47 protein-coding genes (2 of these 47 only partly in view) are annotated in these 57,671 nt (G+C 65.4%); 28 read left to right on the top strand and 19 right to left on the bottom strand.

From position 1 onward, the window contains the following. The 10 genes from DL991_RS10795 to DL991_RS10750 form a co-directional block, all read right to left on the bottom strand. Positions 1 to 286, bottom strand: partial view of an ATP-binding protein gene (locus tag DL991_RS10795; protein WP_125783553.1) — the start only. The gene continues 488 nt to the left of window position 1, outside the view; 286 of the gene's 774 nt are visible here — the first part of the coding sequence; it begins with the start codon at positions 284 to 286; its stop codon lies beyond the left edge, outside the window. Next, on the bottom strand, positions 283 to 807 hold the full coding sequence (locus DL991_RS10790) for a hypothetical protein (protein ID WP_125783551.1): 525 nt from the start codon (positions 805 to 807) through the stop codon (positions 283 to 285). Before DL991_RS10790 ends, DL991_RS10795 begins: the two co-directional genes overlap by 4 nt. After that, a complete protein-coding gene (locus tag DL991_RS10785) occupies positions 804 to 1,823 on the bottom strand; it encodes an AvrD family protein (RefSeq protein WP_158634422.1) in 1,020 nt (339 codons plus the stop codon). The genes DL991_RS10790 and DL991_RS10785 overlap by 4 nt, the downstream gene beginning before the upstream one ends. 173 nt (positions 1,824 to 1,996) lie before the next feature. After that, complete coding sequence (locus DL991_RS10780) at positions 1,997 to 2,230, bottom strand: hypothetical protein (RefSeq protein ID WP_125783547.1); 234 nt, start codon at positions 2,228 to 2,230, stop codon at positions 1,997 to 1,999. A 111-nt stretch (positions 2,231 to 2,341) separates the two neighbouring features. Further along, the gene (locus DL991_RS10775) at positions 2,342 to 2,965 is read right to left on the bottom strand and encodes a hypothetical protein (protein WP_125783545.1); all 624 of its coding nucleotides are present in this window, start codon (positions 2,963 to 2,965) and stop codon (positions 2,342 to 2,344) included. Continuing rightward, the gene (locus tag DL991_RS10770; RefSeq protein ID WP_125783543.1) at positions 2,956 to 3,528 is read right to left on the bottom strand and encodes a hypothetical protein; all 573 of its coding nucleotides are present in this window, start codon (positions 3,526 to 3,528) and stop codon (positions 2,956 to 2,958) included. The genes DL991_RS10775 and DL991_RS10770 overlap by 10 nt, the downstream gene beginning before the upstream one ends. A 571-nt stretch (positions 3,529 to 4,099) precedes the next feature. Continuing rightward, entirely contained in the window at positions 4,100 to 4,498 is a 399-nt protein-coding gene (locus tag DL991_RS10765) for a hypothetical protein (protein WP_125783541.1), read from the bottom strand. Beyond that, positions 4,495 to 5,352 carry a hypothetical protein gene (locus DL991_RS10760; RefSeq protein WP_125783539.1) on the bottom strand — a complete coding sequence of 286 codons (858 nt, stop codon included), beginning with the start codon at positions 5,350 to 5,352 and terminating at the stop codon, positions 4,495 to 4,497. The genes DL991_RS10765 and DL991_RS10760 overlap by 4 nt, the downstream gene beginning before the upstream one ends. After that, complete coding sequence (locus tag DL991_RS10755; protein WP_125783537.1) at positions 5,349 to 5,642, bottom strand: hypothetical protein; 294 nt, start codon at positions 5,640 to 5,642, stop codon at positions 5,349 to 5,351. Before DL991_RS10755 ends, DL991_RS10760 begins: the two co-directional genes overlap by 4 nt. A gap of 62 nt (positions 5,643 to 5,704) precedes the next feature. After that, entirely contained in the window at positions 5,705 to 6,550 is an 846-nt protein-coding gene (locus tag DL991_RS10750; protein WP_125783535.1) for an alpha/beta fold hydrolase, read from the bottom strand. A gap of 591 nt (positions 6,551 to 7,141) precedes the next feature. Between DL991_RS10750 and DL991_RS10745 the strand changes: the two genes are divergently transcribed. After that, entirely contained in the window at positions 7,142 to 8,485 is a 1,344-nt protein-coding gene (locus DL991_RS10745; protein ID WP_125783533.1) for an NtaA/DmoA family FMN-dependent monooxygenase, read from the top strand. A 13-nt stretch (positions 8,486 to 8,498) separates the two neighbouring features. Here DL991_RS10745 and DL991_RS10740 read toward each other — a convergent pair whose 3' ends face one another. After that, the gene (locus DL991_RS10740) at positions 8,499 to 10,826 is read right to left on the bottom strand and encodes a tetratricopeptide repeat protein (protein WP_158634421.1); all 2,328 of its coding nucleotides are present in this window, start codon (positions 10,824 to 10,826) and stop codon (positions 8,499 to 8,501) included. 543 nt (positions 10,827 to 11,369) lie between these two features. Here DL991_RS10740 and DL991_RS10735 point away from each other — a divergent pair. From DL991_RS10735 to DL991_RS10715, 5 genes are all read left to right on the top strand, one after another. Continuing rightward, complete coding sequence (locus DL991_RS10735) at positions 11,370 to 12,551, top strand: acyl-CoA dehydrogenase family protein (RefSeq protein ID WP_125783529.1); 1,182 nt, start codon at positions 11,370 to 11,372, stop codon at positions 12,549 to 12,551. Positions 12,552 to 12,659: 108 nt separating this feature from the next. Continuing rightward, a complete protein-coding gene (locus DL991_RS10730; RefSeq protein WP_158634420.1) occupies positions 12,660 to 13,664 on the top strand; it encodes a BMP family ABC transporter substrate-binding protein in 1,005 nt (334 codons plus the stop codon). Continuing rightward, complete coding sequence (locus DL991_RS10725; protein WP_125783524.1) at positions 13,652 to 15,154, top strand: ATP-binding cassette domain-containing protein; 1,503 nt, start codon at positions 13,652 to 13,654, stop codon at positions 15,152 to 15,154. The genes DL991_RS10730 and DL991_RS10725 overlap by 13 nt, the downstream gene beginning before the upstream one ends. A gap of 17 nt (positions 15,155 to 15,171) precedes the next feature. Then, positions 15,172 to 16,200: an ABC transporter permease gene (locus tag DL991_RS10720; protein WP_125783521.1), complete on the top strand. Its 1,029-nt coding sequence runs from the start codon at positions 15,172 to 15,174 to the stop codon at positions 16,198 to 16,200. Further along, positions 16,193 to 17,065: an ABC transporter permease gene (locus DL991_RS10715; protein WP_125783519.1), complete on the top strand. Its 873-nt coding sequence runs from the start codon at positions 16,193 to 16,195 to the stop codon at positions 17,063 to 17,065. Before DL991_RS10720 ends, DL991_RS10715 begins: the two co-directional genes overlap by 8 nt. A gap of 19 nt (positions 17,066 to 17,084) precedes the next feature. On the opposite strand, the gene DL991_RS10710 is transcribed toward DL991_RS10715, so the two are convergent. Both DL991_RS10710 and DL991_RS10705 read right to left on the bottom strand, forming a co-directional pair. Beyond that, positions 17,085 to 19,406: a tetratricopeptide repeat protein gene (locus DL991_RS10710; protein ID WP_125783517.1), complete on the bottom strand. Its 2,322-nt coding sequence runs from the start codon at positions 19,404 to 19,406 to the stop codon at positions 17,085 to 17,087. A 338-nt stretch (positions 19,407 to 19,744) separates the two neighbouring features. Further along, positions 19,745 to 21,097, bottom strand: a complete 1,353-nt coding sequence (locus DL991_RS10705; protein ID WP_125783515.1) for an FAD-binding protein — start codon at positions 21,095 to 21,097, stop codon at positions 19,745 to 19,747. 439 nt (positions 21,098 to 21,536) lie between these two features. On the opposite strand from DL991_RS10705, the gene DL991_RS10700 reads away from it, so the two are divergent. The 5 genes from DL991_RS10700 to DL991_RS43725 all read left to right on the top strand — a co-directional run bounded on the left by DL991_RS10700 (position 21,537) and on the right by DL991_RS43725 (position 24,829). Continuing rightward, entirely contained in the window at positions 21,537 to 22,358 is an 822-nt protein-coding gene (locus DL991_RS10700; RefSeq protein ID WP_125783513.1) for an SAM-dependent methyltransferase, read from the top strand. Between the two features lie 292 nt (positions 22,359 to 22,650). After that, positions 22,651 to 23,016 (top strand): hypothetical protein, encoded by a 366-nt coding sequence (locus DL991_RS10695; RefSeq protein WP_125783511.1) that lies wholly within the window; start codon positions 22,651 to 22,653, stop codon positions 23,014 to 23,016. Positions 23,017 to 23,228: 212 nt separating this feature from the next. Continuing rightward, complete coding sequence (locus DL991_RS43730; protein WP_255433244.1) at positions 23,229 to 23,360, top strand: hypothetical protein; 132 nt, start codon at positions 23,229 to 23,231, stop codon at positions 23,358 to 23,360. 165 nt (positions 23,361 to 23,525) lie between these two features. Beyond that, positions 23,526 to 23,993, top strand: a complete 468-nt coding sequence (locus DL991_RS10690) for a hypothetical protein (protein ID WP_125783509.1) — start codon at positions 23,526 to 23,528, stop codon at positions 23,991 to 23,993. Continuing rightward, positions 23,990 to 24,829, top strand: coding sequence for a pentapeptide repeat-containing protein (locus tag DL991_RS43725; protein WP_125783507.1), 840 nt, complete (start codon positions 23,990 to 23,992; stop codon positions 24,827 to 24,829). The genes DL991_RS10690 and DL991_RS43725 overlap by 4 nt, the downstream gene beginning before the upstream one ends. A 348-nt stretch (positions 24,830 to 25,177) precedes the next feature. Here the strand turns inward: DL991_RS43725 and DL991_RS42610 are convergent, their stop codons facing one another. Then, positions 25,178 to 25,339 carry a hypothetical protein gene (locus DL991_RS42610; protein ID WP_158634419.1) on the bottom strand — a complete coding sequence of 54 codons (162 nt, stop codon included), beginning with the start codon at positions 25,337 to 25,339 and terminating at the stop codon, positions 25,178 to 25,180. Positions 25,340 to 25,919: 580 nt separating this feature from the next. On the opposite strand from DL991_RS42610, the gene DL991_RS10680 reads away from it, so the two are divergent. The 4 genes from DL991_RS10680 to DL991_RS10665 all read left to right on the top strand — a co-directional run bounded on the left by DL991_RS10680 (position 25,920) and on the right by DL991_RS10665 (position 30,901). After that, a complete protein-coding gene (locus DL991_RS10680; RefSeq protein WP_199753909.1) occupies positions 25,920 to 27,062 on the top strand; it encodes a tyrosine-type recombinase/integrase in 1,143 nt (380 codons plus the stop codon). Further along, on the top strand, positions 27,059 to 29,527 hold the full coding sequence (locus tag DL991_RS42915) for a site-specific integrase (RefSeq protein ID WP_199753908.1): 2,469 nt from the start codon (positions 27,059 to 27,061) through the stop codon (positions 29,525 to 29,527). Before DL991_RS10680 ends, DL991_RS42915 begins: the two co-directional genes overlap by 4 nt. Further along, positions 29,524 to 30,054, top strand: coding sequence for a DUF6262 family protein (locus DL991_RS10670; RefSeq protein ID WP_125783503.1), 531 nt, complete (start codon positions 29,524 to 29,526; stop codon positions 30,052 to 30,054). The genes DL991_RS42915 and DL991_RS10670 overlap by 4 nt, the downstream gene beginning before the upstream one ends. 154 nt (positions 30,055 to 30,208) lie before the next feature. Further along, complete coding sequence (locus DL991_RS10665; protein WP_125783501.1) at positions 30,209 to 30,901, top strand: hypothetical protein; 693 nt, start codon at positions 30,209 to 30,211, stop codon at positions 30,899 to 30,901. A gap of 62 nt (positions 30,902 to 30,963) precedes the next feature. Here DL991_RS10665 and DL991_RS10660 read toward each other — a convergent pair whose 3' ends face one another. Next, on the bottom strand, positions 30,964 to 31,581 hold the full coding sequence (locus tag DL991_RS10660; RefSeq protein WP_125783499.1) for a hypothetical protein: 618 nt from the start codon (positions 31,579 to 31,581) through the stop codon (positions 30,964 to 30,966). Positions 31,582 to 32,484: 903 nt separating this feature from the next. On the opposite strand from DL991_RS10660, the gene DL991_RS10655 reads away from it, so the two are divergent. Continuing rightward, the gene (locus DL991_RS10655; protein WP_125783497.1) at positions 32,485 to 33,192 is read left to right on the top strand and encodes a hypothetical protein; all 708 of its coding nucleotides are present in this window, start codon (positions 32,485 to 32,487) and stop codon (positions 33,190 to 33,192) included. A gap of 49 nt (positions 33,193 to 33,241) precedes the next feature. Then, entirely contained in the window at positions 33,242 to 35,665 is a 2,424-nt protein-coding gene (locus DL991_RS10650) for an ATP-binding protein (RefSeq protein ID WP_125783495.1), read from the top strand. A 340-nt stretch (positions 35,666 to 36,005) separates the two neighbouring features. On the opposite strand, the gene DL991_RS10645 is transcribed toward DL991_RS10650, so the two are convergent. Beyond that, positions 36,006 to 36,212 (bottom strand): hypothetical protein, encoded by a 207-nt coding sequence (locus DL991_RS10645; protein ID WP_125783493.1) that lies wholly within the window; start codon positions 36,210 to 36,212, stop codon positions 36,006 to 36,008. A gap of 667 nt (positions 36,213 to 36,879) precedes the next feature. Continuing rightward, entirely contained in the window at positions 36,880 to 38,790 is a 1,911-nt protein-coding gene (locus DL991_RS10640; protein ID WP_125783491.1) for a hypothetical protein, read from the bottom strand. Positions 38,791 to 39,265: 475 nt separating this feature from the next. On the opposite strand from DL991_RS10640, the gene DL991_RS10635 reads away from it, so the two are divergent. After that, complete coding sequence (locus DL991_RS10635) at positions 39,266 to 39,496, top strand: hypothetical protein (RefSeq protein WP_020634907.1); 231 nt, start codon at positions 39,266 to 39,268, stop codon at positions 39,494 to 39,496. 453 nt (positions 39,497 to 39,949) lie between these two features. Here the strand turns inward: DL991_RS10635 and DL991_RS43285 are convergent, their stop codons facing one another. Further along, the gene (locus DL991_RS43285; protein ID WP_233598780.1) at positions 39,950 to 40,168 is read right to left on the bottom strand and encodes a hypothetical protein; all 219 of its coding nucleotides are present in this window, start codon (positions 40,166 to 40,168) and stop codon (positions 39,950 to 39,952) included. Between the two features lie 308 nt (positions 40,169 to 40,476). After that, on the bottom strand, positions 40,477 to 41,763 hold the full coding sequence (locus DL991_RS10625; RefSeq protein WP_125783489.1) for a hypothetical protein: 1,287 nt from the start codon (positions 41,761 to 41,763) through the stop codon (positions 40,477 to 40,479). 557 nt (positions 41,764 to 42,320) lie between these two features. Here DL991_RS10625 and DL991_RS10620 point away from each other — a divergent pair. The 10 genes from DL991_RS10620 to DL991_RS10575 all read left to right on the top strand — a co-directional run. Further along, positions 42,321 to 43,145 (top strand): TnsA-like heteromeric transposase endonuclease subunit, encoded by an 825-nt coding sequence (locus DL991_RS10620; protein ID WP_199753907.1) that lies wholly within the window; start codon positions 42,321 to 42,323, stop codon positions 43,143 to 43,145. Further along, positions 43,142 to 45,400, top strand: coding sequence for a transposase (locus DL991_RS10615; protein WP_125783487.1), 2,259 nt, complete (start codon positions 43,142 to 43,144; stop codon positions 45,398 to 45,400). Before DL991_RS10620 ends, DL991_RS10615 begins: the two co-directional genes overlap by 4 nt. Next, positions 45,397 to 46,650, top strand: a complete 1,254-nt coding sequence (locus tag DL991_RS10610) for a TniB family NTP-binding protein (RefSeq protein WP_125783485.1) — start codon at positions 45,397 to 45,399, stop codon at positions 46,648 to 46,650. Before DL991_RS10615 ends, DL991_RS10610 begins: the two co-directional genes overlap by 4 nt. After that, complete coding sequence (locus tag DL991_RS10605; protein ID WP_125783483.1) at positions 46,647 to 48,608, top strand: TniQ family protein; 1,962 nt, start codon at positions 46,647 to 46,649, stop codon at positions 48,606 to 48,608. The genes DL991_RS10610 and DL991_RS10605 overlap by 4 nt, the downstream gene beginning before the upstream one ends. A 182-nt stretch (positions 48,609 to 48,790) precedes the next feature. Further along, positions 48,791 to 52,111 (top strand): error-prone DNA polymerase, encoded by a 3,321-nt coding sequence (locus tag DL991_RS10600; protein ID WP_125783481.1) that lies wholly within the window; start codon positions 48,791 to 48,793, stop codon positions 52,109 to 52,111. 683 nt (positions 52,112 to 52,794) lie between these two features. Further along, positions 52,795 to 53,025, top strand: a complete 231-nt coding sequence (locus tag DL991_RS10595) for a hypothetical protein (RefSeq protein ID WP_125783479.1) — start codon at positions 52,795 to 52,797, stop codon at positions 53,023 to 53,025. A 23-nt stretch (positions 53,026 to 53,048) separates the two neighbouring features. Further along, a complete protein-coding gene (locus tag DL991_RS10590) occupies positions 53,049 to 54,041 on the top strand; it encodes a hypothetical protein (RefSeq protein WP_125783477.1) in 993 nt (330 codons plus the stop codon). Between the two features lie 223 nt (positions 54,042 to 54,264). Beyond that, positions 54,265 to 54,669 carry a hypothetical protein gene (locus tag DL991_RS10585; RefSeq protein WP_125783475.1) on the top strand — a complete coding sequence of 135 codons (405 nt, stop codon included), beginning with the start codon at positions 54,265 to 54,267 and terminating at the stop codon, positions 54,667 to 54,669. 86 nt (positions 54,670 to 54,755) lie between these two features. Then, positions 54,756 to 55,781, top strand: a complete 1,026-nt coding sequence (locus DL991_RS10580; RefSeq protein WP_125783473.1) for a hypothetical protein — start codon at positions 54,756 to 54,758, stop codon at positions 55,779 to 55,781. A gap of 166 nt (positions 55,782 to 55,947) precedes the next feature. After that, positions 55,948 to 57,671, top strand: partial view of a tetratricopeptide repeat protein gene (locus DL991_RS10575; RefSeq protein ID WP_233598778.1) — the 5' portion only. Its footprint extends 550 nt past the window's final position; 1,724 of the gene's 2,274 nt are visible here — the first part of the coding sequence; its start codon is at positions 55,948 to 55,950; the stop codon falls past the right edge of the window.

The following is a 57,671-nucleotide window of genomic DNA, read 5'->3' as shown; positions in this document are numbered from 1 at the left end:
CGCCGTACACCCACTCGTGCACGACCGACCCGTCGGAGACGAACCCACCCGGGATCGACTCGTTCGCGACTCGCTCCTCGAATCGCCTCAGCCCGAGCTTGATCAGCTCCATCGCCGACAGCTCCTGCACCTGCTTGCCGGGAACGACGTCCGCGAGGATTTCGCGGGAGGTCTTGGCGTGTGTTCGGGGGAGACCGGTCGCCTGCGCCACCGCCTCGGTTGTGGTGCTCTTACCGGTGGAGTAGGTGCCCGAAATGGCCAGGCGCAGGGCTTTGGTTGCCGTCATGTCGATGCTCCGGAGAAGACGCGGCGAGCCGCGGGGGCGAGGGCGTGGATCGGGGGGTGGCCGGTGTCCAGCCAGCGGGCGAAACGGACGCGCTCGTGATCGCCGGCGACAGCAGGTTCGACAAGCAACGGTGACTGCAAGACCGGAGGTGGCGTCGCACGGGAACAGGTGGACTCGAAGAAGCGCTGGCCACGCTCACGAAGCTGCGGCGGCAGCCACCCAAGGAAGGGGATGCGTAGCTCACTGACGTAGCCGGTGAACTCCGCGAGTTTCACCAAGTCTTCCGGGGCGTCGATTAGTTCTTCGGTGAGCAGTGGCACGATCGTCGGCATTTCGGCGAGCACGACCAGCAACGGCGCGCCGCTGCGGACGTGCTCGGCGATCTCGGCTTCCTGCTCACGGGTTGGCCACAGGCCGCTTGGACGCCAGCGCGCGGGACCGGTCCGGATCCAGCTCAACCGGGCAGCGCCTTCGACGACGATGAGAATGTCGTCATGGCGGAGTGCGGGGCCGGTGTTCATGCGGACTCCCGGCCGGTGGGAAGTTCGTGCGCTAGACGGAACTGGAACTGCAGACCGCTGAAGAGGGCTCGCCACGACGAAGTGCGCCAGGTGCCGCCGGCGAAGTTCACCAATCCCGTACGAGTGACTGAGGCGGAGGTACTGAACGGTGTACCGAGCCGCTGGTGCGGCGGCGGGCCGAACACGTCAATGTTGCGCAGCCACAGGGTGTTGCTGTCACCGCGGTCGATGTCGTCGAGGTCGTAGAGCAAGCTCTGCGCGAGCTGCGCGAGGACGATCATGCCGTCGATCAGGGTGATGGCGGGCTGGTACCGCCCGGCGATGCCGCTCGGGTGGATGTCCTCGCCGGTGATGCGTGCGGTGGCGGATACAACAGTGTGGTTCTCGGCCACGACAACGTCGCGCAGCTCGTGGTCGCGGGTTTGGAACCCACTGCCGAAATAGCGGCGGGCCGGGTCGCCGAGCGACTCCTCAGCTGCGAGTGGGCGCGGCCCGCTGATGCGGGCATGCAGATCGCGGGGGTGAACGATCTCGCACAGAGTCGCCAGTCCACCGACATGACCAGTGAATCGCGTGACAGCGCCATCATCGTCGCTCTTCGTCACGACACGCCGCGCCGACATCGACACATCAGCGAGCTGTTCGTCGGGCGCCTTTCCGGCCTTGATAGTCAGCCGCCGGATCGTCAGCCCGCGACGTTGCTCATCGGTGAGCCCGAAGGTCGCGGTGAAGTACAGGTCGGCGAGTTGCACGGCGAGCGCCGCCACATCGAGGGAGCTCACGTGCGGTGTTCGGGGCTCGCCTGTGGTCTTGGAGGACCAGTCGAGTGGATAGCGCAGCCGAGCATGACCGGTGATCGAGCTGTCACGAGGGTCCAGGACAGCGTTGGTGATCCGGTGCGACACGCGTTTGAAGCCGTCACCGAAGTAACGATCGGCGCGGGGCCCGAGTTGATCGTCGATCGAGGTGAACCGACGCGGTGCCCGGCGTATGGCACTGGAAGATGCGTCGTGCACGTGAACTCCTTGTCGAGAATGTGGCGGAAAGCGGTGGTGGGGCCGGGCCAGAGGGAGGGGATGAAAGTGGCCCGACCCCGGTCCATCGGCCGGTCACGGCGTGGCGTCCCGCTACGACGCCCTGCTCGTCCTCGGCTTGCCTGGCTTCCGCAGGGCGGTCGCCGGGCGTTCGGCTACAGCTCGCGGCTGTCCGGGCTGATGGTCAGCTCCCGGCTGTCGGGCGCACTGAACGTGATGCGCGTGCCGTCCGGCGCGGTGTCAGCGGTTCCGGCGCCGTGCAGGTACGAGGTGGGACCGCTCGCGGTGTCGGCGAGCGCGGTTCCGGCGGCGGCGAGGCCGGCGCCGGTGACGAATGCGGCGAGGAAGAGCCCGGCGACGGTGCGGCGGGCGAAAAGGGTGCTGGTCATAGGAATTCCTCCAAAGGTCGGATGGAGCGGATGGGGCGGGCGGATCGGTCGGTCCGGCCGAGGTGATGGCCATGCGCCGCGCTGCGGCGCGGCGCATGGCGGTGCGGCGGGTCAGCAGCGCGGGAGCGAGCGATCCGGCGACGGGTAGACGTACTGGGAGCTGGAGAACCCATAGATCCAGCGGGAACCGGTGTAGTAGCCGATCCAGGACCACCAGCTGCCCCCGGCGTACCGCTCGCACGAAATCCACAGGTGGGCGTACCGGGGAAGCAGGCCGACGACCGTGCCCGATGGGACGCTCGCGCGGATTCGGACCCCAGAAGCGCTGCCGTTGCGCCCGGGGTGCCACTGGTAGCCAGCCTTGACGCTCATCTGGCCGTCCATGGCCGGAGGCTGGGCGTAGTTGCTGGGCCCGGGGCCATGCTGGTCGCGGGCGAGGGTGAGCCCGCCGGTGACCTTGACGGGGACTTCGGTCGCGATCGCAGCGGAGGCCTCGGCGGCGACTCCGCGGCCGTCTGCCCAACTGTGGCCAGGGGCCAAGGTGAGACCGGTGATCCGGGTGCCGTCAGGCACCTGGCCACCGAGGTAGGAGACGGGATTGGCCTGCGGCTGGATGATGTGGCCCGGTTCGGCACTGGCGAGACCGGCCCCGGCGAGACTGCTCACGGCGGCAGCGGCGGCCGCCACCAGGCCGAGCTTCGCCCGACGGGAGATCGTCGATTTCGTCAGCACCACGGCAGGTACCTCAAATCGGACCAGAACGTCCCGTACCAGACCTTGAACAGGTCAGACCTCATCCAGCCGGTCGTCCACTGGCCGTTCCCAGTCGTGCGGAAGCCGACCCAACCCCACAACCGACCGTCACTTCCCGGAATCTTGCAGCCCGCAGTGCCGCCCCACTGGCCGGTCTGCGCCAGGCCGAGGACCCGGCCGTACGGGACCGACGCCCGGATACGAGCCCCGGTCACCGTCGTCTCGGCGTGCCTGCCATCACCGGTGATCCTCATCGACTGGCCTGAGTCGGCCGCCGCCACGCCCTGCTTGCCCGCCCGCCACTTCCCGAACGCACCAGGGTCGGTAGCGCGAACCTTCGATCCGTCTGGGGCGGTGACCAACGCGTCCGGGGCCAAGCCCTCGGGCGGCACGCCGACGTCGGGCTTCACGACCTGGTGCACGGTGGCGCCGTGCGGAGCGGCCGGTGCTGGGGTCGCCTCGGCGAGCCCGGTACCTCCCGCCAGACTGGCACAGGCGATAGCACCGGCCACGCCGATCTTCGCCCGCTGCGATAGCAGCTTCATTATTTCTCCCTTTGCGAACGTCCATAACATGGATTCGCAGAGGCGTCACACGGGCCATACACAAGAGGCTTCACGATGCCGCTTCTTCGGCGGCAAAATGTTTCTTGTGTGCCGGGCGGTATTGTGCAGGTTCCCCAACCTGCCCGCGCCTGCCATAGCCCGGGACTACTGTGACGTCCCCGCGATCAGCGCCTGTGATTGCTGATGAGATCTACAATGCGGGGTGCGATTGCATTTAGTCAAGCTATTCAGAAGAGTATTTCGAGACAATTTCCCGCACATTTTCGGGCATGACAATAGTCGAGTGGTCGAAGAGGGCGGGTATGTGAAGTGCCGCGCTATTCCGAAATAGGTCCGGATCCGATCCTGTGCTTATCCGGGAGGGCTGCGGGGGATGCGGAGGCGTCCGTCGCAACACCCTGCCTGTGGAACGGGGAGTGTGGTCAGCGCGACCCGGCCGCAGCCGCCTGTGGTGGTCGTCGAGTTCATGCTTGCCTCCTAGGTGGGTGGTTTCCGGCCTGCTGGAACAAAAGGGAGCCAGCTTCCAGAATTGTCGATTAGTGCCTTCTGTTTATCGACGCTGGTTTGGCTCCACCCTTTCCGCGACGAACGGGATTCCCGATCCGCACACCGTCGCGCTGGCGTGCGGGTTGATGGTGTAGCCGGTGACGCGGGCGTATTCCTGCGCCGGACCACCCTCGAACACGGCACGCTCGTGGCCGGTCGCGACGTCGCCGACGAGCCGGAGGGTCTGTCCGTGGTCGGTGACCATCTCGGCGCAGCCAACGTGGTCGGTGCGCCACGTCACGGTGCCTTCGATGACGATCCGCGGACCGGGTTGTTCGGGCGGAGCCAGTGTCACCCAGCCGGCGGTGGGCACAGGATGCGGGGACGGCGGGTCGCCGCTGCAGGCCGTCAGCGTCGCCGCGGCTGCGGCGAGCAGGGGGACCAGGCTGCACTGGACGTTCATGCGCGGCCTCCATTGTGCTCGTGCGCCGCGCCGACGACCTCGTTCGCGACCAGGATCAGCGAGTTCGGTTCCTGCATTCGGGCCGTCAAGGGAGTCAGCAGGTCATGCGCGTGGGCGGCGCTGAACCCGCGTCCCAGCAGCCAGACCTCCCGCGTCCGGGTGTCGCAGCGGCGGACGGCGTAGATCTCGCGGGTGCGCTTGATGTACCCCACCAGCCAGCATCCGGTGCGGGCGAGGGGCTGCTCGACTGGATCGTCTCCTTCGCGCCGCCACAGGTCCCCGAAGTCCTCGCCCCCGATGGTTCCGGCCAGTCCGTCCGGCGCCGCCTCACGGCGGGTGTCCGCCAGGAAATTGCGGACGTCCTCGAACACGGACACCCCAGCTGGCACGGCGGAAGAACGGACCCACCCGGCTGCAGCTTCGGCGAGTAGGCCCTCCCGTGGTGCGAGGGCAACGACGAATGACCGGAGAATCGCCTTCAGCTCGACGACTTCCGCGTGCACCATGCTGGCCTCACCATGAACTCGGTTTGCCTCGTCGAGCTCGTCTCTTGCGCGGCGCTTCCGGCCGAAGCAGGTCTTCCTCACCGCGGAATATTCCCGACGGCAGCGAGCCACCTCGGCGGCGTCGGCGGCGACACGAGCGGCCAACCGCTTGTCGAGGTCTCGCATTTCGCTGTCCAAACGAAGAAGATCGGCACCGGCGTCGCTGGTGATCCCCTGCTCGTCGAGCAACATGGCAGCAACCTCGGCGGGAACGAGGGCCCGCTGGTCCCGTAAGTGGATGACCAAGCCGTCGATGCCTGCGTTCTCCCACCACGGTTCGGCGTGCCCGGTCGGGGTGGCGCTGATCATTCCGCCACGTCTCCTTGCTGCGGCGTGCGTCGGGAAGCGCCCGACGGTATAGCGGGGGCGAACCAGTAGGTGGTGGTGATGTCATCGACGGCAATGGTGGCGAACGTGGTGTAGCCGGTACTCTGCATCGCCTCCAGCAAGTCGGCTTTCGTCGTGGCGTGCAAGAACCCTGCGAAAAGTGGAGCTTGGCTGGGATCCTGCGGCTGTCGGGCTACGTGTGCCCAGCCTGACTCCTCGTCACGAAGGAGGACCAAGAGCGGCGGACGGGACGACACAAGGCCGGTCATCATGCTGTCTCCTTTCTTGCTAAGTGAGAGTGCGGAAGCGGGCTCCAGGGCGTGCCGGAGGCGGTTCACTTGGCAGCCTGTAGGTCCGTGTGTGCAGGGTCGGCCAGATAAGTGCGAATCAATGCGGCGACGTAGGCGGGATCGCGGCGGTGCGCGAGGTGCCCGTGACGGGGCATTCCCACCAGCCTTGCGGCTGGGAGCGTCTTCGCCAGGGCGAGGGTGGAGTCGCGATTGGAATGCTCGGCCGAGCGATCGCCGAGCAACAGCAGCGTAGGCACTGTGATTCCTGTGTAGGTTTCCGCGGTCCACTTCAGACGATCGGCCATCTCGACTTCGCGAAGTAGGGCAGGAATCTGGCTCTGCAGCCAGGTGTCGCGAGACTTTTCGACCGCGAGCGTCGGCGTGAGTCCCGCGAACTCACGCAGATAGCTGTGCAGGGCTGCGGCGTAGTCACCGCGTTCTGTTGCAGTCGTGATTGGGTCCAGTAGGCCGCGGACCACCGGGCCTTCGGCAATCAATGGCGGTTCATAGAGAATCGCTGCCATGACAGGTAATGCGGGCATGCGCAGCAGCGCGTGTAGCGCGATCAGTGCCCCGTAGGAATGCCCCACGACGCTTGCGGGCCCGCCGATGCGCTCGAGAACTGCTGACAGGTCGTCGACTTCCCGGTCGAGAGAGTAGTCATCGCCCGTGTCAGCGCGACGCCGGTGCACCAGCCAACAGCGGTGATGCCGCCCTAGAACTGTGGCCACAGGCACCCAGCTGCTTGTGTCGTCCATTCCCCCGTGCACGAGGATCACGTCCGGGCCGCGTCCGATGCGGGTGATTCTGATAGGCGTTCCGTCGGCGCTCGTAGTGGTCAGGTCGGTGATGTCCAGCTGAAACGCGTGCATGTCTTCCTTTGACGTCATCTAGCGGGCATGGCGGCACACCGGCAGTCGCCGGCGGCGAGGGGATGTCTCCTCAGTCAGGTGGCGCTGTGCGACTCAAACCAGTCAGAGCCCCAGAATTCCAGCGACACCGCTCTCCCTCATTAGCCACGCCCGCCCCTTCATCTCTGGCCATTCGGGATCAGACGCCAGTCGAGTGCATCTGTTTTCTGATCCGGGCCCCGATACCTAGGAGTCTCTGACGCATTCATGCCGGGGGCTATAGAAGTAGCTGTTGCGGATCGGTTGAGACACCTTGACACGTCACTGCGAACAAGAATCAAGCCGCGGCGGAACTCTGCGTAACGTCGAGAGCGTCCGCGCCGGTGATGCAGTAATTCAACTGTGACCAGCGCAGATCTCGCTTGGCGCCGAGCTGATTGGGTGGCGCGAAGGTGCTCGCGGTAGCGCTCAGTTACCTGGGGTCGCTAGTTGCACTTACGCTGAGACAGGGTCGACATTCGGGCTTGCCAGATCGCTCTCGCGGGCCTCGCGTGCCGGCCGGGACGGTTGGGCCCGCAGGGCAGGCACGGTAATGTCATCGGAGTGAGTACCTTTACGGCCCGGCCCCGGATGCTGGTCAACGCCTTCCATATGGCCGCTGTGTCACATCACGCGCAAGGCCTCTGGGCGGAAGATGATAGTCGACAATTAGAATATGCGGATCCGCAAACCTGGATAGATCTGGCGACTCTGCTGGAGCGAGGGTGCTTCGATACGCTGTTCATGGCTGACGTTATCGCGCCATACGACCTCTATCAGGCGTCACGCAGCGCGACTGTTTTCGAAGGGATGCAGTTCCCGACGCTGGATTTCTCTGTGTTGATTCCACTGCTGGCCCGCTTCACGACACACCTTGGCTTCACCTACACGCAAAACGTCCTGCAGGAGCATCCGTATACGTTCGCGCGGAAGATGTCGACACTCGACCTGCTCACCGAGGGTCGCGTCGCATGGAACATCGTGAACACTTTCCTCCCTGGCGCTGGCCGGAACCTTGGTTTCGGCGGCTTGCCGGATCATGACGACCTCTACCGTCGAGCGGATGACTTCGTGACCGCGGCTTGCAAACTGTGGGAGTCCAGTTGGGAGGACGACGCGGTTGTCCGGGACCGCGTATCAAGGCAGTTCGCCAACCCGGCCAAAGTGCACGAGGTCGATCATATCGGGCCCTACTACACGGTCTACGGTCCTCATCTGACAGAGCCCACTCCCCAGCGCACACCTGTGCTGTTCCAAGCAGGTATGTCGCCGATGGGTCAGAGGTTCGCAGGGCGGCACGCCGAAGCGGTCTTCATCGGTGCGTCGAACCCGGAGCAGGCAGTACCGCTTGTGTCGGGGATCAGGAGAGCCGCTGTCGATGCTGGAAGGACCGCGGACAGTGTCAAGGTGTTCGTCCCGATCACGTATGTGGTCGGGAGCACGGAAGATGAAGCTCGCCGCCAAGACGCTGAGCTTCTCGAGAAGCAGACTATTGAGGGAAACCTCGCGCGAATGTCGGTGTTCTTGAAACATGACTTCGCGGAGGATGACCCTCGCACGCCGGTTAGGGAGTTGCGCCGACGTACGAACCTGTCAACGGCCGTCCGTACGGTGCTGGATAGCAGTGACCGGGACGACTGGACACTTGGTGAGCTCGTGCTGCGGTTCGGAAACCTACGTGTCGCCGGAACGCCTGAGCAGATTGTTGCCAACATGACGAAGTGGCAGGACGCTGGCCTTGATGGGATCAACCTCCAGTATGTGGTCTCTCCGACGACTTTCAGCACCTTTGTTGATTGCGTGGTCCCGTTGTGTCAGAAGCAGGGTGTGATGCAGTCGTCCTATCGACCTGGGACCCTGCGGGAGAAACTCTTCCCCGAAGGGTCCGCCTACCTTCCCCGCCACCATCCTGCTCGGCAGTTCCGCCCGCAATAGGACTGGCGCAATCTCATGCACAGCGAAGCTCAGCGATTTTGTCGCGAAGACGTTGGGCCTTGAACTCGTCTAGATCTTCGATGATCCCGAGAGCTTCTGTCATGTGTTGGAGGCCTCGGTTTCGGTCTCCCAAGGAGTTGAGGAGTTCACCTTTGAGCGCGACCGCCTCGGCTTCAGCCCAGTAGTCCGCCAAGGAGTTGGCGAGCACTCGGACTCGCTCGCAGTACTCAAGAGCTTCCTCGTACTCGCCGAATCGTTGGCACGTGCGGGACAGTGCGATGAGAGCGGTGGCTTCGCCGTGGCGGTCACCGTCGGCATTGAACTCGTCGACGGGGATCAGGCCCTCGCGCATCGCGTCTTCCCTGCGGCCGAGTTCTCGGTAGGCGCGCCCGAGGTGGATACGAGTATGGAGCTCGCCGATTCTGTGACCGAGCGCGATCTGAGCTATGAGGCCTTGTTCGGTGTACTTGGCGGCCAGTTCATACTGGCCTCGGGCGTGGGCGGTGTTGCCCAAGCCGGTCAAAGCCCAGCCTCGGCGTGGGTGGTCCCCGACAGGCTCCAATGCCTTCAGCGCGAGCTTGTCGAGCTCTTCGGCCTGGTCCAGTTTTCCTTGCCGCCGGTATGCTTCAGCGAGGTTGTCTGCGGCTTGAGCTATCCATGTGGGTTCTTCGGCGCGACGAGCCGCTTCCAGTGCGACCTCGATGCTGCTGACCCATGTCCGCCACGGACGACGGACAACGTGATAGTCAATAAGTTCAACCGGCAATCGCCATGCTTCGAAGAGCAGACCATTGTCAAGAGCCAGTTGTGCCATTGGTGTAATACTCGCCATTTCGGCATTACACCACCCTAGGGCCTGGCTGTAGTCGCTGAAGGTCTCCACCGGAACCCCGTCGATCGGCGGATCCAGCCGCACATGATGATCGCGGGTTGGTGTGATTGTTCCGGCGGCCGAGTTGGCGGCGTGGACGTACCACTGCGCGAGCCTGGCGATTGCCTGGTTGCGTTCGTCCTCCCAGGCTGGCATGTAAGTCTTCTCTGCAGCGTAGTCATGGAGGAGATCATGCAGACGGTACGAACGGTGGCCGCGCTGTTCAAGCAGATGCGCCTGGACGAGATATTCGAGCAGGTCAGTCGTGTCGTCAAGAGGGGCACCGATAAGTGCCGCTGCTGCGCCGACGGAGAATTGCGCGCCTGGATGCACCCCAAGCGCCTTGAACAGTTCGGCGTGGCGTTCGGGCAGGGACGCGTATGACCAACTGAACGCCGCTCGGACGCCGGTGGCGGCTTCCTGGCCGGGGTCGGCGTCAAGAAGGTCCAGGCAGGCGGTCTCGAGCTCGTTGAGGTGCTCGTCGAGTGTCTTGCCGCGATCGGCCGAGATACGTTGGCAGGCGATGGTCAGTGCCAACGGCAGGTAGTCACACACCCTTGCCAGCCGCTTGACCTGTTTCGACGTGATATCCGTGCAGTCGCCGTCGGTGTAGTGTGCCGCGAGTCTGGCGGCGGCATCCTCGTCGAGCGGCCTCACTCGCAGGTGGACTGCGCCGGCTTCGATCGTCAGACCCGACAGGCGTTGTCGGCTGGTGGTCAGGACGGTCGCATTCGGCGTACCCGGCAACACTGGCTTGACCTGACGTGAATCTCGCGCGTTGTCGAGCACGACCAGGACCCTTTTGCCCTCTCGGCCCAGCCTGTCGAGATGCCCGCGAAAGTGAGCCAGGCGCTGTTTGGCCCGCGGCGGTAGTTGGTCGGTGTTGACTCCGAGCCCCTTCAAGAGGTGACCGAGGATCTCGTCCGGCTGGGCGGGTGGACTGCCGGAGAAGCCACGCAGGTCCGCGTATAGCACAGTGTGGAACGCATCTCGCGTTTCGTTTGCCCACTGCAGGACGACCGCAGTCTTGCCCACTCCCGGTTCCCCGGTGATCACGACAGTTCTTCGGGCAGTGTCACGCCCGGGGCCTGGTACGAGCAACTCAGTCAAGCGATCGAGGACATCTTCGCGCCCGACGAGGTACGCCGGTTTGGTGGGAAGCGCGGAATATGGTTCCGCTCGCGCCACGTGCGCGAGAATCACGAGTGCGCCGTTGGCGTCAAGTGCGGCATCGATCCTCTTCATGACCGCGGTTGTCGGCACGTTGGTTCCTTGTTCCGCGCGGTGGAGAAGGTTGTGGTCGATATCCAGGATCTCCGCTAGCCGTCGCAGGCTGAGCTTCCTTGAACGGCGAGTCTTCTTGAGCGCCAGTGCGAACTGGTCAAGGGCAGTCAGGTACTGCCGTGGCCTCGACGATCGGCGATCCTCGCTACCGCCGCTGGCACTCGCCGTGCTGGATGAATCTGACATCCCCCCCATACCCCTCTCCGCCCGTGTCGCATGCTGCCATACCACCGGTACGTATGCGCTTGGTTTTGGAGTGCCGGTACCAGCGGTCGGCTGGCTCGGACCCACCCGGCAGGTCACATGTCCCGGCGTGGAGGGCATATGGCCAGGTCAACTGGTTAGTCCGGTGCCAGCCTTGTGCGTGACCCGTTCGGCGGCGGGCGATGGTTGCGATTTTCATGAGACAGGCTTTCGTCTGGCAGAGTTTGCGAGCATGCAGAGAGCTGGGGTCGTGTCAAGCGGGTCAGACCGGGGGGTGGGAGCTGCGCCGGATGCGAGATCAGGCAACCCGTGAGGTCGCTCGCCGCGAACGGTCCGCTGGTCGGGGTCGCGCTGCCCTGCGTGGTGGGAGCGTCGGTCGCATGTCCGCAGGTCGCATACGGGCAGGCTGACACGGAGCACGGTCCGGCGGTGGCGTACCCAGTGGGGTATTAGACCTGGCCAAGCATGGGGTGCGGCACGAAATGGTCACTTGCTGCGCATGTTGCGCTACTACCTGCTGTTGAAATGGATGAAGTGGAGCAAGAGTTGAGTCCCGCCGAAGCACATCCGCTGGATCCGCCATCTCATGAGCGGCACTGGGTGAGGACAGCTGGAGAACTCGCCGAGGCGCTGGCGGCGCGGGCGGGGAGCTTCGACGCGGTAGCCGAGTTGCCGGTCGAGAATCTCAGTGAGCTGCATGCGAGCGGGCTGGACGCAGCCTTTCTCCCCGCTGAGGTCGGTGGGGAGAACATGAGTTTCCGCACTTTTGGTGAGGTGGTCCGCGTATTGAGTGCAGCGTGCCCGTCCACGGCGTGCATCTGGCTGATGCACGTCGGGGCGGCTGTGACCCTGGCCGAGCTGTCTGAACCGGACACGGCGGGGTTCTATGCCGACGAACTCCGGGCAGGTAAGCGGTTTGCCTACGCACTGCCAGACCCGGCAATGGGAGAGCCCTCCGTGGTGCCGGCAGAGCGTGCCACGGCGACTAAGGGGGGCTACGTCCTGATGGGTGCCAAACGATTCGCCTCGGGGAGTGCCATCGCCGACCATTTCCTGGTCAATGCAGTAGTCGACAACATCCCTGCCTTTTTCGGGGTCGCCGCCGATGAGACCATCTCCATCGCTCGCGGAAGCTGGGACACATTGGGTCTGCGCGCCAGTGGTAGTCACCTGATCGAACTGGAAGGGACCGCGCTCCGCGCGGATCGGCGGTGCGCCAGGCTGCAGGAGGAGCATCCGCGCCATATCGGCGCAGGTGTCTCATGGCTGTCCCTGGGGATTGCTGATGCGGCGCTGCAGGCCCTGATCAGCTTTGCCAAGGCTTGCAAGATCCCACCTGAGAGAAAGCTCCTGGCCGATCAGGACTGGCTGCGACGCCAACTCGCGGACGTCCACACCCGCTTGGCAGCGGCGAAGATGCTCGCACGACAGACAATGTGGCTGGCGGATCATCGAGACCCCGGTTTCCTCACCGCGATGATCCAGGCCAAAATGCTGGGGAATTCGATGGCGGAAGAAGCTGCCCAGCTTGCCTTGAATGCTGGCGCAGGCCAGAATTTCCTGCGCGGAGCTGCAATCGAACGTCATTTTCGCGACGCCCATGCTGGCTGGCTGATGGCTTACTCCTCGCATGCCTGCCAAGAATTCCTCGGCGCCGACCTTCTAGTCAAAGGTCGAGGGGTCGCGACAGGGGTCGCGACAGTATAACGCCGCGAGGCGATGGCAGACCAGGTTTCGGCGATTCCTCGGTGTAGACGTGTTCACGGACTATGGAAGATTCCGACAGGGATTGTCGGCCCGTCTAGGAGATCAAGTATGCGGAAAATATTGCTGTCTGGAATGGTCGTGGCGGTCGTCGTCATGGCCAGTGGCTGTGGAGCGTCGCCGCTGGCAGAATCGGGCGCCGCTCCACGAGTGGCGGCCATCATGACGGGCGAAGACACGGACAACGGGTTCGCGCAGGCTGGAGCGGATGCCGTCAAGACCCTGACGGCCGAGGGTGTGGTGGCCGGGAAGACTCAGGACGGTGTCGACGTCACCAAGGCCAAGACGTATCTTCGTCAGTACGCGGACAGCGGCGTCGACCTAGTCATCGCGTGGGGCCTCGACCTGCAAGAATCTGTCCGGGAAGTGGCAAGTGAATACCCTGGCACGAAGTTTCTCGGCACCGGCGGCGAACCTGATCTGCGTAAGGCGACCGCAAATGTGGAGATGTGGACATATGACACCGGCCAGTTCGGATACCTGCTTGGATATATCGCAGGCCTGACTCAGCTATCGCCTGTAGCGATCGTCGACGGGCCACAGGAGCCATTCCTCGAATCGCAATGGCATGGATTCGATCAGGGTCTCAAAGCGGCGAATCCAAGGGTGACCCTTCTTTCTCCAATCTATACTGGCGACTTCAATGATCCCGAAAAGGCGAGGCAGGCAACGCAGCAGCAGGTGACCGCCGGCGCACGGCTGATCGCTTCAAATGCGCAAGGCTACGCGCCAGGCGTGGCCGCCGCCGCCCATCGAGCGAAGATCGCTACTGTCGGGATCTCGAAAAACGCCAGCGCGGAGGCGCCCGCGGTTAATGTGGCTCAGGTCAAGCTCGACATGGTCCCCATCTTTCGCGCTGTCTTCGCCAGACTGAAAAGCGGAGTTTTCGGGAACCAAGGGACGACCTCGACTATTGCGAACCGGAGTCTAGTGGTGACCGACGTCAACCGCGTTGAGGCAGCTCCTGCGACTCCAGCCGACCTCGTGCAGCAGGCTACGGGACTTGCAGACCGGCTTGCTTCCGGCCAGGTCAACATCGTGCCATGGTCACGGTGAAACCGGTTCTCGCCCTTCGTCAGGTCTCTCGAACCTTCGGCACCGTGCAGGCCCTCAAGAACGTCAGCCTGTCGTTGCATCAGGGGCGCATCCACGCGGTGCTCGGGGAGAATGGAGCGGGAAAGTCCACCGCGACCAAGATACTCGCAGGACTGGACCAACCAGACAGCGGCACCGTGGAGATCGACGGCGCCCCGGTACGGCTCCTATCTCGCAGCGCCGCCATCCGACGGGGTATTGGGCTCGTACCGCAGCAAGACGGCCTCATCGGCGAACTCACCTTGCTGGAAAACCTGATGATGTCCCGCACCGAACGGGTGACCAGAACACGCAAAGCCCGCGAAGCTCTCCTGGAAGCGGCGTTCATCGCGGGCATGGAGATGAACCTAAGCTCGCCGGTAAACGAGATCACCGCAGCCGAACGCCAGCAAGGCGAATTGATCCTGGCGTTGGCCGGCGGGGCTCGCGTCCTGCTGCTCGACGAACCCACATCATTGCTCGGCCCAAGTGAGATATCCACCCTCCTCGCCCGGCTTCGACGCCTCGCCGACGCCGGAATCGCGATCTTGCTCATCACCCACCGACTACGCGAAGTCCTAGCTATTGCTGACACCGCAACTGTGCTCAGGCAAGGCGACGTCACCTGGGAGAACCTGCTCACTGGAAGAACCGAGCAAGATTTGGTCACGGCCATGGTCGGGCCCATGCCAGCACGCACGCGCCGGCCTCTGCGGAGGCTCCCGCACGCAACATCAGACGCGCTGGTCATGCGCGAGGTCGAGGCGACTTCACGAGGCGATCGGCGGTCCATTCGGGGCATCACCTTGACAGTGAAAGCGGGCGAGGTTCTTGCGGTGACCGGAGTGGCCGGAAGTGGCCAGCGGACCCTCGCCGACACAGCTGCCGGGTACGTGAAACCTAGCCTGGGAACGCGGACCGTGTCAGGAAGCGTCGCGTATGTACCAGAAAACAGGCTTGATGCCCTGATGCCCAACAGAGCGGCAAAGTGGTCAGCGGTCGTGAACGAGCTCCATCACCCCCAGTTCTCCAGGTTTGGGTGCCTCCGTGGAGCCGAGATCACTCGCCACGCGCAGGACCTTCTCCGCGCGTGGGATGTCCGACCCCCGAATCCGGACATTCTCGCAGGGCAATTGTCCGGCGGAAATCAGCAGAAACTGATCGTGGGTCGTGAACTCCGCAATGGCCCCGCGCTTGCGGTACTCCATGAGCCGACCCAGGGCCTGGATCCTTTAGCCGCTGACGCGATCCGTCAGCGCATTAGGGAGGCCGCCGAAGGCGGCACGGGCGTACTTCTGGTGACCGCAGACGATGATGAAGTCGTCGCGCTGGCTGATCGGGTGGTTGTCCTGGTCGACGGAAGGGTCGCCGATGAGTGCTCCTGCGAGGACTACCGGCACGCAGTCGTATCGCTCAGCGCAGGAGAGGTTCAAGCCGAGACACACGGCGGCGGTGACCGTACGTGCAGCTGACAGGTACTCGAACTTGGGTGCCGGTCGCCCGTGCCGCAACCTTCACCGGCCTTGTCGGTATGTGTGGAGTCGGCATCGTCACCGCACTCATCGTGTTAGCCGGCGGCCGCGTCGACGAAGTGGTCTCCGGATGGGTTCAAGGAGCGTTCGGAACCCCCCGCAATGCTATTGAGACAGTCGCTTACACCACGCCGCTCGTCCTGATCGCGCTGGGCGCGGTCCCTGCTCTTCGGGCTGGTGTAGTCGTAATCGGAGCCGAGGGGCAGATGATCGTGGGCGCGATCGCCGCGGCCGCCGTAGTTATACCGTGGGGAACGACTCTCGGCTGGCTGGCTGTGCCGCTCGGCGCGCTTCTGGGAGCGGTGGGCGGGAGCACCTGGTCACTCTTACCGGCACTCCCGCAAGCCCGTTGGGGCGCACCCGAGATCCTGACCGCTCTCCTGGCGAACTACCTTGCAGCGGAGATCCTGACTGGGCTGCTGCGCACGACGTTGCGAGATCCCGGAGCAGCGACCGCGCAGAGCCATCGCCTTCCTGCGGCGGCGATGATCCCGGCATTGCCAGGTCGGTTCAGCACAGCCGTCCTCCTGGTTCTCGTCGTGCTAGCGATGGCGATGTGGTGGTACCGGAGCCGGGCGGCCAGGCTGGTGGACATCTACGCTCAACGTCCTTGGCTCGCCGCACGAGCGGGAGTCGTTTCCTCCCGGACCGTCTTGAGCGCAACTTGTGCCTCCGGTGCAGCTGCCGGGTTGGCCGGCTGGATTCAGCTGGCTGGTGTCGAAGGCGTGCTGCATGGCGGAATCAGCGGCGGAATCGGGTTCACCGGGCTGGTAGTGGCAATCCTGGGACGAGGCCGTCCGATCCTGACCGTGCTCGCGGGGCTCGGCGTCGCTTCGCTGACCACCGGTGCCGCTGGAGTTGAGTTGGCAACTGGCGTGCCCTCCGCGATCGGGCAGATCAGCCAGGCCGTCCTTCTGGTAACCGCATCTCTTGCCATCGTCGTGGTACGGCGACAGACCTACGCCTCGGGGGCAACGGATGTCTGAGATCTGGGCCGTGGTGATCGCAGGAGCACTCACCGCCGCCACACCGTTGATCCTGGCAGCGCTCGGTGAAGCATTCTTACAGCGATCCGGGGCGGGAATGAACCTGGGCATCGAAGGAGTGCTGCTGTGCGCGGCGCTGGCCGCGGTAGCCGGATCATCCATAGCAGGCCCCTGGGCAGGAGTCGGGCTCGGCCTGATCGTGGGCGTGATCTTCGGCGCCATCTACGCGGCAGGCAGCGTCATTGGGATTGACACGGTGGTAGTTGGAATCGGCACCCTGATGCTGGGCGAGGGCCTCAGCACCTTCCTCCATCAAGTTCATGCCACCGGCGGAACCAATCTCCACGGGCCCACAATCCCAGCCCTGACGACTCCTTCGCTCGGCGCCGTCAGTATCGCGGTCTTCCTGACTGCTGGTCTCATCGCAGTGTCCTGGTGGATCCTGAAACACACGCGGTTCGGGCTGAGACTCCGCGCGTGCGGGGATGATGCCGAAGTCGCCGTGAGACGGGGGATCTCCGTTCGGCGCTATCGGGCACTCGCGGCCCTCATTTCCGGGGGTCTCTCTGGGGTGGCTGGCGCGGTCGCAGCGCTGGCTACGATCGGGGCATTCACACCACACATGACCGCAGGGAAAGGATTTGTTGCACTCGCCGTGGTGCTCATCAGTCGTGGAACACCACTCGGGATCCTCGGGAGTGGACTGCTGTTCGCCGTGATCGAAAGCCTCGCTCTGCTCGCGCAGACCCGAGGGCTCGGCTTAGCGGTCGAGGTCTATCGCGCGTTGTCGTGGGTCATCCCCATCGTTGTGCTGTGCTTACATGCTCAGCGACGCCATCACCGACTTCATCAAGCCAGGCGCTAACCCGGACGACCTCCGACCTTCACAGCAACCCAGTCAGATCTGCCACCTCACTTTCGAGACGGCCTGCCAGGTGGGTGTCGACAGACGACAGCATCTCTACAGCCTGGGCTATCGTGGCCAGGCCTTCCTCGCGACGTCCCAGGTAGACCAACACTAGTCCTCGAGCGCCAAGTGCATCCGCTTCACCGCCGTAGTCTTCGCAACGGCGAAACTCCCTCAGGCCCACATCGCAGTAAGTAAGGGCTTCGTCGTAGTGGCCAAACCGCAGCAACGTTCGTGCCAAGGGGACAGCTGCCGTGCCGATCCCATGCGAGTCGTCATCGCCAACAAGAATGTCGAATGCCAACCTGCCGTGATCTAGCGCGCTCTCCTCGATGCCCTGCTCACGGTAGGCACTTCCAAGCTGGAGGTGAGTGTACGCCTGCGCGACTGACGAGCCGCCCTGTGTCTGGACCACAAGCGCCTGTCTCATCAGCCTTACGGCGCTGTCATACTTCCTGCTTTCGAGCTCGCACTCGCCCAGGCCGGTTAAGGAATAACCGAGGCATTCGTTCGGTCCCAGCCTTTCTGCCTCAGTGATGGCGCGCGCGTACAACTGGCGAGCGCGTTCTAATTGGCCGGAACGACGGTAAGCCTCGGCAAGATGGTTGGCTGCCACAGCGATCTGCCACGCGTCTTCGGACGCGTCCGCGGCTCTCAAGGCTGTCTCGTACAGCGAGATCCACGCTTGCCAAGGCCGGTAGTGAATCAGAAAGTCGTACATCTCGACCGCGATCTGCCACGCCTCATCGACCAGGCCGTGCTGGACGGCGCTGGTCGCGATCGCAGTGATATTCGACAGCTCTTCAACGCACCACCGGAACGCAGCTCCGAAATCAGCGAACGCCCGCGGGGACACCCCGTCAGCGGGCGGAGGGAGTCGCACGTGGTGAGCGCGTCCCGGCGTGATCTGCCACGACGCGGCATTGGCAGTGTGGACGTACCACTGAACAAGGCGCGATCGGGCAGCCGCGGTGTCCTCTGACCAGCGTTCCGACGCCGACTCCTCGGCGGCGTAGGCGTACAAAAGGTCGTGCAATGTGAAACTCCGCTGACCCTGGCTTGGTGAGGCCGCGGGCTGCACGAGGTGCACCTGTATGAGTTCATCGAGAGACGCGAGGGTTTCCTCCTCCGAAGAACCCAGCAGTGCGGTCGCCGCTTGCACCGAGAAGCGTGGTCCGGGATGGATTCCGAGTAGGCGGAAGAGCCTGGCGGGGTTGTCCGGCAGCGCGGCGTACGACCAGTTGAAGGCAGGGCGCACACCGGTGGTGTCATCGTCAGCGACTTCGAGGCGGTCCAACAGTCGTGCAGCGGCCTGGAGGTCATTGACATGCTGCTCGATCGTCTTGGTCGGATGAGCGTGAATTCTCTCGGCTGCGATACTTAAAGCGAGGGGCAAATGAGCGCACAGGTCGACGAGCCGGTCGACGGCCGCGGGCTCACTGTCGACACGTTCAGTGCCAATGAGGCTCGCAGTCAGCCTCTTCGAAGTCGCACGGTCCAAGCTTTCGAGCATGATTCGTTCTGCTGAGGTCTGCACCACCAAGCGCTTCATCTGATTACGACTTGTCACGAGGAACGCCGCGTTTGATGCCCCGGGTAGAACCGACAACACCTGCTGGGAATCGCGGGCGTTGTCCAGGACGACGTAGATCCGTTGATGGACCACCTCTCGCTGAGCGAGCAGCCGTTGAAAGAGCGACTTCCGAGTGTGTTCAGTGGACGGAATTCGATCAGGGGTAACGCTCAAGCCCAAGAGAAGTTCTTCGAGGATCTCTTCGGGATGGGCTGGAACATCTGACGAATACCCTCGCAGGTTCGAAAAGAGAACGAGTGCTCCACGATCGCGAGCAGCGTTCGCCCAGCGCAGGGCGACTGCGGACTTGCCGACCCCGGGTTCTCCAGTTACACACACCAAGGCATTCGCCGGCTCCATCAACGCGGAGATGGTGTCCATTACGTCTTCACGGCCTACGAAGCGGTGCGGCCCCTGCGGCAGATTGAAGTAGGGGAGCTCGGCACGAACCGCCAACGCCAGCTCGACCAGAGCACCGCGAGCATTCAGGGCCTTATCCAGCGCCTCGGCTGCCTCTGGAGTGGGATCTCGGGCTCCCTTTTCGATCTGGTTCACCAGCGGTCTGCTCAGGAATGCCAGCTTGCCTAGCTGGTGCTGTGTAAGTCCTTTCGAGACGCGCAGCCTCTTCAAGGCTTCCCGGAACCTCTCGGCATCGCTCGCCGGCGCCTGCTTCGCCTCGACCGCATTCGACCGGTCGACTTGCGGACTCGCTGACGTGTCCTCCACACTCGCTCCCCTTCAAGTGGCCTCTCCACGACCTAGCTGTGCCTGGCTACCACTACACCAAAGAACCTACTCCACAGCAGACCAGTGATCGTTTCCACATGTCGCGGCATTCGGTGCCCGCTCGACCGCAAAGCCAGTGCAATCGCACCCAAAGCCGCCCCGCCCTAATCGAGTTCTCGCCGCCCCAGTGATCGACTGCGCGCCCGATAGTGGTGGCGCGCCATTGCGCTAGGCGCATGGCTGCCGCAAACAGCCGTAGTTCGAACCACCATGTCGTAGGTTCGTGTGTTACGGGCGGTGCTCAGCTCGGTGACCGCCGGCTTGCCGTTGGAACGTGATCAGGGCGATTCAGAAAGGTCCAGCCGCTGTCCTGGGTTGAGGTTACTCTCCGGCGCGTACAGCGCCTTGGCTTCGGTGAGGATGGGCCATTCCGGTCCGAAGTGCTCTCGCCAGTCCTCCGTGGTCCTCGGCATCGCAGTCGACGGGTATACCTTTCCTCCCAACGCCCTTAGCTTCCGGTAGAGGTCCACGTTGAGCTCAACCATTCGTGCGTTGACCAGTGGATCGATCGGAGAGCCAGTTCGCAGCAAGGAGAAGAGCCAGACGAGTTCCCCATCAGGGACCTTGAACAACGGAGTCTTCAGGCGGTCAGCCCGCAGCGGATAGAGCAGGAGCAACCCCGTGGTCCCCAGTTCGCTCTGGTCGGTAGTCGTGAGCGTTTCAGCCACAACCTGCTCGACTACGCTGTCCGGCAGAAAGACATCGATCCACGGGTGTGGATGAAACCAGCTTCCTTCCGTACGCAGGGCGGCCTCTCCATCCGCCACCCGATTTAGGAAGTCGAAGTACGTGGTGTCCTCACTCTCCACTTCCACAAAGCTCAGCGCACCGAGTAACACCTCCTCGTCAGGTGACGCGGGGGGCGTGTAATACCCGACCGCCTCAAGCATGTAACGCCAGCCACCTTCGCCCAGAAGCGGCTGACCTTCCAAATACTCGAACCGCCCGTCCCTGACCACCTCGCGTTGGTCGGACAGGAAGGCCGAAAGGGAGTCGTAGTAAAGCTTCCACCGTCGCGCACGCGTCGGGGCAGGTATTAGCTGCAACGTGGCACGCGTGATCACTCCGCATTGACCGAGCCCGGCTAGCATCGCGTCGAAGAGTTTACGATTGCTATCACGCGAGCAGGTCAGCACTTCCCCGGCACCGGTTACCACCTCGAGTTCCACCACAGTATCGGTCTGGACGCCGTAGTGATGGGCGGCACCACCGACTCCTCCGACTACCAGCGTGCCGCCTACTGTCACATCCAGATAGTCGGTGAATACCGGTGGCGTCAGACCGTGCGGAAGGGCTACCTCGAGAACGTCTCTCCAACGGGCGCCCGCGTCAACAGATACCGAACCGTCCATGACCACCCGGCGAGGTGGCAACGAGGTCATGTCCAGCACGATCCCGCCGTCGGCTTGACCCTGCCCGTAGGGCGAGTGGCCGGCGCCGCGAGCAGCCACAGGTATTCCACGCTTGGAAGCGAACCGCACCACCGTGGCTACATCGGTGGCCGAAGCGGGTCGCACAACCAGCCTCGGCCTGGCATGCACCAGATTTCCCCAGTCGTGGCTAGCCCCGGTGAGGTTCGCGTCGTCAGCCAGTATCTCCCCGGAGATGGCGGGTAGGATCTCGTCGATCATCCCTGCACGCTACCGTCCGCTTGTTACACGTGGTGGCGAGTTCATGAAGTCCTGTTCGCGGCGAGCTAGTTCGTCAGAAGTAGGTCGCCCGTCGCGGCCGGGAGCTCGTGATATTGGTGATCCACAGGCGAGGATGCGACTTACAGATGCAGGACGGCTGACCCCGGCCGGGCAATCTGCGGTTTCAGTACCCGGCAGGCGGGGAGGGGCCCCTTTCGCGCGGATGTCAGCTGACATTTGCGGATACCGCCTAGTGCTCGCCAGCACATACCGGTGCAGCGAGCATATTCGAACGTGCGCTATTCGCCGGTGGTTGACGGCGTCGCCGGACTCGGTCAGCGCGATGGCCGTGAGATGGCCGGTGGCCCGGTGACGCGCGGTGTCGGAACCGCTACGATGCCGGGTGTTCCTGACGATCGGCGAGGAGAGCTGCTTTCTGATGTCCTCCGACAGTGCACAGCCTGGGTCCGACGTCGTCATTCTCGACGACGGAGTCCCCACCGCGGCGCGCGTCTATGACGTGATGCTGAACGGTAAGGACAACTACGCGATTGACCGGCAGGTCGCCGAGGCGAGCATCGAGGTGATGCCGGAGCTCAAAGAGATCGCGCTGCACAACCGGGCGATGCTGCATCGAGTGGTGCGGCAGCTCGCCGCCGACGAGGGCATCACGCAGTTCCTGGACCTGGGTTCTGGCCTGCCGACCGTGCGCAACACCCACGAGGTCGCGCAGGAGGTGAATCCGGACGCGAAGGTCGTCTACGTCGACATCGACCCGATCGTGCTCGCGCACGGCAGGGCGTTGCTGCAGGACAACGCGAACACGAAGGTCGTCACTGCCGACATTCGCAAGCCGGAAGAGGTCATCGCACACCCCGACGTGCGGGAGATGATCGACTTCAGCAAGCCGGTGTGCGTGATGCTGTGCGGCATCCTGCACCACATCCTCGACGAGGAGGACCCGAACGGCATCGTCGCGAAGCTTCGCGACGCCGTTCCGTCCGGTTCGTACTTCTTCATCACGAACTTCACGCGATTGAGCGATTCGTCGGAGAGTGAAGAGCTGGAGCGGGTGCTGCTGTCCCAGCTCGGCACTGGCCGGGTCCGGACGCCGGGGGAGCTGGAGGGCTTCTTCGACGGGCTGGAGATCCTGCTGCCCGGCATCGTGCCGCTGGCACTCTGGCGGCCCGACGAGGTCGTCACCGACGCGACCACCATCGGGGTGCGCTTCATGACCGGCGGCGTCGCGATCAAGCGCTAGGCGGTCGACAGTGATCACCGACGGGTTTCGTCGCGTTCGTGGCTCCGCATCCAGACGACGATTCGGCCGAAGGAGTCGCCGGCGCTCCGCGCGCTGGCGTCGTCGGTGAGCGGGGGCAGCGTCTGGGGGCGGGAACTCGAGGCGTTCCTCCGCCATTGCTCGACAACAACACAAGCGGCCGCCCGAGCCACACGTGAGAGCAGAGCTGTCGAAGGTCCCGGTGAAGCGACGCGATGACGCACCGCCGCCACGGCGACGACGAAGTCCTCCACTTCTGTTCCAGTTCCAATCCATGCTCCAGTGGCGGCTGGCCATCGATCCCCGCCACATTCCGCACTACCTGACCGACGATCACATCCAGCCGCTCACCAAGCTCATCCCCGAAACCGCCATGGAACGGCGCACAGTGCACCGCTTCGCGGCCGTCACCGCGATCCGCTCCTACGGGTTTTCGCTGGAGGAGGCCACCGCCGCGCTGGATCTGCCCTATGGCTGGGGAGCTCGCGCGAACAAGGCCGTCGCCCACTGGACCAGATGGACAAAAGCTAACGACGCCGCAGCCCAGGTCGCCACAGCAGTTCAAGACGTTGTCGACAGGTTCAACAGCTTCCCGCCGAAGATCGACTATCAACAACGCAGACGAGCGCTCGACGGCTGACTGATCCCGAAAGACATCTGGGAGGCCGTTACCGAACCACTCCAGCGGCTGCAACATCCAGGGACGGACTTCGGCCCCAACAAACGCCACATCACCTCGCTGCTGCTCTGGGCTGTGATCACCAACGGCGACTACCGCGCGGCATCCTTGCTCCGCACCGGACCCAGATCAGGCCGCGGGACGACCGGTTCGCGAGCCTGACTCATCGACTGATGTTCGAGCTCCGCAGCGGCGAGGACAGGGCTCGCAACAAGCACGTCTTCGACCTGCTCAACGCGTTCGTTCCCTACCTAGCCCAACTCGAACACGCCATCGACCACGAAACCTTCAAGCCTCCGAAGTGACAGACGACGCGATCTGTCACTGTGACTGAGCGCTTCACTCGGCCAGTTGAGCACAGCAATTGGCCAGTCGCCGACAGGCCTGTCGCTGCAGATCGGCATGCTTCGGCCGGAAGACCCCCGCACGCCAGCGGGCGTACGCGGTCCTTGGCGTTCTAAGCTTCGGGGATGATGTGGTGGCAAGCCGCCTTGTGGGCCCTTGCGGGTGGCTTCGTGGTGGAGGGCTTGGAGTTTGCCGCGCTGCAGCGTCGATATCGCAAGTGGCCGTGGCAGGTCGATGCCGATGCTGCCGAGGGCGCTGGCGGCACGGCTGCCGGGCCGCTGGGCTATTTCGTCGCCGAATTGGTGCGGCTCGCCGCCGGCGGCATTCTCGGGGCCGCGTTGTCGGCCCAGGTCACCGGTCCGCTTCCGGCGGTGGCCATCGGCGCCGCCGCACCTGTCATTGCCGGCCATCTTGCAGCCTACGTCCCGCTACCTCCGATCCCATCTCAAGATGGTCAGGTCGCAGGTGCCGCCCCTCCCCCCGTAGCCCATGACGGCCTCGATCACAATTCCGCAGCAGCCAAGCCGACCCAGGAACGCCGACATCCCTCTCCTGACTCCGAGTCACTACCTGAAAGCAGAGGGATGACATGAGGCGTTCCGCTCTGTTTTCGCAGATCGTGGCTGTGCTCTCTCGGCGCACACCGGCGTTCCGGCCAATACCAGGACAACCCCGGACCTTCGGTGGCGCTCTGTACAAAATGCTTCATCCGTGTCTGGCGCGTGCCCTACCGGAAAATGTCAAGACCGATGACACGCCATCAGAGATAGCCGCAGACACCGCCTCGGATCGGGTGCAAGCAATAGGCCGGGACCAGCACGGGCGGCCTCTCGGCCGTGATGCGCTACAACCCGGAGCGGACCTGCTGGAGGCGCGCCTGGTCGGAGCGGACCTGATCGAGGCGAACCTGGCTGGGGCGCGTCTGTCCGGGGCGCGTGTGTCCGGGGCGAACCTAACCAGGGCGAACCTGGCTGGGGCGCGTATGTCCGGGGCGCGTGTGTCCGGGGCAAACCTAACCGGAGTGAACCTGATCGGGGCGCGTCTGGTTGGGGCGGACTTGATCGGGGCGGACTTGACCGGGGCGGACTTGACCGGGGCGAGCCTGATCAACGCGAACCTGACCGAGGCGGACTTGACCGACGTGGACCTGACCAAGGCGGACTTGGCCATGGCGCGTCTGATCGGGGCGAATCTTAGCGGAGCGAGCTTGAGAGGCACGAGGTTCGTAGTTGGGGCACAAGCTCCACCGGACTTGGTGATCGCAACTCTGGCTGGGGCGCGTTGGTCAGATGAGACAGTCTGGCCATCCGATGAGATAGCTGCAGCTGTGGCGCAGAGTTCCCGCCTGCTTGGAGACGGCTACGAGGTGGTCGTGGACGACGGCCGAAGCCGAGATCACTACCACCAGCCCTCCACTCCGAGTCTATGACGCGGCTTGTTGTTCTCGTTAATTGGTCGGCCAGGGCAATGCGACCACGGCCTCGTCATCCGGGCGCTCGACCTGTCATGTGGCCGGTTCTGTGAACAACGACGGAGACGGCTGCGGCATGGCACCCGGCGTCGGACACGCCCGCTACTCGGCGCATACCACTCGTACCGCGCAAACTAGCGGTGGGATAGGCCAACTATCACCTGTCGTGACAGCTCGTTCTACTGGTGCAGTGCACATATTCGTATGTGCACTATTCGGCCTCCCCGCCAGCGCTGACGTTGGCCAAGGCTGTTCAGTCAGCGCGTCACAGCAGTCCGGCCTGATGTAGGTGGATCATCGCGGCGATCAGGCCGCGCTGGTGCCGAGGGTGGCTCCGAGCAGGATCTTGAGCAGGGTGAGCGCTCGCAGGGCGCGCTGCTGGTCGGTGGTCGTGACTGCCACCGCTGTGGCGGCGCCGGCGGCGGTGAGCAGTACGAGCCCGATGAGGGTGATCAACGGCGTCCACATGATCGTGTCCTGTTCTCGGGGTTCGCGAGCCCGGCTCGTCCGTGCTCGAGGACCAGCCGACCAGCCCGGGACGGGGTCCGGCATGGGCTCCGTACCGCCCCGGACGACAGGGCCGTTGCTCGGCTAGCTGCGGCGATCTGAACAGGATGAATGCAGGATCGCTGCTGGCGGGAGTACGGTGTCCGGCACTGCCCGGTGGCCTTCGCCGGACGCTGTATCGGGCGGCACCGAGGAGGTGACCATGGATCTCACGGAGATCAGCACGCTGCCTCAGCTGGCTGATGCGTGTCGCGAGCTGGGTTTAGAGGCGCGTTCTCGCAGTAGCCGCGGCGCAGGCCGAGCGGGATCACAATCCCGTGCAGTGGCTCCGTCGGGCACCGGTGCCATCCGGTCGTCGCAGTGAGCAGAGCCACCAGGTCCTCGCAGCGGGAGATCTCCGGCGTCCCGTTCTTCTGGGGTTGTCAGGCTGTCGTGTGATGTTGCAATAGGGGCCCGCGCGTCGGTGTCCGCAACAGTTCTCTGGGGGTGTAGCTCTGTGGCTCCTTGTTGCTGATCAGGCGGGAGCAGGATGCGGGCGTTCATGATCCGGGTGCCATCGGGCAGCCGGTACTGGTCGGTGCTCGACGACGAGCTGCAGGTTCATCCAGTCGCGGACCGCTTCCTGCGGGAAATGCGGTTCGGCAAGGATCGGGCCGAGTCGACCACCAAGGCGTATGCGAGCGGGGTCGCGCTGTTCCTCCGTTGGTGCGGGTGCACCGGCCGCGACTGGCAGGAAGCCGCGCCCTTCATGGGCCTGTTCATCCTCTGGCTGCGCCATACCCCGGCCGATGGCCGGCAGATCGCAACCGGTCCTGGTGCCAACCCAGCTCGCGGCAACAGCCGGATCAACAAGGTCCTCGTGGCGGTCAGGGGCTTCCTGTCCTTCGCCGTCCTGCATCGAGAGGCCCCCGCGTGGGTCCTGACGGTGATTTACGACGTGGGCGACGAGAGAGACCTTCCTGCGGAGGTCCAGCACGAGAACGCCAAGCTGACTCACCGGATGCGGGCCCAGCACCATCTCCACGAGCCGGAGACAGCGATCGACCGGGCCGCGGACGAGGAGATCGTCGCGTTGACCGTGGCGTGCCGCTCGGCGCGCGACCGGCTGATCGTGTTGCTGTTGTCGCGCGCCGGTCTGCGCGTCGGCGAGATGACCGGCCTACGGCGCAGTGACCTGCATTTGCTGCCGAACAACGGCGCCTTCGGCTGCGCCATCGAGGGCGCACACCTGCACGTCGTCCGCCGCCCCAACATCAACGGCGCCTGGGCAAAGTCCCGCCGCGATCGCACGGTGCCGCTGGACTTCCTCGTCGTCTGGGCGATCGACCTCTACTTGCTGGAACGCCAGGAGTGCCCGGCTGCAGCGGTGAGCGACTACCTGCTGGTGAACCTCTTCCGAGCGCCGCTGGGCAGCCCGGTCACCCCTGGAGCGGTCAACGAATTGTTCAGCGCGCTGTGCACGCGGGCCGGATTGAGCAGGGCCATCGCCCCGCACATGTGCCGACATGCGTTCGGCAGCAACCTCGCCGACGCGGGTGCGCTGCTGGATGAAATCCAGGACCTGCTCGGTCACCGCAGCCCGGAATCGTCTCGCCCCTACCTTCACCCCAGCGCCGCACGGATGAGGGACGCCGTCGACCGGGTCCCGGTCCCACGGTCGCTGACCGAGGGAGCTGGACGGTGACCGCGATCGCGGACCGCGCGCCGTCCAGCGACGCCGCGGCGGCCCGGTTGTGGGCCGCGATGGACTCGGAGTTCCTGGAGGTGGTCGCCTGGGACCAGAACAAAAGGGTCTTGACCTTCCCTCAGGAACACGCCCTGCTGAGCTGGAGTGCCTGCCCGGCTCTCGACTGCCGGGGGTGGAAGCCCGTCAACGGCGCGCTCTGCACAAACTGCGCTCGGCGCTGGAAAAACACCTCGGGAATCTCGTTCGAGGAATTCCTGACGCTGCCCAAGGCGCGTAAGCGCACCGCGCAACAGCCCTGCATCGTCCCCGGCTGCGAACGACCTCGGCACACACGCCGAACCGGGCTGTGCGCCTCTGACCAGGCCCGGCTGACGAGACTCGGGATCACGCTGACTGAGTACCTGGCGTTGCCCGACCTGAGGGGCCGGGAAGCCTTCGGCCCGTGCGAGGTCGCGGCCTGCGACCGTGATCGAACGGGAACGTCGCCATACTGCTTCACCCACTACACGCGATGGCTCAGGGCTCACCGACGGGACCCTGGCCTGGACGAGATGACCTGGCGGCGCACGACATACGCGGTGGTGCACAACAATTTCGTGAGCCTGCGCGGACTCGCCGACCGGGTAGTTGCCGAACTGCTCTACGGCCTCCAACAGCGAACCAAAAGCGGCACCAAGACGTCCTATCGCAACTTCCGCCCCTTCGTGGATCGGGTACGGCAGGCCCAGGTCGCCACACTGCACGATTACGTCGTCCCGCCCACGTCGAGCGAGGTCGGCGGCCAACTCCTCACGGCCCTCCTCAAGCACCTCTATCTGGTGACGGCGACACCGGAAACCGAGCGGCATAAGGATGTCTGGGCCTGTGAGGTGTTCGGTCACAGCGGCACGGTGCGATTTACGGAGATCACTCAACCCTGGCTACGGGAAGCCGCCAAGGTGTGGGCCCTCGAGGAGTTTCACCGACGCAGGGGGAGGGTTCAGGACCTGATCCAATTCAACGTCAAGGTGCTGGAGCGGTTATCCACCAGCATGCGGCTGCAACGTCAGGACCGCGGCGATATCCCGGCCGAGCTCGGCCGGGCGGACATCTCCGCGCACCTGAACCGGCTGGCCTTCCTCGCCGATCAGGGCACCATCCACATCAGCGTCCGCAGCAAGGATCCCTACGCGCTACGCCTGATGCTGACCCGGATGCGCAAGCTCAGCTTGGGACGGCCAGGCCAACCGCTGCACGGTCTAGCCGGAGATTTCAGCATCCGCGAAGAGGACGTCCACCAAGCCGCCGAACGATCCACCGAGGGCGATGACCTGCCTCTGGACGTCATGCGGCACCTCTGCGAACAACTCCCGTCACTCGAAGACAGAGCCCGGCGAGAGATCCGCACAGCAGTGGAACTGCTGATCGACACCGGCCGACGTCCCGTCGAGATCGCCGCTCTGCCCTGGGACTGCCTGACCCGCGACGGCGACAACAAGCCCGTCCTGCTCTGGAACAACTCGAAGTCCAACCGCGAGATGCGGCGGCTGCCGATTCCCGAAGCCACCGCGGCCATCATCGTCGCCCAGCAAGCTCGCACGCGCGCGAAATTCCCGACCACGCCCGTCGCTGATCTCGCCTTGCTGCCTTCGCGGGTGCGCAATCCTAACGGCACCAAAAGTCTCCACCCGGGCTGGATCGGGGCCCTGCACCGCCGGTGGGTGGATGTCCTGCCGGAGGTCCTGGCCCCCGTCGTCGTCATGGACGGAGACCTCGCGGTAACGCGGATGCTGCCGTTCGACAAGGCGAAGATCAATCTCTACTCGTACCGCCACACCTACGCCCAGCGGCACGCCGACGCTGGCGTCGAACCCGACGTGCTGCGCGAGCTGATGGACCACAAGAAGCTCTCCACCACCCAGATCTACTACAGGGTCGGGGAGAAACGCCGCCGGGCCGCTGTCGACAAGGTCGCGACCATGCAGTTCGACCGCCACGGCAACCGGATTTGGCGAGAAGCGAAAGCGCTGCTGGAGTCCGAGCAAGCCCGGCGGGCCGTCGGCGAAGTTGCTGTCCCGTACGGCCGCTGTTCCGAGCCGTCCAACGTCGCCGCCAGCGGCCAGGACTGTCCGCTGAGGTTCCGCTGTGTCGGCTGCGGCCACTACAGCACCGACGTGTCCTACCTTCCTGACCTGGAGCGCCACCTCGCCGACCTGCTGCGCTACCGCGAACGACTCGTCGCGACGGTGGACGCCGACGAGTGGGCACGAAACGAGGCCCTGCCCTCCGATGAGGAGATCAACCGGGTTCGGCGGCTGATCGACCGGGTGAAGGCCGACCTGGACGACCTCACCGACGAAGACCGCGCTGAGATCGAGGAGGCCACCGCCGTCGTCCGCCGCAACCGCACGCGAATCACCAGCCTCGGGATGCCCCGCATCCGCCAGCCCCTGCCCGACATCCGACCGGAGCGCACAGCATGACCAGCACCAGCCCGATGATCGACGGGCGGCGCGCCGATTCAGCCCGCCGACGCCAACGAGTCATCCAGGCCCTCAACACCGCAACCAAGAACGGCACCGAACTCAGCGTCTCGGCCATCGCCCGCGCCGCCGGCGTCGACCGCACCTTCCTCTACCGCCACGCCGACCTGCTCGGCCAGGTTCACGCCGCCCAGGCCAGCCCGATCGGCGCCGAGGCGAGCACCACGCTGGTCAGCCGCACGTCGCTCCAGACTGACCTGACCAATGCCCACGGCCAGGTCAGTCGCCAAGCCTCCCGGATCCGGCAGCTGGAGAAGAAGCTCTCCGAGCAGCTGGGAGAGCAGGTATGGCGGGAATCCGGCCTCGGCGCGCCCGTGGACATCGACCAACTCCAACGCCGCATCACCGAGCTCGAACAGCGCGTCGTCGACTTGCGCGGGCAGTTGGCGCAGCGAGAGCAGGAACTTGAGGCCGCCCGCGAGGCGAACCGTGAAATGATGACCCAGCTCAACCGCAGCTCGGCGTGAACTGGGAGCCGGGTAAGTCGCAGCGGTACAGCCGAAGGGTTCCGGCCCTGCGGTTCCGTGCTCGACCGCCCGCGCAGGTCGATCTCAGTCGATCGGGACCTCCTGCTCAGCGCGTTACGCATCACACATCGGCGGGATCCGGCACGATGGCGAGGTGACGACCTCAGCTGAGACAAGCACGACAACCGGTGCCGAGCTGCTGTACCTGTCAGTAGACCTTGGCGAGCAGCCGTCTCTGGAGGATTACGAGCGGAATGTCACTGCACTGCTGATCTTAGCTCGATACGCTACAGCTATTACACCTTTGCGTATTGGTGACTCACCGACAGGGGGAGCGCTGCCGTCAGCTCAAGTCAGGGTTGTACGGACGTCCCTGGCCAGCCCGTGGCTAACCGTGCTCGGCGATCTTGCGCGCACTTCCGCGCCGGTTGGCTACGGGGTGACCGCGCTCTACGCATTGCACCGCTTGCTTGAACTGATTATGACGTGGCAACGGCATCGCCAGGACATCGCTGAGCGGGACCTACAACTGAAGGATCTGCATCGCCAACTGCTTCACGACAGGCTGGAGCGGGTAAGCCGCCTATACACCGAGAGCTCCGGTACCGAGTCACCTCGTCCGGAGCCCACGCCCAAAGACCTCTACCGGCTACGCAGGTGGCAAGCACCCGACGAGAACAACCCAACCTCAGAAGAAAAGGCGGGGGCGGAAGACGATCCCCTTGGCGATCGCAACCCACATCTGGAGACGGTCAACCAGGCCGCCAACGACCTCGGCGAGATCAAAACTGTCGAGCTGATTCCGCCGGACGACTCACGCGCGACCGGTACCACTGCCAACGACTAGAGCGCGCCAGTAATATGCAGGCTCTAGGACCGGAACGTCGCCACGACGCCGGCCGCTGCTACTCAACCCCGGGAACGGCGCTTCATGGCGTAGGTGCGTCGGCCGGTGAAGTCGGTGACCACGAAACGGTCTTGTGCGAACCTGTCTGCCAGCTCAGTGATGACCGGCAGGAGATCGGCCTGCCCACGGACGGCCACACCGACCTCATCGTGGTCGCGCACCTCGCTACCGACCAGGCGCGCCGACACCAGACGCGCCGTGTGGCACGTACGCTCCGTTCCCGCCGTGGCAAGTCGGCTGGTCACTTCACTCGGCTCGTGCTGAGGTGCTCCTGGGGCGTAGCCCTCCCGCAAGCCCAAGCCCACCAAGATCCCCATGGACCGGGCGTTGTGCGGCGACGCGGTCCAGCCAGTCTCGGTAGCTAGCCTTCGAACGGCCGCCCAACATCGCGGTACGTCCGGCACCCCGTGCGTCACGCTGGGATCCCGATGAAGCTCGATCTCGGTCACCGGCTTGTCGGCATCACCGACGATCAAGGCGTTCACCGGCCAGTCATGGTTGCGGGCGAAGTTCTTCAAGATGGTCTGGACCGAGTCGAACGACATCGCCAGTAATCGCATGGAACAGGTCCACGCGTCGTCCGCGGTCGCAACCTCGACATAGCTGGACGCGGTCAGCACCCTCGAAATCCCCCAATCGTTGGATGGTCCCAACTCGTGCTTGCACAACACCTGTCGTGCTCGCTACCGTTCGCTGACATAGCCAATGAGCTGCTGAAACTCAGCGGATGAACCCACGCTCAGGCTGGCTTCCCCCAGAGAAGTCCCGAACCTCGCGCTCGGGTCACGAAGCAGCACGATCTCGGTGACGTCGCCGGCGCTGCCCCGGACTGCAGCCGTGATCGGGATATCCCGGTGCCGGGCCGCGGCTCCCAGAGACGCGCACACCACGCTGTAGGGATACAGGGGCACTTGTAGACGGCAGCTCCAGCCGTCTCGCGCGGCGGCAGACACCGCATACGGCTCAGTTGTCAAGGTCGCCATTACGATGATCATCGGCGTGCTCGAAGCGGCAAGTACACGACAGAAACTGGTCAATCCCAGGACAGAACGTGGTCTCAGTGACTTCTCTGCACCAGTCAAGCGGACACTGAGTTGATTGGTTCGGCTACTCAAGTAGCCAGCCAACTCACCTTCGCATCTGCAGTACGTCCGTACCGTCGAGCGATCGCACAACATCTCGCGTCCAACCATGGATGACGAGGGTGTGAAGGGCTGCGGTGGCGCGGTAGGGCATCGCTGCGGCCACAGTGCTTTTGGACGACTCAGTGAGTCGGTGTCGGCCAGGTTGGAGCGACTGATGGGCGGCCTTCTGATAGTCCTCGCCTGGCATGCGCGGCGGATGGCGCCCGTATCGGTCGTCGGCCGATCGAGTGAGCAGAGCGGCTGAACGAGTGACTCGTGCGTCAAGTGACGCAGAACGCGACTCCGTTGGTCGGTACAACTTGCGTGTCATCGGGCGCCCGCGAGCGAACGATTTCCGACGGTGATCGGAGCGGGTGCGTTTCGGCGCGAGGAGTCATGATGCAGCGGCAGCCATCGCACGATGTGCGCGTCAAGATCGGTGGGAACGCCCACGGTCCGGTAGTAGCTGGCAATGGCAACGCCACCTACATGAACACCGCGATGCCCGACTCGGAGGTTGCGTCCGAACGGGGTGGGCGTGCCGATCTGCTGGCGGCGTACCGGGTTGTGGTGACCACGGACGTGCAGGGGTCGAGTTCGCGCAACAACAACGGGCAACGGCGTATGCGCCCAGCATTGGAGGAGTGTTTCCAGACGGGGGCGATGGCGCTGGGCGTGTCACGGGAGGTCTTCGAGCCGGTCGACCGCGGTGATGGTCTTCAGGTGGTGATGCCCGAGGCGGTCACGGTGGTCGACGTCCTCGACACCTTCATCGAGGCGGTCGCGAAGGCGCTGCGGGAGTACAACGAGGCGGCTAGTGACGCGTACCGGATCGACCTGCGGACCGCGGTGCACGTCGGCTATGTCGACCGGGTGGGCGGTGAGTGGTCGGGGACCCCGTTGGTGCACGCGGCACGTCTGGTGGACGCGCCCGAGGTGAAGCACGTCCTCGGTGAAGCCAGCGACGCGTGCCTGGCGCTGGTGGTGTCGGACGCGGCGAAACACGTGGTGAACGAGGGGTATTGCAGGGTCGGCCCCACCGGCTACCGGCAGGTCGCGGTGGTCGTCAAGGAGACGTCGTGCGATGCCTGGTGGCGGTTGTTGTGACCGAACCTTTCGGTGCTGGGGTTTCTCACGTTACGAGGAGGGAATGTTCGTGAGCCGGACAGAGGACGACCTCGGACATCCGGACGAGGACGGTCAAGGCCCCGCGCGGGGCGTTGAGAGCATTAGTTACAGCATCGAGGTCGGCGGGAGCACCGACGGGGCGGTGGTCGCCGGGGACTACAACCTCGTGATCGACGCGCGACACGGATCGTCCGTCACGGTGGGAAGAGTCGAGCGGGAGCGGCCCGTGCCTTTGCGCCGGGATCGGATCTCTGTTCTTCCCCGGCGCACGCGCGAGCCGCTCGGGCGCGAAGCGGACACGGCGACGCTGGCCAGCGCCATCGCCGCGGGTGGTCTGGTGCAGCTGTGCGGACCGGCCGGGATCGGCAAGAGCACTTTGCTGCGTCACCTGGCGCGTACGGCCGAGAACGGACCCGACGGCGTGGTGTTCGTCGGTGCCACGCACAAGCAGGTCGCCGATCTCGCGCAGGAGGTGTTCGAGGCCTGCTACCGGACCTCGGGCTACGCACCGTCCCGGATCGACCTGCGCGCACTGCTGGCCGGTCTGCGGATCACGGTGTACGTCGACGACGCCGACCTGACGATCGACCAGCTGCGAGAGCTCGCCGACTTGGCGCCCGACGCGACCTTCGTCGTGGCCTGTCGGGACAGCACGCTGCTGGGAGACGGTGCCGTGCACCACCTGGACGGCCTCAGCCGGGACAAGGCGACGCGACTGCTAACCCAAGCCCTCGGCAGGCCATTGCACGACGCGGAACGTGCCACAGCGTTGAACCTGTGGCACGTGTCCGGCGGGAACCCGCTGCTCCTGCTGCGCGCGGCCGGGATGTCGGGATCCGACTGGTCGGCACTGCCTGCGCCCGGCGCAGTCGAAGACCTGCTGCCGCAGTTACTCGAACAGCTCGACGACTCCGCGATGAACACGCTGAACCTCCTCACGGCATTGCAGGACGCCGAACTCGCCGCTGAGCACATCGGTGTCCTGTCGGGCGAACCGGATCCGGCCGCGCTGTGCGAGCGCCTCACCGACCTCGGGCTCGTGACACCGGGCGAACACGGCTACCGGTGCGCACCGGGCGTGGCGCCGGCCGTGAGGCACCGCGACCCCGCAGCGGTCCCAGTCGAGCGACTGTGCCGGTACTTCACCCGGTGGGCGGCCGATCCGGCCACCACACCGGCCCAGGTCGCCGCTCACAGCAGGGCGATCGAAAGGGTCGCCGGCCTCGCGACGAACGCCGGGATGCCCGAACTTACCGTGGCGCTCGGCCGAGCCGCATCACCGAAGTTGGCACACTCACTGCGGTTCGACGCCTGGGGACGAACGCTGGGCCGAGGCTGGACGGGTGCCCGACGTGCGGGAGACCCAGAGGCCGAGGCGTACTTCACCCACGAGGAAGGCATCCGCTGCCTGGTCACAGGTCGGCGCGTCGCGGCGGCGGCCCTGCTGACACAGGCGGCCGTGCTGTGGCATGTCCTCGGCGACGACCAGGGCAGAACCACCGCCTCCGACGCTCACCAGTTCCTGCCGCAGGAACTCCAGCCGCCCCGCCGACTCGACACACCGGCGCAAGCCGTCCCCGACGACGGCGACACCTCCCACGCCGTGGCCGACCACATGACCGACCTCGAACACACGCCGCCGGAACCCTCGTCAGTCACCAACTACGACAGCGTCGACCCGGACTACTCCAGCACCGACTTCGCCGACAGCACCGATGTCGAGGTGCCTCCCGACCCCGACCCGGCCCCAGCGCTCGGCAACTCCACCACCGCGCCGGGCGGCGGTGACCTCGGCCTGACCACCGACGTGACAAGTCCGGCACTAGCCAACAGCGCCACCGGAGCGACCGCCGCCACCGGGGCAACGGCGGGAACCGGGGCAACGGCGGGAACCGCCGCTCAGGGCGGCTCGCTGCTGGCCACGCTTCTCGTCACGCTCGCGATCGCTGGTGTCGTCGCCCTCATCGCCTACGACCAGAACAAGGAAACCGAGACCGCAGGCAGTTGGCCGACCACGACTACCAGTGAGGGAGAGACAGGCGTCGCGAATGACCAGCGAACCGGCGTCGCAGATACCTCAGAGACTGCCGCAGATACCTCAGAGACTGAGGTCACGAACAGGCGACAGACCGGGGTCGCCGGCACCTGGAGCAAGGGCCAGGACGAGTTCAGCATCGAGGAATCCGAGCCTGGCGTGTACCTCGTACGTACGACCTGCGGCGACACCGTCGAACTGATCGGTGATGACACGGAAGCCACCGGGAGGAGTCCGGCCCGGACTCGCGATAGCGGCGGCGACGACTGCGGTCCCATCATCGGGTACGACACGGTCACGATCACGGTGGGTTCGGATCAGGACACCGCCTGGTGGACGGTGACGATGCCGTCTGACGAAGAGGGGCTGAGGACTTGCCATTCCTGCGGGACGAGCACCTTGACCCGCGCCGGGTAGTCACTGCCCGCATCTCACCACGGCCTGACGCTCACCGACCGAGACTGTCTACATATGCCACAGCATCCTTCCGGCTGCGCCGGTCACGCGGTGGACGCTGGTGCCGTCCGCTGGAGACGAAGTCGGCGAACCCCTCAGCCATGCACACGATGAAGTACATGGTGGGTCGACGGTCTCACCGACGTTGTCGTGTTGCCGCCGGAGGACCCGGTCGGGGCCGGTCTGAGCCGGCTCCGCCACGGCGGATCCCTCGCGGGTCAGGAGAGCAAGAGCTGTGCGTCAGGCCATGACCTCCACGGTCGCAGTCCCTCTCGACGGGAGTCACGGCCATGCGAGCGAATCAGATCGTCACGGCCTCGTCGGCGGCCGGTGCGGCGCCCGCTTCGGCGACCGAGGCGGCGTCGCTATTCGCCGAATCTGCCCAGTAGTTGGACATTCTGTCGTTGATCTTGCTCAGGCAGACGTGGCACAGCACGCCTTTGTCCTGGTCCTCAGCCGGTGCGTCGCCGCATTTGAAACACATGCGGATCTTGTCTATCGCTGTCACAGCCCTGACACTAGACCACCCGGGGGCGTATCCTCTCGCGCACATGTTCGACGCGCAGTGGGGCGCACTGTTGTGGCAGATGCAACTTTGCTGTTGTGACGACAGCTGTTAGTTGGCACCACGATTTCGCCTGACGTGGCGTTCCTTGGTCGGGTACAGGTGATGGATGGCATGAACGACAGGTGCTGCCTGACACGAAACCTGGCGGCGTGTCGTGTGTTGGTGGCGAGTTTGAACTCCCCGCCGACGGCGGGTTAGCGGAGAGCTACCTGGCCGTGCGCCCGGTTATGGAGCGTGGCTATCGACAGAAGCAGCCATAGCCCGTAACGAGCGGCCCGTCCGTCTGGAGTGGCTTCGATCTGTCATCTGCCAAGGCTGAAGCGCCAGCCGTGGGACCTGCAACAGCAGTGCCGGAGTGGAACGGGTTATTGGACGATTCGTTGGGCTGCCGCGCTTCTGAAACGACCGGTATGCGGCATGACAGGACGTTCGCTTTTGATCGATCGCCCTTGGCACGGCTCGGGCGCGTGTCGCGCTCACTTCGATCGATGTCCACCGCCGCAGGGCCTCGGCTCCGATCACCACGCGGACCCGATCGTCCCCCGCCATGCGCGCTCCTGAACAGGCCGACACCTGCTCACACCTATCCCGTCCCGCGACTCCGAGGTCACCCGCGCCAGGTCAGCTTCAGGTGGCGCTGGATCTCGCGGTGTGGAAAGCGCACCGCGCTGCCCGCCGGATGCAGCAGCCGGTTCTCGGCGGCCCACCGAAGAAACTCGACGTACCGCCGGGGCCCACGTCCCTGCCGAGCGATCTCTCGGAACAGCAAACGGTACTGAAGGACCGGCATCCCACCGAAGACGAGCCAGGTGCTGCCGATGTTCAGAACGGCCAGCGGCAAGCAGAACACCACGGCGTACTCCAACCCGGCCGGCAACGAGAGAGCAAACCGGACCGCCGTAACCGGCAAGCCGATCAGCAGCGCGGCCCGCCAGGCATTCATCAGCGAGCGCCGCAGACGGACCCCGGGCGCGGTCCTGGCCCGGTTGGACTCCGCCACCGACCGCACTGTCAAGGCGAGCACGACCGGAGCGGCATACACAAAGACCGCCCCCGTGGTCACGACCACCGGCACGGACACTGGCGATCTGCCAAGCGCGGCCGCCAGCACCATGGCGCCCGCGAAGATCAGAAGCCCGGTGATCCCTAACCCGACTGGCCAGCGGCCCCGCACCCGCCACGTCAACCTGATCGGCTCGCCTGGGACCAGGTGATTCATCCGGAGGGTGTAAGAGGTCGCGAACAAGATCACGAACGAGTGAAAGACCAGTTGGGGCAGGCTGCGCAAGGCGGCGGCATTGGCGGTAACGACCGCGCCCCCAACCAGGACGGCGACCGCCGTGGCGATCATCGTCCGGCCAGTACGGCTGATCAGGTTCGTGTTGTCTCCAGGTTCCAGCACAGCGGGCAACCACGAGGCGGGGATGCGGTCGACGTAAAACTCCCGCGCACCGCGCATGGACATCCACGCTGCCAGCCAAGCCAGCCACCGGCGTGCGTCGTCGCCGCCCGCCGCACCCGGCGGACGGCCACCTCGGGCGATCAGGGCATCGACGTAGAGGCCCAGGACCTGCCTGCGCCGATCCTTGTGCCGGCTCACAAGCCGTAGAGGCGTCGTGGGTGCGATCGCGGCCAGGGTCGCAATCGCACCCAACATCAGTGGCTCGCGCACCATCGACCACCACTGCGAGTCTTTCTCCGACACCGCGACGACAGAGTCGGCTGCGGGGCTGCCAAGCGCTTTCAGGTAGGCCACGGCCTCGTCGCGACTCGGCTTGCACACCTGCACCGCGAGCCCGATCGCCGTGGGCGCATCGAGCCCTTCGAAGTCCTGTTCGCGGCACGCGACTACCACGGGACACGCGCCCGCATCCAGAAACCTGTCCAGCGCCGCGAGGAAATCGGCCTTTCGCCCGCCCGCGTCCTCAAGCGCGTCGACCAAGAGCACAATGGCGCGAGCCGACACCCACTTGCGCGCGACTGCGGGGGACACTCCGGGGTAGGCGTCGGCCACTGCCCCGGGCAGCCAGGTCTCAAGCCTGCCGCCCGTCCATGCGCCTGGGGTGACCACGACGGGGACCACCGGCTCGTCCCGACCTTGCTCAGCCACGCACAAACGCTCGCACAGCTCGTTGAGCAGAGTGCTCTTGCCCCCGCCGCCGGCGCCGAGAAGAAGCATGGCCCGGCCGGCGCCGTCGAACGCCGCGCCGACGTCGGCGAACTCCTCCGCGGCAACCCCGGTCTTGCGAAAACTGGCTACGTCCGGCCGGCTGCGCAGCACGAGCGGCAGTCGCGGCACCTCCGCAAACACCCGGTCGAGCTCGGCGCGGCTTGCGGCCGCGATCTGCCGGACCCAGAGGCCGCGGGCCACCCGGTCGCGGACCTCTGGGCTCGACAACCCGGCCCACCACCCTGCCACCATCGCAGCCAGTGCGCTGGGGACTGCAGCGATGCCGATCGCGTCGCCGCTGGACTTGTCCAGAGCGGCCTCGCAAAACCACCACGCCGCGGCGAACACGGCCGTACCGAGGAGGACAGCGAGTGTCCATCGCTTCCACCGTGCCACCGTTCCTCCCGGAAAGCTTGAGCCGCGATGTCGCCGCGCCCCCGATCGCGTCCTGTGCGCGCTCAAGCGCGTCCAAGGCTTTCATGCTGGCGTTGCCGAGTGTCGACGTCGGTTCGTTCCCGCCAACGGCATCGTCGACACCAGCATTCCGGCGTCACCGAAGTGCATCGGCACAACCTGGCCGGCCATCGCGACTCCCTTGCCACCGACACCTCAGCCAGTCGCTTCTCTTGGCCAGGGTGTTACCCCAGACATGCCCGACGATGCGCAAAGCCAGAAGCGTCCGGTCATCGGCACGAGAGGACGTCTGCGTGTGGGTGTCCGGACGATCTGGCTCAGTGCTGCTGGCGGTCGCCCGAAGTAGCCGGTGAAGTCTCGCTAGATCGTCCAGGGGGTAGTCCAGCGACACGAAACGTCAGTCTGGGGAGTGGTGCTCGTGTATCGGATCAAGCCGTCCAAGCCCGCCGCCGTGTTCGGCGCGGTTGTCGGCGTCGCGGTGATCATCTTCGTCCTGGTGCGGTTCCCGCTGCGCGAGCCGTTCATCTGGCTCTGGCTGGCCGTCGCGGTGGGTGTCGTGGGCTTCAGCCTATGGGCGGCGTTCGCCAAGCGCGGCGCCGAGAAAGTGGTTGTCGAGGATCGCCCGCAGTCGGATTCCTGAGTGGTGCGTCCGAATTCGGTCAGTCCGTCCACTGCCCGTCCGATCGTCGGCAAGTGCTTGCGTCGCGGCCCCGAGGTCACCGGCCCGAGCAAGCGATAGGCACGTCATGCAGGATGACAGCCCGTTCGAGCCGGGCCGGGTCCGGGGAGCTCACGCCCCGACGCAAGGTGCCGGGGCTCCCGCGTCAACGTGCGCTCATCGGCATGAGCGGATGTGAGTGCGGCCTGGGGTCGCCGTATGTTGGTGGGGTTCAGCGGAGCAGTGGATCGGCTAGCAGCACCACTCGGTCGAGCGTCGGATCGAACCCGAGGACCGGGTGGTCTGGGCTGCTGCCTTCTGGCGTCATCAGGACGGGTTTACTCAGTTTCCGTCCGATCTCGGCAAGGACCCGCAGAGGAGGATGTCGACGCCGGTCTGTCCCTGCAGCTCCCGCAGATCGATGTCGAAATCGATCTATTCGGCTGCCGCGAAGCGGAAGATCGCGAGCATCCTTGGTGCCGGCCAGACCTTCAGCTCCGCCAGGTCGGCACCAGCCGGACGAGCGAGCACGTCGGTGGCCAAGGGCAGTGGCAGTGATTTGCCGCCTTGGAGGAATTTCGACCACCAACCACGCGCCTTTACCAGATCGAATACCGACTGCCAGTCCTCCGCAGAAGTATGTGCGACGAACACGTCGGGGAGTGCCCCATCAGATCAGGATCGAAGAAGTTCTTGACCTCTTCCCAGCGAAGATCCGACATGTGGCCATAGTGCCTCGTTAGTTGGGGAGTCGCAGCAGAATTGTGCCGGCCCAGGTCGGGGACGTGACATACCACCGGGGCGACACACTCGACCGCAGCCGCTCGTCGTTGCAACAGGGCATTGCACCGAATGCTCGCTCAGGACCTGGTGGTTCACTCCGAGGAGCTTCGCGTGGCGAAAGCGTCGACAGCTCGCGCCAGCGAGATCACCCTGTTCGGCGTGGTCGCGCAATACTCGCGCTAGTTTGGTATCGGCAGGTCTGACAAGCCGCGCCGACCCAGCAAGATGGAGATGATCGCGATGAGGATTAAGATGATCTTCCAGGCGTCGGCCGAAAGCATGATGAACGAGGGAGTCGACGCTTTCAGGCGTTTCATGAGTGACAACCGCCGCTCCGGCATGTTCGGGTGTTGCATGAGGTCGACCGGGTTGTCCGCCATGGCTGACCGCAGAGCCTCCGACGCCGGGCGGGCCCACGGGTTCGCGCAAACGACCATCACCTTGTCGAGGAAGTCCACCATCTGAGTCGGGAGCGCGACGTCACGAACGTCCGGGGTCGACAGGAATTTTCTGATATAGGTTGCTGTGTTGTACATGAGGGTAGCCAGATCATCATCGTATGAATCGCGGTCATTGCGCCGCCCGATCACAGTCAGAGTTCTGGCAGCGTTGATGAATGCTCGTCGTCGACCCCAGTAGAACGTCGATAGGTCTCGCTTTTGCGGTTTGTACGGCGGTCGAAGACATTGCCGCAGGTGATCGGCGAGGCGACAATGGATGAGCAGTCGGTCCACACCCTTGCCTACGAGTGTGCTGAGCCCGAACGCAAGCAGCAGAGAGACCAAAAGCGCATAGCCGTTAAGATCGGCCTGGCTGACCAATGCAGTTCCGCCATCAGCCGGCGGGCGGTCGTCACCGTTCGGGAGTGCCGCCAGAACCGCGAATCCCGCTAAGGGGGCGGCCAGCTTCGCTGCGGATCGCAAGGAACGGTGCAGGTACAACTGCCGAAGCGTAGTGAACCTAAGTTTCATGTCCCAGCGGCTCACCATCGCGTACACCGGGTCCGCCCGCATTCGATTGTCGGTACCACGTCCGTAGCGGACGGAGCGGACCAGCGATCGAACTGCGAGCAGCGCACCAGCAACCGGGAGTACGACAGGTAGTCCAGTCACGGACTGACCCCAAATTTCCTGGTTGAGGAGGAAGGCCCCGCTGATCATTTGCCCGCATATCCAGCCTGCCACAGCCACGACGACAACACGCGGCAAATAGCCGCCTGCCGAGCCCCACATGTGGCGCAACGCTCCCCATTTCGATCGATGCCACTGCTGCACCAGCGCGCGCCTCCAAGCAGCGAAACCAAACCGGGGCAGCACGGATCGTGAGCGGCCCCCACGGCCTAGCACCTCATGCACCACCGGGCCGGCGACGTAGATGACAACCGGTGCACACAACAAACCGAGTAGAGTAAAGAAAACTCCCCCCAAAGATGTGGCCAGGAGTGCAGCAGGCTGCTTGAGGTCCATCTGCCGTTAGTACCACAACGGCAGGTCCCACATGGCAAGCCCGCTGATCGTCAGTGCCTAACTGTCGCCTGCCACCGTTGTGGGACCACGACGGTGCCAGTCGTGGGACCACCGATAGCAGCGTAGAAGTGGAACAGGTTATCGCGCTGACGACTGGAACGTCGCCTTCCCGAATGGCCGGTCAGCGCCATAGCGGACGTCTGTGCGCTCCTCGGCGGGCAGGAGAGGAGGTCCCGTCAGCTGCTGGCACCGTGGGTTAGTGGACGTCGCCTGGCGCGGACGGCGCAAGGATGTGGTCTCGGCACTCGGGGTGTTCGCTGCGAAGCCCCGTTCTGGCGGATGCGGGCCAAGACCGCGCGGTCGGTGGCGCAAGACGACGTTGGCTGTTGATTGAACCGGAGCGCCGACGCGATCGGGCGTGATGGAGTTCGGAGCGATCTTCGCATGTAACGCGACCGCCGGCACGAACGTACCTGACAGTCGGTGTCTATTTCGATCGCTGGCGAAGGGTGGCGTGACCGACGGCGTGGCGCGTCCCATGGCTTCGGGGCGAGCGCTTGGATGTCGCGGTGGTGGTCGAGCCTGGGCCGGTGTGGTCGCACGCGTGCAGCTGGGTGGATCTGGCGTGGAGCGAGTCGTCGTTCGTCGAGGGCTCGGCGCGGCTGCGGCTGGAGGACTGGCCTCGCCGGTGGTCGGCGGTGGTTCGTCTCGGTGGCGGTCAGGTGTCGGTCCCTGTCCGGGACCTTGCTGAAGTGCCGTTGAGTATGCGAGAGCCGGTCCGGCGTTTTTCGTGGCATCGGGGTGCGCGGCATCGTCCTGGGCTGGAGTATCTGGTCAGTACGGGGCGGATGCATGGGTTCGAGTCGTTGGCCGAGGCCAAGCTGCTGCTGATGCTGGATTTCGCGGGCGGAGTGACGGATGTGTTGTCGCAGCCGTTTCGGCTGCGGTTTGTGGCCGAGACTGGCGCGCGTGAGCACGTTCCCGATTTTTTCGTTGAGACGTCGGCCGGGTGTTGGGTGATCGATGTTCGTCCGGCGGGCCGGATCCAAGAACGGGACGCGATCGCGTTCGCCGCGTCGGCGGAGCTTGCGACGTCGCTGGGCTGGGGCTATCGGGTGGTGACCGGATGGGATCCGGTTGCCGTGGCGACGGTGGATGCGCTCTCGGCGCAGCGGCGGCCGTTGACTGATCGGCTTGAGATGGTCGAGACCGTGCTCGCCGCGGTGGAGGGCGGTCCTCGCCCGTTCGGTGAGGTCGCGGCCGCGGCGATCGCACCGGCGGTCGCGCGGGCTTATCTGCTGCATCTGCTCTGGCACCGCCGATTGACGATGAATATGCGGCTTCCCCTGGGGGACGACACACAGGTCTGGCTGGCACGGTGACAGGTCACCTGGATCTGGCGCCGGGGGCGGTGCTGGTGCTGGCCGGTGTCGAGTGGACGGTCGAGTGCACCGAACCACATGTGGGACGGGTCGTGCTGGTCTCGTCGGACGGGCAGCGGATGCCGGTCACGATGAAGTTCCTCATGCACCATCCGGACTGCCGGGCGTCGACCCGGACGGCGGCCGCAGCCGCGCAACGGCAGCGGCAGGATCCGACCGCGGCTGACCTGACGCCGCACCAGCGTGAGGTGGTGACCTTGCGGCTGGCGCATCTTTTGGAGGTGGAGACGGGTTTCCGCGCCGGAGACCCGTTGCGGTCGGAGCCTGGTGAGCCGCGACCGGGGTTCGATCCGGCCGCCACCACGGTGAACCAGCGGCGAGAGGCGAAGGTAACCGAGCTCGCGGGGCTGGATCGGACGCAGGCGCGGCTGCTGGGCCTGGACAAGATCAGCGTCCGGACGCTGGCCCGCTGGGCCGGTCGCTACCGTCGAGCAGGGTCCATCGGCTGCGCTGATGACCGCTGGCTGCGTCGCTCAGGCGGTCATCCGAGCGTCACGGAAACGGTTCGCGAGGCCATCTACGCCGTCCACGCCGAGACGCTGCACCGATCGCGGATGAGCATGCGAGCTCGCGAGCGCCTGATCCACCAGTATGTCCGCGAGCAGCATGGATCTGAGGCGACGGCGCAGATTCCCTCCTACGAGACCCTGCGGCTGGTTTGGGCGGACTGGTTCGGTTCGGGTGGGGGGCGGCAGCGCTACGTCCGGTCGGCGGCGAAGCCGACGAGCGGGCAGCATGTGGTGATCCACCGGCCGGGGCAGGTTGTCGCGATGGACACCACGATTTTGCCGGTGAAGGTCCGGGAGACGGTGTTCGGTGATCCGGTGTCGGTTCACCTGACGCTGGCGTTGGACGTCTACACCAGGTCGTTGGTGGCGTTCCGGCTGACGCTGGTGTCCGACAGCTCGGTCGACGTCGCGATGGTGCTGCGGGACATCATGATGCCGTTGCCGATGCGCCCGGACTGGGGCGATGACCTGGAGTGGCCCTATCCGGGGTTGCCGGCGAATGTGGTCGCCGAGTTCGCCGGGCACCGGGTCGCCGGGCTGCCGTTCTTCTCCCCGGAGACGGTCACTACCGACCACGGATCTGTTTATCGCAATCATCATCTGGTCGAGGTCGAGCGGGTGATCGGCGCGAACATCCTGCCCGCGCGGGTGCTGCGCCCGACCGACAAGCAAGCCGTCGAGCGGGCGTTCGGCTCGATCCGGTCGCTGCTGTTCGAGGTCCTGCCCGGCTATTCCGGGGTCGACGTCTATGACCGCGGCGTGGATCCGGAGGCCGACGCGACGTTGACGATCGACGCGATGGAGCACCTGATCGCGACCTGGATCGTGTCGGTGTGGCAGAACCGGCGGCTCGGTGAGCACGCCCCGAGCTGGGACCCGGCCGGGGACCACAGCCCGAACACCCTGTTCGCCGCCGCGATGAACCAGGGCGGCTTCGCGATGCAGATCCCTGCGCCAGAGCTCTACTACCAGCTGCTGCCCGCCCACCACGTCGTCATCCACGGCCAGCGGGGAGTGAAGATCCGTGGCCTGTTCTACGACGGCCCGGCCCTGGATCCTTACCGTCACGAGAAGTCGGCGCGCGGCGGACGGCACAAGGGGAAGTGGCAGATCCGCCGGGATCCCCGCGACGCGCGGACGGTGTTCTTCCAGGACCAGCGCACGCACGCCTGGCACACGCTGCGCTGGACCGGACTGCCACCGGAGGACGAGGTTCCCGCCTTCAGCGACGCCCGCGCCCGCGACCTGCTCGCGGCCGCGCGCGCGGCCGGGTTGAAGCCACGCAGCGACACCGAACTGTTGCCACTGCTGCTGGACCTGCTCGGCGCGCACGTTCCCGTCGAGTCCTGGCCCACACTGGCCAAGGCCCAGCGCACCGAGCTGGCTCGCGACACCACGCAAGGCCGCGCAGCGAGCGCGGACAGGGTCAGCGCCCGTCCGCTGCGGGAGGTCACCGCGCCCCGCCGAAGCACAGCCGCCATCCCGACGGCGGCGCCCGGCCCGGCGAGCTGGCCGCAGCATTTCCGGGCCGTCGAGCAGGCCGTCGACGGCGACCGGCGGCGACGACGGGAAGCACTCGGCGACGAGGCTCCGGCGCGGCCCGCGCGGCTGGGAGATGCGTTCCGGCGCGGCAACCTGTTCCTGCTCGCCGACGATCCGGCGGACACTGCGGAAGGTGATTCGTGAGCACCAGCCCCGATCCCGTTGCCAGCTCGTTCGTCCTTCCGGAGCAGATCCCGGACCGGGAAACCGTCGAGGGCTGGAAGCAATGGCGGCTGACCCGCCATCAGTTCGTTCCGGCGCCCAAGCTGGATTTGGCCGCCTACAAGGCGTTGAGTCCACGGAAGCGGCAGATGCACGACCTGCACCGCGCGGCCACGCACGCGAATCTGCCGCTGCTGGAGACGCCGATGACGCGCGCGGTCGGGCGGATCATGCGGTCGCGGCTGCAGACCAACGCGCTCAAGCACAAGCCGACCACACGGGCCGGGCTGATGATCACCGGCGGTGGTTACCAGGGCAAGACCGAAACCACCTGCGAGATCGCGGCCGCGTTCGAGGACACCTGGCTGGACATGCACGCCCAGCTCAATCCGAACGCCGTTCCCGGAACCCGGGACCTGCATGCCCCGGTCGCCTACGTCCAGACCCCGGTGACCGCCAAACCGAAAAGCACCTGCCAGGCGATCCTGGACTTCTTCGGCGCCGACCACAGAGGGATGACGCTTCCCCAGCTCACGCGGGCGGTCAGGGCGTCACTGCACGACCACGGCAACCGGGTCCTGCTGCTGGACGACATCACCCGGCTGAAAATGCACCGCGCCGACGACCAGGACACCCTCGACCTGATGCGCGCCTTCATGAGCATGCACACCACGTTGGTGCTGGTCGGGGTCAACATCCCCGGTTCCGGGCTGCTGCGAGAGGGACGTCACGACCCGCGCACCGGCCACTGGGTGTTCCCGCCACCGCGCGGGCGCCTGGGCGACGACCCGTCCACTCAGACCGAACGCCGCTTCGACCTGATCCACCTCGAACCGTTCACCTATGACACCCCAGGCGGCATCGCCGCCTGGACCACGCACCTGGCCGGGCTGCAAGACGAACTCCGGCTCTTCCACGCGGGCCCGGACATGCTCACCGGCGGCACGATGCCCGAATACCTGTTCCGCCGCACCAGCGGAGTCGTCGGCCTGCTGGAACGGCTCGTCGAGGAAGGCTGCGCCGAAGCCGTCGACACCGGCACCGAAGTCCTCACCGAAGACCTGCTCGACGGCATCCTCATCGACCTGGGCAACGACCCCACCCGCGATCCCGCCGCCGGCGAAGTTCCCGCCGTCCCCGCAGCGAGCATGCGGAAACCGCGCGCACGCAAGCCGCGGAACACCGTCTTCGACGACACCGGCACCCCAGCACCTGGAGAGGCCAGCGCATGATCCGGCCGTTGCCCCGCAGTCTCGACCCGCTTCCCGACGAATCCCTGATCGGCTTCCTGCTCCGGCTGTCTCACCGGCTCGAACTGCCGCCCGCCCGCCTCGCGACACTGACCGGCCTGAGCAGAAAAGCCCGACCTGCCGTCGCGATCCATCAGCTGCGGATCCCCTCGGCGAACGTGGCGGACTTCGGGAAGGCGACCCGGCTGGCACAGGCGGAGATCACCGGGCTCTGCCTGGACAGCTTCCGAGAGCGCTACCCGCCACTGGATCTGCAATACACCGACGACAGCAACTACGTCCGCCGCAACAAGAACCTGCCGAGCGCCCCCGGCTGGGTTCTCACCAGCGCGACGCGCTACTGCCCGGACTGCCTCGCCGGCGACGGCAGCGCGCTACAGCAGGACCACGGCGGCCCCTGGCGAAAGAAATGGCGCCTGGCCGTCGTCTTCGCCTGCCCCCTCCATCACCGGCTCCTGCGTTACCACTGCCCGCGCTGCGCGGTTCCCGCTCTCCAACGCACCCGGGCTAACCCCCGGATCCTCGCCGCGCAGATGCTCATCCAGCACCCCGTTCAATGCCGCAGCACCTCGTCCCAGCCGCAACTCGATGCGCCGGCTCCCGCCTGCGGGCACCGGCTCGATCACGATGTCGTCCAGCCGAACGAGCCCACCCGGGAAACACTGCAGCACCTGCTCCAGTTCCAGAGCGAACTGCTGACCCGGATGCAACTTGACCGCGACGACGCGACCACGCACCCAGACAGCGGGAACCGCTACTTCTACGACCTGCACCTGATCACGCGGCTCATTCGCGGATCCTGGCCGTTCGCGGCTCAGCTCGCCCCACCACCGCACATCGACCTCGACATCCTCGATGACCACGTCGACCAGCTCCAGCGCGATATGGCCCGGACCCGGGAGGCGGGCAAACAAGTCCAGAACAAGCTGCTGCGCGGAGGCCCACCGGACGATCCACACGCCTCCGCCCACCTGCTGGCCTTCGCCGGACACCTGCGCGAGGACAGCGACGCGCTACCCGCGCTGGTGTCATCGGTGAGCGGCGGCAGCCTCTGGGGTCGAGAACTCGAGGCGTTCCTCCACCACTGCTCAGCAACAACACAAGCGGCCGCCGAGCCACACGTGAAGGCGGAGCTATCGAAGGTCCGCGCACAGCAACGGCGGAATGACGCACCGCCGCCACGGCGACGACGTGCCCGAATCCAATACCGGTCCATTCCCAGGCCCAAGCGGCGGCTGACCATCGATCCCCGGCACATTCCGCACTACCTGGACGACGATCACATCCGGCCACTCAGCATGCTCATCCCCGAAACCGCCATGCAACGGCGCACCGTGCACCGCTTCGCGGCCATCACCGCGATCCGCTCCTACGGAGGGCTCTCGATGGAGACGGCCACCGCCGCGCTGGACCTGCCTCACGGATGGGGAACTCGCGCCAGCAAGGCCGTCGCCCACTGGACAAGATGGACAAAACTGAACAACGCCGCAGCCCACGTCGCGACAGCAGTCCAAGACGTGATCAACAGACTCAACAGCACCCCGCCGAAGATCGACTATCAACGACGCAGACGTGCGCTCGACGGCTGGCTGATTCCTGAAGACGTCTGGGAGACCGTCACCGAACCACTCCAGCGCCTGCCACATCCAGCGAAGGATTTCGGCCCCCGTAAACGCCACATCACCTCGCTGCTGTTCTGGACCGTGATCACCAGCGGCGACTACCGCGCGACCTCCCTGTTCCGCAACCGGACCCAGATCAGGCCGCGGGACGACCGGTTCGCGAGCCTGACACACCGACTGATGTTCGAGTTCCTGATTGGCAAGGGCAGGGAGCGCAACAAGCACGTCTTCGACCTGCTCAACGCGTTCGCTCCCTACCGAGCCCAACTCGAACACGCCATCGACCACGAAACGTTCCGTCCGCAGAATGGCAGGTAACGTGGTCAGGCAGAGTGACCTCGGCCCCGCCCATGCCAACTAGCGCTGGGAGATGCCAACTAGCGCCTGTCGTCACATCGTCGCGGATTTGACAAAGTTGCAGGTAGAACGGACGATCGCACAGACGTTCGATGTTGGTGCTGTCTTCCCCACGGCTCCTCTGGTGTGTCGTGGAGTGGTCGATGGCGTGGAGTGGTGGTCCGGCGAGCTGGTCGGAGCTGGAGCGGATCGCGTCGGGGCGGCGTCCGTCTCAGGGTGACGGTAACGACGCACCGGCGTGGTCACGCAAACGTGAGGGATATGCCGGTCCGCCGCCGGACTTGATGACGCCGAGGTCGGACGACGGTGGTGGCGCGCTGGCGCGGACACCGTACGCCGAACTGCACTGTCATTCGAACTTCAGCTTCCTCGACGGGGTCAGCCATCCGGAGGAGTTGGTGGAGGAGGCCGCGCGGCTGGGGCTGGACGCGATCACGCTGACCGATCACGACGGCCTGTACGGCGCGGTGCGGTTCGCCGAGGCGGCGAAAGAGCTCGGTGTCCGGACGGGGTTCGGCGCGGAGCTGTCGCTCGGTCTGGCGGAACCGCAGAACGGTGTCCCGGATCCGGCGGGAACGCATCTGCTGGTGATCGCCCGCGGACTGGAGGGGTATCAGCGGCTGTGCCGGACGATCTCGACCGGGCAGCTGGCGGGGGAGAAGGGCGCCCCGCGGTACGAGATGGATCAGGTGGTGGAGGATCTGCGCGGGCATGTGCAGGTCCTCACCGGCTGCCGCAAGGGCGCGGTGCGGCGGGCGCTGGTCGAGTCCGGGCCGTCGGCGGCCGCCGAGGAGCTGCGGGTGCTGGTGGACCGGTTCGGGCGGGACTCGGTCGCGGTCGAGCTGATCGATCACAGTCTGCCGCTGGATTCGACGCACAACGATCTGCTGGCGGGGATGGCGGACGAGCTGAAGCTGCCGACGGCGGCGACGACGAACGCACACTATGCGGCGCCACAGGACGCGGTGTATGCGGATGCGGTCGCGGCGATCCGGGCGCGCCGGAGCATGGAGGACATGCAGGGCTGGCTGCCGGCGGCGGGGATGCAGTTCCTGCGGTCGGGGGAGGAGATGGCGGAGATCTTTGTCCGCTATCCGGGTGCGGTGCAGCGGGCGGCGCTGCTGGGGGTGGAGTGCACGGTCGACCTGACCCTCGTCGCGCCGGAGCTGCCGCCGTTCCCGGTCCCGGCCGGACACGACGAGGCCTCCTACCTGCGGCACCTGACCTACGCGGGTGCGCGGGAGCGGTACGGGACGCGGGAGGACGCGCCGCGGGCGTACGCGCAGCTGGACTACGAGCTGCAGGTGATCACCGAGCTGGGGTTTCCGGGGTATTTCCTGATCGTGTGGGACATCGTGCGGTTCGCGCGCGAGGCCGGGATCCTCTGCCAGGGCCGCGGTTCGGCGGCGAACAGCGCGGTGTGTTTCGCGTTGCGGATCACCAGCGTCGACGCCGTGCGCTACGGGCTGCTGTTCGAACGGTTCCTCGCCCCGGAACGCGACGGCTACCCGGACATCGACGTCGACATCGAGTCCAACCGGCGCGATGAGGTCATCCAGTACGTGTACGACACGCACGGGCGCCGGAACGCCGCGCAGGTGGCGAATGTGATCACCTATCGGGCGCCGTCGGCGATCCGGGACTCCGCCCGCGCGCTGGGCTACAGCCCCGGTCAGCAGGACGCGTTCGCCAAGGCCGCCGACCGGTGGGGCGGGGTCGCCGCGACCGCCGCGCAGGACGGGCACGGGATCCCGCGTGACGTGCTCGGCCTCGCTACCCGGATCGAGGGGTTCCCTCGGCATCTCGGGATCCACTCCGGCGGCATGGTGCTGTCACGGACGCCGGTGTCGGAGGTGGTCCCGGTCGAGTGGGCCCGCATGGAGGGCCGGTCGATCCTGCAATGGGACAAGGACGACTGCGCGTCGGCGGGGCTGGTGAAGATCGACCTGCTCGGGCTGGGGATGCTCTCGGCGTTGCACTACATGCTCGACCTGATCGCCGAACACCACGACACCGCCATCGACCTCGGGCAGCTCGACCTCGCCGACCCGGCCGTCTACGACATGCTCTGCGCCGCCGACGCGATCGGCGTGTTCCAGGTGGAGAGCCGCGCGCAGCTCGGGACGCTGCCCCGGCTGCGGCCACGGACGTTCTATGACCTGGTCGTGGAGGTCGCGTTGATCCGGCCGGGCCCGATCCAGGGCGGGTCGGTGCACCCGTATCTGCGCCGCCGCCGCGGTGAGGAGCAGTGGTCGCACGCGCATCCGCTGCTGGCCGGCCCCTTGGACCGTACTCTCGGCGTGCCGTTGTTCCAGGAACAGGTGATGCAGCTTGCCGTCGCGGTGGGATCGTTCAGCGCGGCCGAGGCCGACCAGCTGCGCCGCGCGATGGGCGCCAAACGGTCCGCGGCGAAGATGGAACGGCTCCGCGATCGCTTCTACGTCGGTGCCGCGGCTAATGGGATCACCGGCGAGCTGGCCGACACGATCTACGAGCAGATCAAGGCGTTCAGTGGGTATGGCTTTCCCGAAGCTCATTCCATGAGCTTCGCCCTGCTCGTCTACGCGTCCGCGTATTTTAAGTGCTACTACCCGGCCGCGTTCACCGCCGGGTTGCTGCGCGCCCAGCCCATGGGCTTCTACTCCCCGCAGTCCCTGGTCGCCGACGCCCGCCACCACGGCGTGAAGATCCGGCGCGCCGACATCAACGCCAGCCTCGCCCACCCCACCCTGGAACCCGACCCCGGCAGCACGGGCGGGGTCGCGATCCGGCTCGGCCTCGGCGGGGTCCGCCACGTCGGCGACGACGCCGTCGACCGGCTGATCACCGAACGAGACCAGCACGGACCCTTCACCAACCTCGCAGATCTCGGCTACCGCACCGACCTCACCACCCCCGCACTCGAAGCGCTCGCGACCGCCGGTGCGCTGGAATCACTCGGCCCGGACCGGCGCCAGGCCCTGTGGGCCGCCGGCCCCGCTGCCGCCAGCCGCGACACCCATCTGCCAGGCGTCGCCTCCGGCCTCGACGCCCCCGCGTTACCGGGCATGACCGCCATCGAGATCACCGCCGCCGACTTGTGGGTCACCGGGATCTCCCCGGACGAGCACCCGATGCGGTACCTGCGCGAGTACCTCGACGGCCGCGGCGCGCTCACCACCGCCGCCGTCACCCGCGCGGGCAACGGCGCCACGATCTGGGTCGCCGGAGCCGTCACCCACCGCCAACGCCCCGCCACCGCAGGCGGCATCACCTTCCTCAACCTCGAAGACGAAACCGGCATGCTCAACATCGTCGTGACCCAACGCCTCTGGGACCGAGAACAGAAAATCGTGCGCAGCTCACCAACGCTACTGGTCCACGGAGTCGTCCAATCGCACCACGGCGTCACCAGTCTCTCGGCCGACCACTTCGAACCACTGGACCTGCGTGGACTCGCGGGACCATCACGTGACTTCCGATAGTGGGCGCTGGCAGGTATCGAGGTGTGGGATCTCATTTGATCTTGCATTTTCTCAGTCGCTGTGTCGTCTCGACGGCATGTCCGCCAGCTCGGCCGAGACTCCGCAGGTCAGGCGCAAGCGACTCAGCACAGCCGGGCGGACGATGCTGAGGAAATGCCACAAGTTTGAGACTGATCTTGGGTGACATCGCCGTGAGACAACCGAGAAACCGCAGGTCGCACAAGATCGACATGTCATGCGCGGCGAGACCCTACACGAGGTGTAGGGTCCCGATTTCGATGACACTTTCCCAAAGATCTCGGCACTGAAATGGCACTGGTGCCACGAAACTGGGATTGAGCATCCTTTCACGCCCGCTGGGCCGTTCGAGTGGGAGCCCGCGACGCGCCGTCGATGATCAAGCGGCGAGGTGGCGCCGAGGTGTAGCTCTGAAGTCGTCGTCGGACAGCTCACCTGCGGCAGGGAGCGGCATGACGGCTGCGTCGAACGGCTGTCGGCGTCGCTTCGGCTGTCAGATCGCGGAGAGCTCGTCTTTCCGTGGTCCGAGGTGGATGCCTCGATCTTGAGCGCGGCTGCACCGTGGCGGACGTTCCTGCAAAGGACGGCGCCACTTTTCGGGGTGTTTCTGGTCGGCGACCCAAGGCGATCTTGTTCTGTACGAGTCGCGGCTGGAGCTGGCGCGGTTGCTGTTCGAGGACTTCGACCGGTCGGTGCGCGGAATCGCCGCGCAGCCGTTCCTGCTGAAGGCAGAGATCGACGGTCGACGTCGCCAAGCGGTCCGTGCACTGCTCCCGCCGCCGAACCCGATCATCGGGCTTTCCGAGCACGGTCACGCCCTCGCGAACGCTATCGTCACTGCCCTCGAGCAGACATCTGGCCTGACCGATCCGTGTCGAACCGGGTGCAAGGCGTAGTCGCCTGCGGCATGGTGGGAGGCGTGCGAACCTTTCTGGCCACACTCAGCGCCCTGCTCCTGGTCCCGGTGCTCGCTGGAACCGCCCATGCCTACGACAAGATCGCCGAGGCCGCGCCGGTGACGATGGTGGAGTCACCCGGCGGCGAAGGCGAGGTCCGCGCCCGGCTCGTCCTCGGCACGGTCACCGCGGGCACTTCGCACAACCTGCGCAGTGAGATTGAGGTCGGCGACGGCCGAGTGGACGGCGCGGTGTCCGCCATCGCGATCGGGCACAAGATCACCTGCCAGCCGGTGGGCGGCACGACGCTGCCGAACACGGCGGCCCAGCACGGGCAGATCTGGAGCGGCCAGAACCTGCTGCACGGCGGCAGGGTCACGCTCGTCGTACGCATGCTGTTCAAACCGGCCACCACGGGCAACTACGAGTGCCTGCTGCGGGCGTACGTCCTCAACGGGTACGCAGCCGGGCAGCCCGGCCAGCCCGGTCGCGAGACCGCCAGGTTGTACAGCGGCTTCATCGGGGACATCGACGGAGCCATCGGCCCCGAGGGCTTCGCGCAGACGTTCGGGTCCTCGCAGAACACCTTCCTCGGGATGGATGCGCCCGGCAAGCAGGTGAACCCGGTGGACTACATCCCATTGCCGGGAGCCACCAGGTTCCTAGCCACCGCCGATCTCTTCGCCACGAGCTGTTACGGCGAAGGTGGCAACGCCTGCCCGGACGGCACCACCTATCCCGGCAAGGCCAACACCGCGATGGTGCGGTTCCGGACGGTCGCGACGCCGTCCTCAGCCGCGCCCGGCTGCGTCGCACAGGCCACGCCCTCGGAAACCGCGGCGGTGAGCGGGAATCTGCACCACCTGCGGCTCCTCGGGCAGCTGACGGTGACGCAGCCGGCCAGCGGGTGCGGGACCTGGCGGATCAACGCCTTCGTGCAGGACAACGGCGGCACGCTGCCGTTCGTCATCCACGGCAACCCGTACTCGGTCACCTACGCCCGCCCGCCGGTCTGACTATCGCTTCATGGTCGGCACCAAGACAGCTGACGCCAGGCGCACTCATGCCGGTCGTGCCGAACCGCAGAGTCGAGCGGCGTCTGAGGAAGTGGCAAGGCAACTGAGACTGATCACGGTGTCATCGCTGTGAGACATGCCAGAACACGCAGCTCACACAAGATCGACATGTCCTCGGCGTTGAGAACCTACACCGTCCGTGGTCCGCGCCCTCTGTTCCGCCATGATCCCGCTTATTAGCCGATCCTCGTGCGAGCGCTGTCCGGATCCCGCCGCCGACGTCGTCCAGGCCATGCTGGAGGGCCTCATACCGCAGTCCTCGGAGAAGGCGTTCGATCTGCTGGTGACGTTGCTGCACGACACGGACCGCGATAGGGCCTGGCTCGGCCGCGGGGCCGCCCAGCGCATCGCCGAGACCGGCGGCCCGAGTCGGCTGGACGTCCTGGCCGGTGCACTGGGGGAGTTCATGACGGTGCAGCACGCGACGTCACGCGCGATGAGCCGGGCCGTTGACCTTCGGGTCGCTCCGGTGCTCATCGAGCACGTCCGCCACCGCCGCCCTGGCCAGTTCGCGGCCGCGGACGTGCTCGGCAACCTTGCGCGTCGGCCGAGGCGACCGGCCCGCTGATCGGCCCTGGACACAGTAGTGTGCGTTACGTGGTCGATTGCTCACAGCAACGGGGGTGGATTGTGGATCATGCAGCGGTCGCCAACATGGCAGCCACGGCCGTCGGCTCATACCTTTCCGATGCCGACTCCGGTCGGCAAACCCGTGCCGAGTTTGAGCGCCTCTACGTCCTCGTCGACAGCCGGTTGCGTGCCAACCCGGCGGACACCGTCGTGCTCGAGAACCTTGTGCGCGCACCCAGCGACCCCATTCTTCTCTCCGCGGTGTGCTCAATTTTGCAGCGCAACGCCGACAATGACCCTCACTTTGCGGCCAGCCTGATTCAGTCCGTACAAGCTGTCTCGATATCTAGGGGACCCGACGTTGCCGCCTTGGCGTCCCATGAGGTCGTGATCACAGATTCCGAGCTGTTGCTGCGGCACTCAGTCATTGCGGGCGGGAATGTTGATCAGTCGCGACGTTCAATGAAAATCGGCTTTGGCGGTCTGGTTGTGGCATTGCTATTAGGGGCAACAGGGGTTGTTGCCCATCAGATCAAGGGAAGTGTAAACGCGTCATGGCTATTTCCCGAAAAAGATAGCTTGACCAGCGGTGCGGCACCGTTGAAGCATGTGGAAGAAGTAATTGACGATACCTATCCTGTCGATCGATGCAAGAGTATCCCGCTGAACTATGAGAAGTCTAAAAGCGTATGTGCATCCTCGACACCTCCTCCCAAGAAGTCGAGCGCGCGGGTCATTGTAGATGTCCTCCAGCCTATGTCGAACCTTTCGAGCTGTAATATTCAGCTTCCATCGAATATGGTCGCTCTGCCTGTTGTCGTCAGTGTTCAAAACTTGAACACTGAATACGATGCATATATCCCGCACATCTTTCATGTTCAGTCGGTCCCTTTTATTAGTCGATATGCGGAATCCGGCAGCGGTGTAATTTCATGCAAAAGCAACCCGGGGGATTCAATTAACTATGAGGATTGGCCGCAATTTCAAACGCGATCGGCTACATTCACGTTCACGCCTGTTAGCAGATCAGTCATCCCTGGATTGGCTATAGAGGTAGTTGTGTCTCGTGCAGCTCTCGGCAGGGAGAAGGTAATTCGGGTCGTTCTCTGAGTCCGTGGCAACGGATCCTCTTGACGAGTTCCCGACATTCGAGAGGGTGATCGTGAGAGGCCGCGTGGGCAGGTTCAGTGGCGAATGATGGCTTTGTACTGAAGGGCGAGTGCTTGATGGGAGGGTCAGGTCTGCCATGTGGCGTTGGGCGTGGCGGGGAGCTGCGGTGCTCGCAGTGGTCGCGGCGGCATGGGCGGTGGTGTGGTTTGGGGGTTTGAGCTGGCTGGTTGCCAACGATGATCCCGTGCGAAATGTTGTGGAGGGACTGTCCTGGGTGGCGGCGGTGCTGGCGCTAGTGGTGGCCGTTCCGGTGGTTCAGCGGCGCGTCAAGTCTCGGCTCGGTTCGGGCAATGATCTCGCGGCTGCGGCGGGGGCTGTCGGCCTCGCTGCGGCGGCGGAAACTGCGCGGGCATCGGTGCCACGGCAATTGCCGCCAGGTCCGGCACATTTCACCAACCGGCACTCTGAACTGATGCAGCTGGACCGCGTCATGCTGGACCAGGCTGACGGAGGCCGGGCGCGACTGGTTGTACTCGCCGGTCCGGGTGGTGTGGGCAAGACAGCACTGGCGCTGCGTTGGCTGCATGACAACGCGCGCCTGTTTCCAAGCGGGCAGCTGCATGTCGCCCTGGGAGCGTTCGGTCCTGACGGGCTGGTGACTCCAAGCACGGTGTTGACGCGGTTTCTGCGCGCGCTCGGCGTTGCGCCTGAGGAAATCCCGTTCGAACTGGCCGAGCAAGCAACGTTGTTCCGGTCGTTGACGGCAGAGAGTGCACTGGCGATCCTCGCCGACGACGCTGCGTCGGCGGCGCAGGTACGGTCCTTGCTGCCCGCCTCGACAGATAGCCTGGTGATCGCGACCAGTCGATGGCGCCTGGGTGGGCTTGCCGTGGATGGTGCCGTGGTTGTCGGACTGGACGTGCTGGATGACACCGCCGCGTTCGGATTGCTCGCCGCTGCAGTCGGTCAGGATCGGATGGAGGACCAGCCTGAACAAGCTCATGAGCTGGTGTCGCTGTGCGCCGGTCTGCCTGTCGCGCTGTCCGTCGTGGCCGCTCGGCTGGCGAGCAGGCCACACTGGCGGATCTCCCGGATGGTGGAAGCGCTCGAAGACAGACAGCGGCGCTTGGATGCGCTGGCTGTGGGAGGCGAGGTGTCGGTGTCCGCTAGCTTTGACCTGTCGTACGAGGAACTCACGCCCGCTGCCGCGCGGCTTTACCGGCTGCTAGGTGGGGCTTTCCCGGGTGTGGACTTCGACCATCGTGCGGCGGCCGCGGTTGGCGCGGTGCCTGCGGAGGTGGCCGAGGAGATCTTGACCGATCTGGTGGAATCCAGCCTCCTCGTTGAAAGCGGGCCGGACAGATATGGCTTTCACGACCTGATCCGCCTGCACGCGGCTCGGCGCTTCCGCGACGAGGAATCCGAGCAGGATCGGAGCACCGCGGTGCGGCGTCTGACTGAGTGGTATCTCGACGAGGCCATCTCCGCAGACTTAGTGGTAATGCCGCTGCGGCACCGGCACAGCGCGCGCTACGTCGCGGCGGGCCTGGCGCCGGCGGCCTACCCCGATCCCCCGAGCGCCCTGGTCTGGCTCGAGCTGGAGTTGCCGAATCTGCTGGCGATGCAGCGCGCGGCGGCGGAGCATGGATGGCATGAACTCGCCTGGCAGTTCTGTGAGGCGCTCTGGGGGTTGTTCCTCTACCGCAAGCACTACGAGCATTGGATTGACGCCCACGCCACCGGCATCGCAGCTGCACATACGCTCGGCGACCAGGTCGCCGAGGCTCGCCTGCAGGTACAACTCGGTACGGCCTACCTGAATCTGCAGAGCCCTGAGAAAGCGAGCGCACCGTTTACCGAGGCTCTGCGGCTGAGCCGGGCGGCAGGGGA

The sequence above is a fragment of the Amycolatopsis sp. WAC 01375 genome, assembly GCF_003947325.1.
In the GTDB taxonomy this organism is placed as follows: domain Bacteria; phylum Actinomycetota; class Actinomycetes; order Mycobacteriales; family Pseudonocardiaceae; genus Amycolatopsis.
Note: the sequence above shows the minus strand (reverse complement) of the source record. Positions and strands in the feature narration are given on the sequence as shown.

Bases quoted from the DNA above. Each gene is read 5' to 3' on its own strand.
- DL991_RS10585 (WP_125783475.1), top strand. From the start codon at position 54,265: ATGATCCCGCTTATTAGCCGATCCTCGTGCGAGCGCTGTCCGGATCCC.
- DL991_RS10605 (WP_125783483.1), top strand. From the start codon at position 46,647: ATGATCCGGCCGTTGCCCCGCAGTCTCGACCCGCTTCCCGACGAATCC.
- DL991_RS10655 (WP_125783497.1), top strand. From the start codon at position 32,485: ATGCAGCGGCAGCCATCGCACGATGTGCGCGTCAAGATCGGTGGGAAC.
- DL991_RS10670 (WP_125783503.1), top strand. From the start codon at position 29,524: ATGACCAGCACCAGCCCGATGATCGACGGGCGGCGCGCCGATTCAGCC.
- DL991_RS43730 (WP_255433244.1), top strand. From the start codon at position 23,229: ATGTTCGAGCTCCGCAGCGGCGAGGACAGGGCTCGCAACAAGCACGTC.
- DL991_RS10765 (WP_125783541.1), bottom strand. From the start codon at position 4,498: ATGAACGTCCAGTGCAGCCTGGTCCCCCTGCTCGCCGCAGCCGCGGCG.
- DL991_RS10725 (WP_125783524.1), top strand. From the start codon at position 13,652: ATGGTCACGGTGAAACCGGTTCTCGCCCTTCGTCAGGTCTCTCGAACC.
- DL991_RS10740 (WP_158634421.1), bottom strand. From the start codon at position 10,826: ATGTCAGATTCATCCAGCACGGCGAGTGCCAGCGGCGGTAGCGAGGAT.
- DL991_RS10735 (WP_125783529.1), top strand. From the start codon at position 11,370: ATGGATGAAGTGGAGCAAGAGTTGAGTCCCGCCGAAGCACATCCGCTG.
- DL991_RS10780 (WP_125783547.1), bottom strand. From the start codon at position 2,230: ATGACCAGCACCCTTTTCGCCCGCCGCACCGTCGCCGGGCTCTTCCTC.
- DL991_RS10705 (WP_125783515.1), bottom strand. From the start codon at position 21,097: ATGATCGACGAGATCCTACCCGCCATCTCCGGGGAGATACTGGCTGAC.
- DL991_RS10770 (WP_125783543.1), bottom strand. From the start codon at position 3,528: ATGAAGCTGCTATCGCAGCGGGCGAAGATCGGCGTGGCCGGTGCTATC.
- DL991_RS10625 (WP_125783489.1), bottom strand. From the start codon at position 41,763: ATGGACCTCAAGCAGCCTGCTGCACTCCTGGCCACATCTTTGGGGGGA.
- DL991_RS10745 (WP_125783533.1), top strand. From the start codon at position 7,142: ATGCTGGTCAACGCCTTCCATATGGCCGCTGTGTCACATCACGCGCAA.
- DL991_RS10755 (WP_125783537.1), bottom strand. From the start codon at position 5,642: ATGATGACCGGCCTTGTGTCGTCCCGTCCGCCGCTCTTGGTCCTCCTT.
- DL991_RS10760 (WP_125783539.1), bottom strand. From the start codon at position 5,352: ATGATCAGCGCCACCCCGACCGGGCACGCCGAACCGTGGTGGGAGAAC.
- DL991_RS10690 (WP_125783509.1), top strand. From the start codon at position 23,526: ATGATGTGGTGGCAAGCCGCCTTGTGGGCCCTTGCGGGTGGCTTCGTG.
- DL991_RS10730 (WP_158634420.1), top strand. From the start codon at position 12,660: ATGCGGAAAATATTGCTGTCTGGAATGGTCGTGGCGGTCGTCGTCATG.
- DL991_RS10680 (WP_199753909.1), top strand. From the start codon at position 25,920: ATGATCCGGGTGCCATCGGGCAGCCGGTACTGGTCGGTGCTCGACGAC.
- DL991_RS43725 (WP_125783507.1), top strand. From the start codon at position 23,990: ATGAGGCGTTCCGCTCTGTTTTCGCAGATCGTGGCTGTGCTCTCTCGG.
- DL991_RS10715 (WP_125783519.1), top strand. From the start codon at position 16,193: ATGTCTGAGATCTGGGCCGTGGTGATCGCAGGAGCACTCACCGCCGCC.
- DL991_RS10700 (WP_125783513.1), top strand. From the start codon at position 21,537: ATGTCCTCCGACAGTGCACAGCCTGGGTCCGACGTCGTCATTCTCGAC.
- DL991_RS10790 (WP_125783551.1), bottom strand. From the start codon at position 807: ATGAACACCGGCCCCGCACTCCGCCATGACGACATTCTCATCGTCGTC.
- DL991_RS10600 (WP_125783481.1), top strand. From the start codon at position 48,791: ATGGCGTGGAGTGGTGGTCCGGCGAGCTGGTCGGAGCTGGAGCGGATC.
- DL991_RS10750 (WP_125783535.1), bottom strand. From the start codon at position 6,550: ATGACGTCAAAGGAAGACATGCACGCGTTTCAGCTGGACATCACCGAC.
- DL991_RS10695 (WP_125783511.1), top strand. From the start codon at position 22,651: ATGCTCCAGTGGCGGCTGGCCATCGATCCCCGCCACATTCCGCACTAC.
- DL991_RS10580 (WP_125783473.1), top strand. From the start codon at position 54,756: ATGGCAGCCACGGCCGTCGGCTCATACCTTTCCGATGCCGACTCCGGT.
- DL991_RS42610 (WP_158634419.1), bottom strand. From the start codon at position 25,339: ATGTGGACGCCGTTGATCACCCTCATCGGGCTCGTACTGCTCACCGCC.